54 protein-coding genes, 5 pseudogenes and 1 other annotated feature are annotated in these 54,034 nt (G+C 67.6%); of the genes and pseudogenes, 17 read left to right on the top strand and 42 right to left on the bottom strand.

Annotated elements, in window-relative coordinates; genetic code table 11:
- The coding region (locus ASF08_RS11000) for a CsbD family protein (protein WP_056144980.1) at positions 1-136 on the top strand (136 nt) is incomplete at its 5' end.
- A gap of 58 nt (positions 137-194) precedes the next feature.
- Positions 195-578, top strand: coding sequence for a CsbD family protein (locus ASF08_RS10995; RefSeq protein ID WP_056144977.1), 384 nt, complete (start codon positions 195-197; stop codon positions 576-578).
- 87 nt (positions 579-665) lie between these two features.
- Here the strand turns inward: ASF08_RS10995 and ASF08_RS26005 are convergent, their stop codons facing one another.
- A complete protein-coding gene (locus ASF08_RS26005; RefSeq protein ID WP_274534482.1) occupies positions 666-791 on the bottom strand; it encodes a hypothetical protein in 126 nt (41 codons plus the stop codon).
- A gap of 63 nt (positions 792-854) precedes the next feature.
- Here ASF08_RS26005 and ASF08_RS10990 point away from each other — a divergent pair, with 63 nt between their 5' ends.
- On the top strand, positions 855-2,264 hold the full coding sequence (locus ASF08_RS10990) for a TAXI family TRAP transporter solute-binding subunit (protein WP_056144976.1): 1,410 nt from the start codon (positions 855-857) through the stop codon (positions 2,262-2,264).
- Positions 2,265-2,538: 274 nt separating this feature from the next.
- On the opposite strand, the gene ASF08_RS10985 is transcribed toward ASF08_RS10990, so the two are convergent.
- The 3 genes from ASF08_RS10985 to arsH form a co-directional block, all read right to left on the bottom strand.
- Complete coding sequence (locus ASF08_RS10985; protein ID WP_056144973.1) at positions 2,539-3,738, bottom strand: M10 family metallopeptidase C-terminal domain-containing protein; 1,200 nt, start codon at positions 3,736-3,738, stop codon at positions 2,539-2,541.
- 12 nt (positions 3,739-3,750) lie between these two features.
- The gene (locus ASF08_RS10980) at positions 3,751-3,999 is read right to left on the bottom strand and encodes an Ig-like domain-containing protein (RefSeq protein ID WP_056144970.1); all 249 of its coding nucleotides are present in this window, start codon (positions 3,997-3,999) and stop codon (positions 3,751-3,753) included.
- Between the two features lie 810 nt (positions 4,000-4,809).
- Positions 4,810-5,556 carry an arsenical resistance protein ArsH gene (arsH, locus tag ASF08_RS10975; RefSeq protein WP_056144992.1) on the bottom strand — a complete coding sequence of 249 codons (747 nt, stop codon included), beginning with the start codon at positions 5,554-5,556 and terminating at the stop codon, positions 4,810-4,812.
- A 47-nt stretch (positions 5,557-5,603) separates the two neighbouring features.
- Here arsH and ASF08_RS10970 point away from each other — a divergent pair, with 47 nt between their 5' ends.
- From ASF08_RS10970 to ASF08_RS10920, 11 genes are all read left to right on the top strand, one after another.
- Positions 5,604-5,963: an ArsR/SmtB family transcription factor gene (locus tag ASF08_RS10970; RefSeq protein ID WP_018044266.1), complete on the top strand. Its 360-nt coding sequence runs from the start codon at positions 5,604-5,606 to the stop codon at positions 5,961-5,963.
- A complete protein-coding gene (gene arsC, locus ASF08_RS10965; protein ID WP_056144967.1) occupies positions 5,951-6,376 on the top strand; it encodes an arsenate reductase (glutaredoxin) in 426 nt (141 codons plus the stop codon). The genes ASF08_RS10970 and arsC overlap by 13 nt, the downstream gene beginning before the upstream one ends.
- A gap of 39 nt (positions 6,377-6,415) precedes the next feature.
- Positions 6,416-7,711: an arsenic transporter gene (locus tag ASF08_RS10960; RefSeq protein WP_056144966.1), complete on the top strand. Its 1,296-nt coding sequence runs from the start codon at positions 6,416-6,418 to the stop codon at positions 7,709-7,711.
- Positions 7,712-8,137: 426 nt separating this feature from the next.
- Positions 8,138-9,010 carry a flagellar motor stator protein MotA gene (motA, locus tag ASF08_RS10955; RefSeq protein ID WP_056144962.1) on the top strand — a complete coding sequence of 291 codons (873 nt, stop codon included), beginning with the start codon at positions 8,138-8,140 and terminating at the stop codon, positions 9,008-9,010.
- A gap of 2 nt (positions 9,011-9,012) precedes the next feature.
- Positions 9,013-9,945, top strand: a complete 933-nt coding sequence (locus ASF08_RS10950; protein ID WP_056144960.1) for a flagellar motor switch protein FliM — start codon at positions 9,013-9,015, stop codon at positions 9,943-9,945.
- Complete coding sequence (locus ASF08_RS10945) at positions 9,929-10,228, top strand: hypothetical protein (RefSeq protein ID WP_056144958.1); 300 nt, start codon at positions 9,929-9,931, stop codon at positions 10,226-10,228. Before ASF08_RS10950 ends, ASF08_RS10945 begins: the two co-directional genes overlap by 17 nt.
- Positions 10,229-10,367: 139 nt before the next feature.
- Positions 10,368-10,745 (top strand): flagellar motor switch protein FliN, encoded by a 378-nt coding sequence (gene fliN / locus ASF08_RS10940; protein ID WP_056144956.1) that lies wholly within the window; start codon positions 10,368-10,370, stop codon positions 10,743-10,745.
- Between the two features lie 10 nt (positions 10,746-10,755).
- On the top strand, positions 10,756-11,793 hold the full coding sequence (locus ASF08_RS10935) for a flagellar motor switch protein FliG (RefSeq protein WP_056144952.1): 1,038 nt from the start codon (positions 10,756-10,758) through the stop codon (positions 11,791-11,793).
- 27 nt (positions 11,794-11,820) lie between these two features.
- A complete protein-coding gene (gene flhB / locus ASF08_RS10930; RefSeq protein ID WP_056144949.1) occupies positions 11,821-12,882 on the top strand; it encodes a flagellar biosynthesis protein FlhB in 1,062 nt (353 codons plus the stop codon).
- A 2-nt stretch (positions 12,883-12,884) separates the two neighbouring features.
- A complete protein-coding gene (locus ASF08_RS10925) occupies positions 12,885-13,328 on the top strand; it encodes a hypothetical protein (RefSeq protein ID WP_056144946.1) in 444 nt (147 codons plus the stop codon).
- Positions 13,329-13,672: 344 nt separating this feature from the next.
- Positions 13,673-14,356 (top strand): response regulator transcription factor, encoded by a 684-nt coding sequence (locus ASF08_RS10920; protein WP_056144944.1) that lies wholly within the window; start codon positions 13,673-13,675, stop codon positions 14,354-14,356.
- Positions 14,357-14,404: 48 nt separating this feature from the next.
- Here the strand turns inward: ASF08_RS10920 and ASF08_RS10915 are convergent, their stop codons facing one another.
- From ASF08_RS10915 to flgB, 16 genes are all read right to left on the bottom strand, one after another.
- The gene (locus tag ASF08_RS10915) at positions 14,405-14,974 is read right to left on the bottom strand and encodes a transglycosylase SLT domain-containing protein (RefSeq protein WP_443136813.1); all 570 of its coding nucleotides are present in this window, start codon (positions 14,972-14,974) and stop codon (positions 14,405-14,407) included.
- Positions 14,958-15,740, bottom strand: a complete 783-nt coding sequence (gene fliK, locus ASF08_RS25170) for a flagellar hook-length control protein FliK (RefSeq protein ID WP_056144936.1) — start codon at positions 15,738-15,740, stop codon at positions 14,958-14,960. The genes ASF08_RS10915 and fliK overlap by 17 nt, the downstream gene beginning before the upstream one ends.
- Positions 15,741-18,322: 2,582 nt before the next feature.
- A complete protein-coding gene (locus ASF08_RS10900; protein WP_082473155.1) occupies positions 18,323-19,567 on the bottom strand; it encodes a chemotaxis protein MotC in 1,245 nt (414 codons plus the stop codon).
- Positions 19,567-20,904 carry a MotB family protein gene (locus tag ASF08_RS10895; RefSeq protein WP_056144929.1) on the bottom strand — a complete coding sequence of 446 codons (1,338 nt, stop codon included), beginning with the start codon at positions 20,902-20,904 and terminating at the stop codon, positions 19,567-19,569. The genes ASF08_RS10900 and ASF08_RS10895 overlap by 1 nt, the downstream gene beginning before the upstream one ends.
- Positions 20,905-20,907: 3 nt before the next feature.
- Complete coding sequence (locus tag ASF08_RS10890) at positions 20,908-21,579, bottom strand: hypothetical protein (RefSeq protein WP_056144926.1); 672 nt, start codon at positions 21,577-21,579, stop codon at positions 20,908-20,910.
- On the bottom strand, positions 21,579-23,291 hold the full coding sequence (gene fliF / locus ASF08_RS10885) for a flagellar basal-body MS-ring/collar protein FliF (protein ID WP_056144924.1): 1,713 nt from the start codon (positions 23,289-23,291) through the stop codon (positions 21,579-21,581). The genes ASF08_RS10890 and fliF overlap by 1 nt, the downstream gene beginning before the upstream one ends.
- A gap of 131 nt (positions 23,292-23,422) precedes the next feature.
- The gene (gene fliP / locus ASF08_RS10880) at positions 23,423-24,181 is read right to left on the bottom strand and encodes a flagellar type III secretion system pore protein FliP (protein ID WP_056144921.1); all 759 of its coding nucleotides are present in this window, start codon (positions 24,179-24,181) and stop codon (positions 23,423-23,425) included.
- Between the two features lie 146 nt (positions 24,182-24,327).
- Positions 24,328-24,819 (bottom strand): flagellar basal body-associated FliL family protein, encoded by a 492-nt coding sequence (locus ASF08_RS10875; RefSeq protein WP_056144918.1) that lies wholly within the window; start codon positions 24,817-24,819, stop codon positions 24,328-24,330.
- A 33-nt stretch (positions 24,820-24,852) separates the two neighbouring features.
- Positions 24,853-25,593, bottom strand: a complete 741-nt coding sequence (locus ASF08_RS10870) for a flagellar basal body L-ring protein FlgH (RefSeq protein ID WP_082473154.1) — start codon at positions 25,591-25,593, stop codon at positions 24,853-24,855.
- Positions 25,594-25,604: 11 nt separating this feature from the next.
- Positions 25,605-26,180, bottom strand: a complete 576-nt coding sequence (locus ASF08_RS10865; RefSeq protein WP_443136815.1) for a MotE family protein — start codon at positions 26,178-26,180, stop codon at positions 25,605-25,607.
- A 176-nt stretch (positions 26,181-26,356) separates the two neighbouring features.
- Positions 26,357-27,463: a flagellar basal body P-ring protein FlgI gene (gene flgI / locus ASF08_RS10860; protein ID WP_056144915.1), complete on the bottom strand. Its 1,107-nt coding sequence runs from the start codon at positions 27,461-27,463 to the stop codon at positions 26,357-26,359.
- Complete coding sequence (gene flgA, locus ASF08_RS10855; RefSeq protein WP_156629537.1) at positions 27,463-27,939, bottom strand: flagellar basal body P-ring formation chaperone FlgA; 477 nt, start codon at positions 27,937-27,939, stop codon at positions 27,463-27,465. Before flgA ends, flgI begins: the two co-directional genes overlap by 1 nt.
- A 74-nt stretch (positions 27,940-28,013) precedes the next feature.
- Positions 28,014-28,802 carry a flagellar basal-body rod protein FlgG gene (gene flgG / locus ASF08_RS10850; protein WP_056144912.1) on the bottom strand — a complete coding sequence of 263 codons (789 nt, stop codon included), beginning with the start codon at positions 28,800-28,802 and terminating at the stop codon, positions 28,014-28,016.
- A 13-nt stretch (positions 28,803-28,815) separates the two neighbouring features.
- The gene (locus ASF08_RS10845; RefSeq protein WP_056144909.1) at positions 28,816-29,157 is read right to left on the bottom strand and encodes a flagellar hook-basal body complex protein FliE; all 342 of its coding nucleotides are present in this window, start codon (positions 29,155-29,157) and stop codon (positions 28,816-28,818) included.
- Positions 29,158-29,167: 10 nt separating this feature from the next.
- Entirely contained in the window at positions 29,168-29,584 is a 417-nt protein-coding gene (gene flgC, locus ASF08_RS10840; protein ID WP_056144906.1) for a flagellar basal body rod protein FlgC, read from the bottom strand.
- Positions 29,584-29,973, bottom strand: a complete 390-nt coding sequence (gene flgB / locus ASF08_RS10835; protein ID WP_056144902.1) for a flagellar basal body rod protein FlgB — start codon at positions 29,971-29,973, stop codon at positions 29,584-29,586. Before flgB ends, flgC begins: the two co-directional genes overlap by 1 nt.
- A gap of 295 nt (positions 29,974-30,268) precedes the next feature.
- On the opposite strand from flgB, the gene ASF08_RS10830 reads away from it, so the two are divergent.
- Positions 30,269-32,872: a heparinase II/III domain-containing protein gene (locus ASF08_RS10830; protein ID WP_244474502.1), complete on the top strand. Its 2,604-nt coding sequence runs from the start codon at positions 30,269-30,271 to the stop codon at positions 32,870-32,872.
- 6 nt (positions 32,873-32,878) lie between these two features.
- Here the strand turns inward: ASF08_RS10830 and ASF08_RS10825 are convergent, their stop codons facing one another.
- The 22 genes and pseudogenes from ASF08_RS10825 to ASF08_RS10735 form a co-directional block, all read right to left on the bottom strand.
- A complete protein-coding gene (locus ASF08_RS10825) occupies positions 32,879-33,328 on the bottom strand; it encodes a hypothetical protein (protein WP_056144896.1) in 450 nt (149 codons plus the stop codon).
- Positions 33,329-33,340: 12 nt separating this feature from the next.
- Positions 33,341-33,670 (bottom strand): hypothetical protein, encoded by a 330-nt coding sequence (locus ASF08_RS10820; protein ID WP_056144893.1) that lies wholly within the window; start codon positions 33,668-33,670, stop codon positions 33,341-33,343.
- A 21-nt stretch (positions 33,671-33,691) separates the two neighbouring features.
- Positions 33,692-34,171, bottom strand: coding sequence for a rod-binding protein (locus ASF08_RS10815; protein ID WP_056144892.1), 480 nt, complete (start codon positions 34,169-34,171; stop codon positions 33,692-33,694).
- 152 nt (positions 34,172-34,323) lie between these two features.
- Positions 34,324-34,728: a hypothetical protein gene (locus ASF08_RS10810; protein ID WP_056144888.1), complete on the bottom strand. Its 405-nt coding sequence runs from the start codon at positions 34,726-34,728 to the stop codon at positions 34,324-34,326.
- A 1-nt stretch (position 34,729) separates the two neighbouring features.
- Entirely contained in the window at positions 34,730-35,488 is a 759-nt protein-coding gene (gene fliR / locus ASF08_RS10805) for a flagellar biosynthesis protein FliR (RefSeq protein ID WP_056144885.1), read from the bottom strand.
- Between the two features lie 91 nt (positions 35,489-35,579).
- Complete coding sequence (gene flhA, locus ASF08_RS10800; protein WP_056144883.1) at positions 35,580-37,661, bottom strand: flagellar biosynthesis protein FlhA; 2,082 nt, start codon at positions 37,659-37,661, stop codon at positions 35,580-35,582.
- Positions 37,662-37,870: 209 nt separating this feature from the next.
- Complete coding sequence (locus ASF08_RS10795; protein WP_056144880.1) at positions 37,871-38,137, bottom strand: flagellar biosynthetic protein FliQ; 267 nt, start codon at positions 38,135-38,137, stop codon at positions 37,871-37,873.
- Positions 38,138-38,391: 254 nt separating this feature from the next.
- Complete coding sequence (flgD, locus tag ASF08_RS10790) at positions 38,392-38,814, bottom strand: flagellar hook assembly protein FlgD (RefSeq protein ID WP_056144878.1); 423 nt, start codon at positions 38,812-38,814, stop codon at positions 38,392-38,394.
- A complete protein-coding gene (gene flbT, locus ASF08_RS10785) occupies positions 38,811-39,269 on the bottom strand; it encodes a flagellar biosynthesis repressor FlbT (RefSeq protein ID WP_200931845.1) in 459 nt (152 codons plus the stop codon). Before flbT ends, flgD begins: the two co-directional genes overlap by 4 nt.
- The gene (gene flaF / locus ASF08_RS10780) at positions 39,266-39,613 is read right to left on the bottom strand and encodes a flagellar biosynthesis regulator FlaF (RefSeq protein ID WP_056144871.1); all 348 of its coding nucleotides are present in this window, start codon (positions 39,611-39,613) and stop codon (positions 39,266-39,268) included. Before flaF ends, flbT begins: the two co-directional genes overlap by 4 nt.
- A gap of 63 nt (positions 39,614-39,676) precedes the next feature.
- A complete protein-coding gene (locus tag ASF08_RS10775) occupies positions 39,677-40,714 on the bottom strand; it encodes a flagellar hook-associated family protein (protein WP_056144867.1) in 1,038 nt (345 codons plus the stop codon).
- A gap of 3 nt (positions 40,715-40,717) precedes the next feature.
- Positions 40,718-42,166: a flagellar hook-associated protein FlgK gene (flgK, locus tag ASF08_RS10770; protein ID WP_056144863.1), complete on the bottom strand. Its 1,449-nt coding sequence runs from the start codon at positions 42,164-42,166 to the stop codon at positions 40,718-40,720.
- Positions 42,167-42,269: 103 nt separating this feature from the next.
- Positions 42,270-43,520 (bottom strand): flagellar hook protein FlgE, encoded by a 1,251-nt coding sequence (locus tag ASF08_RS10765; RefSeq protein ID WP_056144860.1) that lies wholly within the window; start codon positions 43,518-43,520, stop codon positions 42,270-42,272.
- Between the two features lie 117 nt (positions 43,521-43,637).
- On the bottom strand, positions 43,638-44,963 hold the full coding sequence (fliI, locus tag ASF08_RS10760; RefSeq protein ID WP_056144857.1) for a flagellar protein export ATPase FliI: 1,326 nt from the start codon (positions 44,961-44,963) through the stop codon (positions 43,638-43,640).
- Between the two features lie 3 nt (positions 44,964-44,966).
- Positions 44,967-45,695, bottom strand: coding sequence for a flagellar basal-body rod protein FlgF (flgF, locus tag ASF08_RS10755; RefSeq protein ID WP_056144855.1), 729 nt, complete (start codon positions 45,693-45,695; stop codon positions 44,967-44,969).
- Positions 45,696-45,699: 4 nt separating this feature from the next.
- Entirely contained in the window at positions 45,700-46,479 is a 780-nt protein-coding gene (locus ASF08_RS10750; protein ID WP_056144851.1) for a DUF1217 domain-containing protein, read from the bottom strand.
- Between the two features lie 1,257 nt (positions 46,480-47,736).
- A pseudogene (locus tag ASF08_RS25165) lies at positions 47,737-47,880 on the bottom strand (flagellin); the annotation flags it as partial.
- A 595-nt stretch (positions 47,881-48,475) separates the two neighbouring features.
- A pseudogene (locus tag ASF08_RS25765) lies at positions 48,476-48,868 on the bottom strand (flagellin N-terminal helical domain-containing protein); the annotation flags it as partial.
- Between the two features lie 390 nt (positions 48,869-49,258).
- Positions 49,259-49,420: pseudogene (locus ASF08_RS23985) on the bottom strand (flagellin); the annotation flags it as partial.
- 38 nt (positions 49,421-49,458) lie between these two features.
- The gene (locus ASF08_RS26210; RefSeq protein ID WP_443136814.1) at positions 49,459-49,770 is read right to left on the bottom strand and encodes a flagellin; all 312 of its coding nucleotides are present in this window, start codon (positions 49,768-49,770) and stop codon (positions 49,459-49,461) included.
- A gap of 336 nt (positions 49,771-50,106) precedes the next feature.
- A pseudogene (locus ASF08_RS26205) lies at positions 50,107-50,499 on the bottom strand (flagellin N-terminal helical domain-containing protein); the annotation flags it as partial.
- Positions 50,500-50,960: 461 nt separating this feature from the next.
- On the bottom strand, positions 50,961-51,644 hold the full coding sequence (locus ASF08_RS10735) for a response regulator transcription factor (protein ID WP_056144842.1): 684 nt from the start codon (positions 51,642-51,644) through the stop codon (positions 50,961-50,963).
- A 296-nt stretch (positions 51,645-51,940) separates the two neighbouring features.
- On the opposite strand from ASF08_RS10735, the pseudogene ASF08_RS23980 reads away from it, so the two are divergent.
- Positions 51,941-52,259, top strand: a pseudogene (locus ASF08_RS23980) (transposase); the annotation flags it as partial.
- Positions 52,179-52,305, top strand: a sequence feature (AL1L pseudoknot). It overlaps the preceding pseudogene by 81 nt.
- Before the next feature lie 510 nt (positions 52,306-52,815).
- Positions 52,816-53,928 carry an Arm DNA-binding domain-containing protein gene (locus ASF08_RS10730; RefSeq protein WP_244474501.1) on the top strand — a complete coding sequence of 371 codons (1,113 nt, stop codon included), beginning with the start codon at positions 52,816-52,818 and terminating at the stop codon, positions 53,926-53,928.
- Positions 53,929-54,034 lie beyond the last annotated feature (106 nt).

The following is a 54,034-nucleotide window of genomic DNA, read 5'->3' as shown; positions in this document are numbered from 1 at the left end:
CGGCAAGGTCACCGGCAACGACAAGCTCGTCGCCGAGGGCAAGGCCCAGGAACTCAAGGGCGAGGCCCAGCGCACCGTCGGCGAGGCCAAGGACGGTGTGGCCTCGGTCGTCGACAAGGTCACCGGCAAGCGGTGATCCCGTCCCCGAGGGAGGGCTCAGGCTCTCCCTTCGCCTCAACCCGTAGGAGACTTCCATGAATCGCGATCAGTTTCGCGGCGCGTCCCGGCACCTGAAGGGACGTGCCCAATCCGCCCTCGGCGGTGTCACCGGCGATCCGGCCCGTCAGGTGCGCGGCGCCGTCAACCAGGTGGCCGGCGGCGCGCAATATGCCTACGGCCGTGCCCGCGACCGTGCCGAGGATTTGGCCCAGGATGGCCGCTATCTCGTCGGCGAAGTCCGGGACCGCGCCGGTAACCTGATCGAGGACGGACGCGGCTTCGCCCGCCATGCAGCCAAGCGCGGCACGACCTATGGCCGCCAGGCGGTCCGCTATGCCGACGACCATCGCGCATCCGCCCTGCTCGGCCTCGCGGCCGTGGCCTTCGCGGTGGGCTGGCTCGCCCGTCCCAAGCGCTGATCCCCGTCATCCGGAGACCTTCGATGATCCGCAAACTCCTGACCTTGTTCGTGCTTCCCAGAATCGTCGCCTATGTCGGACGCCGCCTCAGCGGCCGGGCCGCAGCCCCACCGCGTCGGCCCCGCTGACGACCGCCCATCCGGCCCCGTCGCGGTGGAGCCGTTCCTTGTCGACGGGGACGGCGCCCGCCATGTCGGCTCGCGGCGGGGGCATGATACACCCTGTCGCCGCCGATAGGGGCGGTGTCGGGCTTGGCGGGGAGCGGTCGTTCGATCCATGAAGTTCGCCGGCCTCCTCGTCCGCCGCGAGTTCGTCTTTCTTCTGCTCGCCGTGTTCCTCGGCCTCGGGGCCGCCACGGCATACTGGATCTCGCGGGCGACCGTCCTGACGATCGCCGTAGCCCCGAAGGACGGGACCGAGCCGGCGCTGATCCAGGCCTATGCCGATGCCCTGGCCCGGCGGCACAAGGAGATCCGCCTCAAGGTCATCGCCTTCGACGATGTGCGGGACAGTGCCGCCGCGCTCCAGGAAGGCCGCGCCGATCTCGCCGTGGTCCGTCCCGATGTCGACCTGCCCGACAATGGACTGACCCTGGCGATCCTTCGCGACCAGGCGATGATCATCGCCTCTCCCGAGCCGTCTGGGCTGACGAGCTTTCCCGACCTCGATCGGAAGCGCCTCGCGATCCTCGCGCATCGCGATGCCGACCAGGCGCTGATCAAGGCGATGGTCGGCCATTACGGCCTCACCCTTCTCGACAAGGACCCGGAAGGCCCGTTGCCAGCGCGCCACGTGGCCCTCGTGGAAATGTCCGAGGCCGAGCTGCCCATGGCCCTGGCCAGGAAGCGGGTCGATGCCGTGGTCTCGGTCATTTCACCGACCGCACCCACGGCGCAACGCATCGTCGGCATCGTCCAGGCGGCCAGCAAGACCCGAAAGGTCGCCTTCGTCACGGTGGAGAACGCGGATGCCATCGTCGCCCGGATGCCGCGCCTGCAATCCGTCACCATGCCGGCCGAGACCTTCGGCGGCAGTCCCAAGATCCCGGCCGAGGACGTTCACACGGTCGGCGCGTCCTACCGCCTGATGGCGCGGGCCAGCCTGTCCCGTCCCGTCGCGGCGGACGTGACCCAGCATCTGTTCGAATTGCGCAGCGGCATGGCCAACGTGACCGCCGCCGCCGATTACGTGCAGGCGCCGAGCTACGACAGCACGGCCGGCGCGACGAGCGCGCGGTTGCCGATCCACCCGGGCGCCGTCGATTTCTTCGAGCGCGAGCAGCAGGGCTTCATCGAACGCTACGAGACCTGGATCTATCTCGTCGCCTTCCTCGGCGGCGGCATCGGGTCTGGCGTCGCCTGGATCGGCCAGCGTCTGTCGCGGCTGCGCCGGGAACGGATCGAGGAGGCCACCGACCGCCTCCTGCAGATTCGCCAGGAAGCGCAAAGCAGCGCCGATCCTCCGCGCCTGGAACACCTCGCCCGCGAGATCGACGACCTCGCCGGCGAGATCGCCAAGCATGCCCTGGAGCGGCCGACGGAGGCCAGGACCATGTCGGCCGCCGCCATCGCCATCGATGCCGCCCGGTCGACGGTCAAACGCACGATCGCGGCCGGGCAATACGCCGCCGACGCTCCTGGCTTGGCGGGGCGTACGACATCGTCGGAGTCCAGCGCGGCGGAGTGAGGATCGGCCGGCAATCCGCATCGATCGGTGGGGGCATGAGAAAGCGCCGGCGTGTTCCGACAGCACGATCCCCAAGGCATTGATCCCCAAGGCATTGATCCCGAAGGCCACGATGCCCAAGGCAAGAAAGCCCCGCGCGCCGGATCATTGGCGCACGGGGCTCACATTGAACTGACACTCGGCCTCGAATCCTAAGCAGGGTCGCGGCGGCAAGCCATCGCTTCACCTCGCTCAGGACTTTGACGTCACGCAGGTTTCAGGACGCGAAACCCGCTCAGAGCACGAAGTCGGTCGCATGCAGGGCTTCGATCGTGCCTCTCAGGACGATCTGGAAGTCCGCCTTGCCGTTTCCGTCGACGTCACCCTCGATGATCGTCGAGCTTCCAGACGTGACAGCATGGAGCTCTCCCTTGTGCTTGGTGAACGCCCCCTCGATGAACAAGAACGATTGGTCTGTCGCGGCTCCACTCACGGCTTGAATGCCGGACAGATCGATGTGATCGACGCCCACCTTGAAGTCCAGGATCGCATCGCGGTTCGCGACACCGTTGCCGCTATCGCTCACCGTCTTGAAGACGAACGTATCGCTTCCCGCTCCACCCGTCAGGGTGTCCTGACCGAGACCACCGACGATCACGTCCTTGGCTGCTCCACCCACGATCGTATTGGCAAGCTCGTTGCCCGTGAGCGTCAGAGCTTTCGAACCGAAGGCTCGGAGAGTTTCGATCGAGACGCCCGACTCCAGCGCGTAACTGACGCTGGCGTAGACCGTGTCGGTACCGGTCGTCTCGATCACACGATCGTTCGCGTTGTCGACGTAGTAGGTATCGCTGCCGGCGCCACCGGACAGCGTGTCCGCTCCTGTCTTGCCGTCGAGGATGTCGTTGCCCGCGGTTCCGACGATCGTGTTGGCGAAGTTGTTGCCGGTCAGAGTCAGGCCCGTCGAACCCGAGCCTTCGAGCGTCTCGATTTCCTGGCCTGCTTTCAGCGTGTAGCTGACGGACGCACGGACCGTATCGCTACCGGCCTGAGCCGCCTCGGTCACCTGATCGCCGACATTGTCGACATAGTAGACGTCGTCGCCGAGGCCGCCGAACAGAGCGTCTACGCCGGCCTTGCCATCGATGACGTCGTTGCCGGACGTTCCGACGATCCTGTTGTCGAACTCGTTACCGGTCAGTACGAGACCGACGGTCCCGGAACCGCGGAGCGCCTCGATCTCCTGGCCTGACATGAGGGAATAGCCCACACTGGTCCGCACCGTGTCGTAGCCATTGGCGGTCAGATCGCTGATGGTACCGCCGGTGACCGCCACAAAGGTCTTATCGAAAAAGGGATCGGCCTCGCTCAGGGTGAAGGTCACCGTCGCGGTCTGGTTGTCGATGTTGAACGCATCGCGGTCCAGGTCGATCAACACCGTCGGCGCCGTCCGGTCGATGGTCAGCAGGATCGAGCCGCCAGGTTCACCCGGCACACCGCCGGCATCTTACGGGCCGGTGACGGACAGCGTGGTCGAGCCTTCGAAAACCAGACTCGGAGTGAAGACGGCCGTCCAAGTGATACCACCGTCGCTGGTGCCCAGGCTGCTCAGAGAACCGACACCGCCGGAGATGGTAACGTCTTCGTCGAGGTCGAAGCCGGTCACCGCCTCGGAGAAGGTGAAGGTCACCTCCGTGGTGTTGGAGGTCGCGTTGAGAAGGGGTTCAGCCGCAACGATCGAGACAACGGAGGCCATGACGATTCACTCCAGAAAAATTGGGTCGACGACGGATCCCGAGCAATCGATCTCGGGAATAGTCAGCTGAAAAACGCGAAAATTTGAAGTATCATCGAGTCCGCGAGCAAGGATTGCCCTTGCTGGACCAAATCGAAGACCCCAGCATGCATCGCATGAGCGGGAATTGCGACTGCTGAACATATCAACGGATCCAGGTCCACATCACTCGTATGAGTGAGGGAGGGCTGTTTTATTGATTTTGATTTCTCCCTCATATGAGGGATGGTGACGACCCGGGAGGTTATGCTAACGCGATGTAGAGCGACGTCGGTAAAAGACGGCATAGCAATTGAAGCTACTGAGTCGTCGCTTATCTGGGTCGACTTTTAGTAGTCCTGTCGGCTTGGAGTGTGTCTCTTCCTGGCGACGTAGGATCGGATGACTTTGCGTGCATCGGCAAATTCGGGGCAAAGATGGTTCCGATTTTCATTGCGCGCGTCGGAGATCAAAACTCCGCCGGCGTTTCCAGAATGAGCGGATCGCCTTTGCCCTGTTGACACTGTGACGCCTGTCCGCCGGTCTTGCATTGGTCGGGCGGCTTCCGGTTCGACCATGAGAGGCGGGGCATGCACCTTGCCAAGCAGGTCCGGCGGACGACCGCCACCGCGCAGTCGCGCGGGCAGACTTCGGTGAGTCGGGCTCATCGAGGTCTGGGATCAGACGATACGTCATGGTGCATCGGGGGAGACACCCTCGTGTTCCCCGAAGTGTTCGATGTCAGGTTTCGATGGCGCAATCTTGTCGCGGCAAATACCGGAATTGAACGGCCTATCGCCTTGCGAACCCGATATCGGCCGCCACCGCCTCGAGCCGTTCGGGTTCGCGCTCCTTGCGCTCGGAATACCTGTCGACGAGGTAGTCGGCCCGCTCACGGGTCAGGAGGGTGAACTTGAACAGTTCCTCGCAGACGTCGACCACCCGGTCGTAGAGGGGGCCGGGCTTCATCCGGCCGGCCTCATCGAACTCCTTGTAGGCCATGGGCACCGAGGACTGGTTCGGGATGGTGATCATCCGCATCCAGCGCCCGAGGATGCGCAGGGCGTTGACGGCGTTGAACGATTGCGAGCCGCCCGAGACCTGCATCACGGCCAGGGTCCGGCCCTGCGTCGGGCGCACCGACCCTTCCGACAGGGGCAGCCAGTCGATCTGGCTCTTGATGACGCCGGTCATGTTGCCGTGTCGTTCGGGGCTGACCCAGACGTGTCCCTCCGACCAGATCGAGAGGGCGCGCAGTTCACAGACCTTGGGGTGGTCAGGGGAGGCGTCGTCGGGCAACGGCAGGCCGCGCGCATCGTAGATCCGCACTTCGCCGCCCATGGCCTGAAGCAGGCGCGCGGCCTCGTAGGCGAGGAAGCGGCTGAACGAACGCTCCCGGAGCGATCCGTACAGGATCAGGAACCGCGGAGCGTGGGTGAACGGCGTCGGCACTTGAAGGCCGGTGCGCGTCGGGACCTCGAAGTGCCCCTCGCTCAGGTTCGGCATGCCATCGGCGAAGGGGTGTTGAGGCTTGTCCACCACGTCGGCATCCTCTACATTTCAATGATGATTGAGATGTTGACATCATGATGGGCGAACGGCAAGCCGTCGCCGCCTTTGCGGCCCTCGGCCAGGAGCATCGCCTGCGCATCGTGCGCCGGCTCGTCACCGCCGGGCCGGACGGGATGGCAGCCGGCATGCTGGCCGAGGCGGTCGGTGTGTCAGGCACCAACCTGTCCTTCCACTTGAAGGAGCTCACCCATGCCGGGCTCGTCACCTCCCGCCGTGAGGGACGCTCGATCATCTACAGCGCCGCCTACCCGGACCTGTCGGAACTGATCCAGTTCCTGATGCGCGATTGCTGCCAGGGGCGCCCCGAGGTCTGCGCCCCCGCCGTCGCAGCCCTCTCCGCCTGCTGCAAGGAGACCGCTCGATGGACGTCGTGATCTACCACAACCCGGATTGCGGAACGTCCCGCAACACCCTGGCCCTCATTCGCAATGCCGGCATCGAGCCACACGTGGTCGAGTACCTGAAAACGCCGCCGAGCCGCACCCTGGTGCGTCAGCTCGCCGAGCGGGCCGGCGCAACGATCCGGGACTTCCTGCGTGAGAAGGGGACACCTTTCGTGGAACTCGGCCTCGCCGACCCGGCCCTCACGGACGACCATCTTCTGGATGCCATCGAGGCGCACCCGATCCTGCTCAATCGCCCTTTGGTGGTGAGCCCGAAGGGCGTCGCCCTTTGCCGCCCCTCCGAGGCGGTACTCGGCCTGTTGCCGGTCCAGCAGGGCGAATTCGTGAAGGAAGATGGCGAGCGCGTCGTCGACGAGCACGGGCGCCGCGCCGCCACCGTCTGATCCCGCCTCCCGCTCCATCGAGAATGAGAAACGCTGCCGATGCTCGCGCTCGCCATTTTCGTGGTCACCTTCGTCTTCGTCATCTGGCAACCCAAGGGCCTCGGGATCGGATGGAGCGCCCTCACGGGGGCCGCCGTGGCCCTCGCCAGCGGGGTCATCCATCCTGGCGACATCCCCGTGGTCTGGCATATCGTCTGGGACGCCACCTTCACGTTCGTGGCGCTCATCGTCATATCGCTTCTCCTCGACGAGGCCGGGTTCTTCCATTGGGCCGCCCTACACATCGCCCGGTGGGGTGGCGGTCGTGGCCGCCGCCTGTTTCCCCTGGTCATCCTTCTCGGGTCGGCCATCGCGGCGGTGTTCGCCAACGACGGGGCTGCGCTTCTCCTCACCCCCATCGTGCTCGCCATCCTGCTGCGGCTCGACTTCAAGCCGGTGGCGGCCCTCGCCTTCATCGTGGCCTGCGGGTTCGTGGCCGACAGCACCAGCCTGCCGCTGGTGATCTCGAACCTCGTCAACATCGTCTCGGCGAACTTCTTCGACATCACCTTCAGCCGCTACGCCGCCGTGATGGTACCGGTGAACCTCGTCTCGCTCGCCGCGACCCTGCTGGTCCTGTGGATGCTCTACCGCCGCGACCTGCCGGCGACCTACCCGGTGGGCCAGTTGGAGCCGCCTCAGAGTGCCATCCGCGATCCCTCGGTGTTCAAGGCGGCCTTCCCGCTGCTCACCCTCCTTCTCGCCGCCTACTTCGTCTCCGCGCCCTTCGGCATACCGGTATCGGTGGTCACCTGTGCCGGCGCCCTGATCCTTCTGGCTCTCGCCAGCCGAGGCCGCGTGATCCCCATCCGCAAGATCCTCGCGGGGGCACCGTGGCAGATCGTGCTGTTCAGCCTCGGCATGTACCTCGTCGTCTACGGCCTGAAGAATGCCGGCCTGACGGACTACCTGGCGCAGGGGGTGGTCTGGCTCTCGGGCCAGGGAACGGTCGTCGCCACCATCGGGACGGGCTTCGCCGCCGCCATCCTGTCTTCCGTCATGAACAACATGCCGGGCGTGCTCGTGGGGGCGCTTTCGATCCAGCAGACCCCCGACCTGTCGCCGCTGATGCGCCAGTCGATGATCTACGCCAACGTCATCGGGTGCGACCTCGGTCCGAAGTTTACACCGATTGGCAGCCTCGCGACCTTGCTTTGGCTCCACGTGCTCGCCAGCCGGGGGCAGCACATCACTTGGGCGCAGTACATGAAGGTAGGGCTGATCATCACCCCACCCGTGCTTCTGGTGACGCTTTCGGCCTTGGCGCTGTGGCTGCCCTTGCTGGGCGCTCCGTAGCGGCCAAATGGGCCAGGGCATGCGCTGATCGGTAGGTTCGCTCCTCCCCACTCTGCCGGAGCGGGAGAACCGGAATCCATGCGCCTCGACGATTCCGTTCTCGGACCTGTCCGCAACTCCACGCCCGCCTGGCGCTCGACAGCCGGGATGGGACCGGGGGGCCATCAGGGCCGGGTACCTCGTCGTGGATGCCATGTGCCCGCGAGCCCCATGCCGTCCCCTGAGGATGATCTCGGCCTGTCCGTCGCCGTCCCAGGGGTTCGCCGCCCACGACATCAGGTCGTGGACGCCACACGACGTTCGTCGAGCGATGCCGACCGACCTCGACTGGGAGGAGCCCGGAGACGTCACCCAGCCCCGCGCAAGCCACCCGACCTAATTCCGCACCGAACCAGATCGTCAACCTCCGTGCGGAGTCGGCAAGCCTTGGGCATCCTCATCGGCCTCGTCATCGGAATCGGCTGCATGCTCGGCGGGTTCGTCGCCATGGGCGGGCACCTCGTCGTGCTCTGGCAACCGTGGGAATTCGTCATCATCGGCGGGATGGGCGCCGGCGCCTTCGTCATGGCCAATCCGATGAAGACGGTGGTCGATACCGGCAAGGCGGCCGTGGACGCCTTCACCGGCAAGGTGCCCAAGCGGAAGGATTATCTCGAACTGCTCGGCCTTCTCCACGCCCTCATCCGCGAGCTGAAGACCAAGCCTCGCAACGAGGTCGAGCCGCATCTCGACGATCCGGCGAACTCCGAGCTGTTCAAGGCCTATCCGACCGTCGCGAAGAATGCCGACCTCGTGCTGTTCATCTGCGATTATGCCCGCCTCATCCTCATCGGCAACGCCCGGGCCCATGAGATCGAGGCGTTGATGGATGAGGAAATCTCAGGCTACCGCAAGGATCGGCTCAAGCCCTACGGCGCCGTCACCATGGTGGCCGAGGCCATGCCCGCCCTCGGCATCGTCGCCGCCGTGTTGGGCATCGTGAAAGCGATGGGCGCCCTCGATCAGTCTCCCCAAATCCTCGGCGGCCTCATCGGCGCGGCCCTGGTGGGCACGTTTTTCGGCGTGTTCATGTCCTATGGGGTGCTCTCCCCCTTCGCCACCAAGATCAAGATCATCCGCGAGAAGCAGGCCCACGTCTACGTGATCGCCAAGCAGAGCCTGCTCGCCCATATGAGTGGCGCGGTGCCGCAGATCGCAGTCGAGCATGGCCGCAAGGGTATCTCGCTGGGCGATCGGCCCACCATCGACGAGGTCGAGAACGCGACCGTCGCGGGCGGCGCGCAGAGGGAGGCGGCCTGAGCATGGACGTGCCCTCCGGGAACCCGACCGATATCCGCGCCCGCCTGATCGAGGCCGGCGGCCTGTCCCTCGACCGCCTGCCGATGCTGCACGTGGTGTTCGACCGGCTCACCTCCGGCTGCTCGGACAACCTCAAGCACCTCTTGGCCTCACCGGCCTTCTTCTCGTTCAGCGGTGTCCGGAGTGGTCGATTCGGCGAGATGCTCGATGCTTACGACAACAACGCCGTCGCCGGCATCTTCCATGCTCCCGAATGGGACAGTCACATCCTGGTCGGCCTCGACCGGGACTTCCTCTACACCATGGTGGAGGCACTGTTCGGCTCGGATGGCGGCGAGCCGCCGGTGGAGGAGGAGCGCGCCTTCTCGGCCCTCGAGCTCAAGCTCGCCCACACGATCTTCGAGCAGGTCGGCAAGGCGCTCGAATCCTCGTTCTCCCTGGTCTCGACGACGCCTTTCAAGCTCGAACGCACCGAGACCCGCATGGAATTCGCCGTGATCGGCGGGCGTAGCAACAAGGCGGTGGAGGCCAAGTTCGGGCTCCAGGCGCTCAACCGCGGGGGCGAGATGTTCCTCATCTTGCCCCAGTCGGTGATCAACCCGATGCGCCCGGCCCTCTCCCGGGTTCTCACCGGCGACAGCGCGGGCCGCGACCCGAAATGGACGCAACAGATCTCGGCCGAGGTCCAGAAGGCGCGTGTCACCCTGCGCGCCGTCCTGGAGGAACGCACCCTGACGCTCGGCGAGATCGCCGATCTGAAGATCGGGCAGGTTCTCGAACTCGACGCGACGCCTGCGACGCGGGTCAAGCTCGAAGGCAACGACAGGCCCCTGTTCTGGTGCCACATGGGCCAGGCGCAGGGATCCTACATGCTGCGCGTCGACGAGGTGATCGCGCAGGACAAGGGAGGTACCGACGATGACGCCGCTGGTTGACACCATCCTCCTCGTCGCCCTTGTCGCGACGAGCGCCTGCGTGGTCCCGATGTACCTCAAACTGAAGCGCCTCGACCGGACCCAGGCCGAGTATGGTCGCATCCTCGTCGAATCGGGCCATGCCCTGAGTGAAGCCGGCGAGGCCCTGCGCAGCTTCAGCACCGAGGGACGCGAGATCCTCGAAGCGTTGGGCGCGCGAATCGACGAGGCACGCCGCATCCTCACCGACCTCGAGGCGAGCCGCCAGGCGCTCCTGCGGGACCGCGGCCTGGCACGGGACTGATGCACGCCACGATCCGTCCCGGCGCCGGTTGTTGCCTTCAGGGCGCAAGCCTCCACAATTCCGGGGCAACGGCCGGGCACGGCCTTTCCCTCGACGCGAAAACCCACGACGGTCGACGGACTCACCCCACGGGCCAACGATGAACAACAACCCCTTCGACGATTCCCAGTCGGCTCAGGCCGGCGTGAGTCCGGTGTTTCCCAGTGTCGCCGCCCCGGCCGAGGCGGGCGCGGAGGCCCGCATCGGCGACGGCCGCAACCTCGATTCGATCCTGCGCATCCCCGTGCTCATCCAGGTCGTGCTCGGCTCGGCCACCATGCCGGTGGCCGATTTGATGAAGCTCGGGCGCGGCGCCATCGTTGCCCTCGATCACCGTGTCGGCGAGCCCGTGGACATCACGGTGAACGGGCGTGTGGTCGCGCGCGGCGAGATCGTGGTGGTGGAGGAGGACAATTCCCGCTTCGGCGTCTCGCTGACCGAGATCGTCGGTCCTGCCGATTCCGGTCAGAACGGCTGAGGGCGCGAACGTGGCGAGTGTGCCGATCGCCGGAACGGCCCCCGGACTCCCCCGACACCTCAGCCCGGTGGACGAGGTCGCCGCCCTGCTGCTCGCCATGGGAAAGCCCGCGGCGGGCCGGCTGTTGAAATATTTTGATTCCGATGAGATCCGGCGCATCACCCGCTCGGCGACGCAGCTCGGTGCCGTCAGTGCCAGCCAGCTCGATCACATCGTCGAGTCGTTCTCGATCGAATTCTCCGCCGAGGGCAGCCTCGTCGGAACGGCACAGGAGGTGGAGAAGCTGCTCACCGGTCTGCTGCCGGCCGATCAGGTCGCCGAGATCCTCGCCGACGTCCGCGGCGACGCCACGCGCTCGGTCTGGGAGCGGATGTCGGGGGTCTCCGAAAGCGTTCTGGCGAGCTACCTCGTCAAGGAGCATCCGCAGACGGCCGCCCTCATTCTCTCGCGCATCAAGCCGGCCTCGGCCGCCAAGGTGATGGCCCACCTGCCCCAGCCCCTGCGCAATACGCTGATGCGGCGGATGCTCAGCTTCAAGCCGGTGGTGGACGAGGTCATCCAGATCGTGGAGCGCACCCTGCACGACGATCTCCTCGTGAACGGCGCCCGCAATTCGGGCGCCGACACCCACGCCAAGATGGCCGACATCATCAACAAGATGGAGCGGACCCAGATCGACGACGTGCTGTCGAGCCTCGCCGAGTCGCGGCCCAAATCCGTCGAGATCCTCAAGGGCCTGCTCTTCACGTTCGACGACATCGTCAAACTGGCCCCCCGCGCGCGCACGACCCTGTTCGACGCCGTGCCCAACGACCGCCTCGTCATGGCTCTCAAGGGCACCGATGCGGAGTTCCGCGCGGTCATTCTCAGTGCCCTCTCGGCACGCGTGCGCCGCATGGTGGAACACGAGCTCAACGGCGGTGAGCCGGTGGCGCAGAAGGACGTGGCGGAGGCCCGGCGCAGCATCACCGATCTTGCCATGGAGATGGCGGGGCGGGGCGATATCGAAATCAATGCCGGAGAGGAGACCGAGGCTCTCGTCCGCTGAGGCGGATCGGGACGCTCAGGCGCCGCCATGGCCGACGACGATCAGGAGAGCAAGACCGAGGCCGCCTCGGAGCGCAAGATCCGGGAGGCCGTCGACAAGGGCAACGTGCCGTTCTCGCGCGAGGCCACGGTCTTCGCCTCGATCCTCGGTCTGCTCATCGCCCTCAGTTTCGTGGTCCGTGACCAGACCGGCCCGCTGGTGCAGACGCTCCTCCCGTTCTTCGACCATCCGCGGGACTTCTCTCTGGAGAACAGCCAGGACGCGGCCCGCATCCTGGAGGGGGCGGCCATGGCCATGGCCCGCTTCCTCGTCCCGATCCTGGCGATCTTCGCCGTGTGCGGCCTCGTTTCTTCCCTGATCCAGAACGTGCCGAGCATGGTCGGCGAGCGGATCCGGCCGCAATGGTCGCGCGTGTCGCCAGCGGCGGGCTGGGGGCGGATCTTCGGAAAAGCCGGTCAGGTCGAGTTCCTGAAATCGCTCCTTAAATTCTTGAGCATAAGTCTCGTCTCGATGCTGCTCCTGCGCTCGGAGGGCAACAGAACCGTGAATGCCATGTTCTCCGACCCGAGCCAGATCCCCGACCTGATTCTCACCGTCGCGATCCGGCTCGTCTCCGTGGTGAGCGTGGCGACCATCGTGATCGTGGCGGCCGACCTCGTGTGGTCGCGCTTGCGCTGGCAGCGTTCGCTGCGCATGTCGAAACAGGATCAGAAGGACGAGCACAAGCAATCCGAGGGGGATCCCCTCGTGAAGGGCCGCCTGCGCTCCCTGGCGCAGGACCGCTCGCGTAGGCGCATGCTCGCCAACGTGACCCAAGCCACCGTCGTCATCGCCAACCCGACCCACTACGCCATTGCGCTACGCTACGCCCGTGACGAGCAGCCTGCGCCCCTCGTGGTGGCCAAGGGCAAGGATCTCGTCGCCTTACGCATTCGAGAAATCGCCGAAGCCAACGGCATTGCGGTCATCGAAGACAAGCCTCTGGCAAGGTCCCTGTACGATAGTGTCGAGGTGGATCAGATGATTCCGTCGGAGTTCTACAGCGCCGTGGCTCAAATCCTCTTCTTCCTGTTCTCGAGGGCGCGCTGACGATGCGGGCTCCCCAGTTCATCGAGTCCGTGACCGGCATCGACCTTGCGGATGCCGAGCGCGTCTTCGCGTCGGCGATCCGGGATTTCATCGCCGAAATGTGCCTGCTCGACGGGGGCATTCTCATCGGATGGGTCCAGGCGGGACGCCACGGCAACATCGCCGATCTCGTCTCCTCGTCGGCCGAACCGTTCTTCAAGGAGTCTACCCTCGCCTACGCGGACGGCGCCGACGTGCGCTTCGACTGGGGCCGTTCGCTGACCGTGGGCCTCGACATGGAGTTCGTCACCGAGGCGGTGACGGTGTTTTTCAAGCTCATCCTCGACGGCGTCTATGTCGGCGTCGCAATACAGCGGATCCTAGCCGACCAGACCCGAGACTTCTGCCTCCGAGGTTTCGAACGCGCCCTCGACGACGCCCGTCTCATCCGCCACGCCCGGGCCTGAGCCGCACGGCCACGCGCCGCCCGGTTCGGGGCGGTTCCTGCGCCTGTGCCCTTCCCCGCCGGCCTCTTCGCGCCCTCCCCTACCTGCTCATCCCGGAAACGTCCGAGCGCGTGTCACTCCGGCCGCGTGATCGCGCGCCTGTGGTATCCCAGTCCTTGACGGTCCCCGGGCGGCACGACATGGATGGATAGTTAACAACGAATCGCGTCGCGAGTCGCCTTGTTCAAGTCTCCTCCCAAGGGGGAATGGTGGAGATCCGCCTGGACGTCCGATTGTCGGACGCACCTGCGTCCGTACGACTGCATAAGCAACAATAGCGACCCGACCGGGTTCGGAGAGTTTTCATGTATGTCTTGGTCGACGATCGGCCATCGGTGAACTCCGGATACAAAGCGGGCTTCGAGCGCGAAGGCATCTCGTCCCTTGGACTAGACCCGGAGGAATTCACCCATTGGTTCAAGTCGTCTTCCCATAGCGACCGCGAGGCGATCCAGGGGTTCCTTCTGGGAGACTTCGAAGGACGCGCGAAATGTGCGGCCTTTATCCGGAAATTGTCTCGTGCGCCGATCCTCGCCCTCAGCGACGTGCGCTCCCTGGACCAGACCTTGCAGCTTTTCGAGGCTGGGATCGACGACGTGGTCCCGAAACCCGTTCATATCCGCGAGATCCTGGCCCGCTCCGAGGCGATCTGGCGCCGCGTCAACGCGACGGGGACGCTGACCCGCGATCCGAACCCGGAAACCGAGCGGCTCAAGGTGCATTTCGATGGGCGTGATCCGGAGGTGGACGGCGAGGTGCTTCCCCTGCCCCGGCGCGAACGCCACATCCTCGAATGCCTCGTACGCAACCGCGGTCGTCGCATGACGAAGTCGCAGATCTACGGCATCGTCTACGGCGTCTACAGCAACGGTGTCGAGGAGAGCGTGATCGAGGGACATGTGAGCAAGTTGCGCAAGAAGCTCGCGACCCGCCTCGGGCACGATCCCATCGAGGCGAAGCGCTTCATGGGCTACACGTTCGTCGGCTGACACGTCGGGCCGCGAACCGGAACGGCCGGTCCCAGGCGGGCCTCGCTCTCACTGGCAGAAGCTGCGCGCTCCCGGCGTCCAGTTGCCGAAGCCAGTGGCGACCATGTTGGTGATCACGCGGCAGACATACTGTTTCTGGGCCGGGTTGTTGTTGGGCCCCGCGTGATAGCGCGCCACCGCTAGGGTCCAACTCCCCTCTCGCGCCTTGAGCTGCTTGAGGAACACGGTCGCATACTCGACGTTCTGGCGCGGATCGATCATGGCCTCCAGGGTCGCGAACTTCTCGCGATGGTAATGGTGATTGATCTGCATGCAGCCGAGATCCACGAGTTTGATCCCGGCGGCCTTTGCCTGTGCCAGCTGGGCCATCACGTCCGCCGCCCCGTTTCCGAAATAGGCCCGGCCCTGGATGTTCATGGCATAGGGCTGCAGTGAGCCACGCTTGCCGCTCTCGGTGAGGCCCACGGCGTAGAGAACGCCCAGGGGGACGCCGTGTTTGGCCGAGGCCCCCGCCATCTCGCGCTCGCAGACATTGGCGGCGACCGGTGGCGGGGCACCACGCGACGGCGGCGCTACGCTGTTGGCGGAGGCCGGCATGGCGCTACAGGTAAACGTCATGGCGGCCAGGATCGGCAGGATTCGTTTCATTCGTCCACTCTCTCTTATCCTGGGATTCGGCCGCGCGGGCGGAAGCCGGGCGGCGTTCCGGCTCGCTCGACGGGGGGCGGCCCTGGGGGGGCGATTGGCCATCGCCGGAGGGTAAGCCCGATCCCGTCCCGGTCGGGCCGAAGGGCTCCTGCCCTCCCTGACCGATGGTCGCGCCGTCCGCCTGATAGCCCGCGCCCCGCAGGAGACCGGTGAGCAATTCGCCATCCCGGCGCAGGAGTGCGGCGGTCTCTTCACGGCTTGCCTGGAGATGCAGCTCGAGCTGACCGTCGCGCAGGCGCATCCGAACGAGGACCGTGCCGAGGTCCATGGGCCGAAGCTGGAGGGTGAGAATCCGCAAGGGACCCTCGGCCTCTGGCCGGTTTGGTCGCTGGGTCGCGGGCGGGGGAGGCAAGGCCGCCGTCACCGCCTCGGCGATCTGACGGGCCGGCCCAGCGACCGGCGCCCCGGGCTGTGCCGGCAATACGAGCGGCTCTATCCGCGCCGGCTCAACCCGCCCAGCCTCGACCACCGCCTTCTGCGGCGCATCTCTCTTCGAATCGGGGTGATCCGCTTCCGCGTGCGCGGGCGTCAGGGCCACTGCCGGGGCTTCCGTGCGCTCGGCGAGCGTGTCCGCCGGCCTCGCTGCGCCGGCCAGGGTGTTCTCACGCGGCACGAGCGCCAGAGCGGACGGACCTGGGGGAGACGCCTCCTCGACCGGCGTATCGATCCGAGGCACGGGGACAGGATCCGACGGTGTCTGGCGAGCCTCGGGCAGCGCGGGACGATCGGCACGCGCGTTCCCTTCCGCCTCGAGCGGCGCGATCGAAGGGGCCTCTTCCGAAGGCAGGGGCGGGGCGACGGATGATACGACTGACCGGGCGGGAGAAGCTGATGCCGGCTCCGACGGTCCATCCCCCCTGTTCGTCAACGGACCCGGATGAGCCGCCAACGGCAGCTCCGCTCCGGTCACGGGAGCCTCGACAGGCGCGGCGACGGCCGGCGCGGCTTGACGGGGCATGGACGAGACGGTCGGAAGGGTGGGAGCCGGCGCGTCGATGACGACCGCGAGATCCGGGCTGGGCGTGCCGGCATGGGGGGCTGGAGGCATGGCCGGTGTTCCGGGCCGCACCGGCGGAATGGATGCACCGACCGGACGCGCTGCGGTCTCGGTCGAGGATTCCTCGGGGACGCTGGCGGGTGCAGCCGCTTCCATTGGCCGGACCGGCCGCAGCGTATCCGAACCGCGAGCGCGGGAAACCGCATGAAGCTCATCCTGCCCCGTGATTCGGTTCGGTGCCGCGCCGGAGGGGGGTGGGTTCGTAACCTCCCGCCCCGGTGACGGGACCATGGGCGGCCGATCGGTGAATGACCTGGAGGCAGAGGGGGCGGCCTCGCCCGGAGCCGCCCCGGATAAGGCGGGCTGAACCGGGGACGGGCCAGAAGCGGGATCGGACGCGGCCGATGTCGGCGAGGCCAGACCCGGATCGGTGCGCCAGGGGCGGCTTTCCGGCAAAAGCCCGAATCCTGCATCGGTCGAAGAGCTGGCGGGAGCGGGCTGCGGCGTGGCCGCACGTTCCGCCACTGGCGCTAGGGAATGGGGATACGGGGCGCTTCGGTCGCTCTGGGCCGGAGACGCGATGTCGGCCTCTCCCTTGTCCGCGATCGGAACTGGCATGGCGGCGGCGTCGGACGGCAAGGCAAGCGGCACGGTGGTGAAGCCACTTTCGCCCGGGATCATCGGGCCGAACGGGCCGGACACAGCTGCGGCGGGCGGCACGGCGGATTGGCGGAACGGGGTCGAAACTGCTCCCGTCTGCGAAGCGTCGCGTGAGCCGGGGGCCGGCCGAGGCAAGGTCGAGGATTCGGGCCCGATCGGACGCACCGTCTGCGCGACTGGATGCTCCGCTGCATCGGTTTCCGGTTGTGCCGTCGCCGCCGCGATCTCCCGCACGTGGGGATACGGAGCGCTTCGGTCGCCCTGGGCCGGAGGCGCGATGTCAGCCTCACTCCCGTCCGGGATCATCGGGCTGATCGGGCCGGACAAAGCTGCGGCGGGCGGCACGGCGGATTGGCGGAACGGGGTCGAAACTGCACCCGTCTGCGAAGCGTCGCGTGAGCCGGGGGCCGGCCGAGGCACGGTCGAGGCTTCGGGCCCGATGGGACGCGCCGTCTGCGCGGCTGGGTGCTCCGCTGCATCGGCTGCCGGTGCTGCCGTCGCTGCTGCGACCTCCCGCACCTGGGGGGCGGCCGGCCCGTTCGACTCGTGGGCCGTCGATGGCGACGACATCGCATTCAGGGCAGGTGTCACCTCCGCCACAACCGGCTTGGCGAGGGGGCTGGGTCTCGGCACGCTCGAGGATACGGTGGACGGGTCTGGCGGAGCGGGCGCTGCGACCGCCGGTCGGGCCGCCGGGATCGCATCGAGGCCAGGCTCACCGGTGGCGGCGGGCGTTGCTGCTACAGGCTCGGCCACTGCCGGGCGGGCTGGAGGCGCCGATGGCGGAACCGTACTTCCCGGCACCGGAGGGATGACCGGGGCCGTATCGGTACCGCCGGCGGCACGGCGCGATAGCCGAGGAGCGATGGGCGCGAAGTGGGTCTCCTGTGCAAGGACGACGATGCGCGGGCGCGGCTCCGACACGGTCTCGATGATGCGCGCCGGCAGAGCCGCCTCGGCTGCCGGTCGGGGGACGGGAAGCTCCTCCGGCAGCCCCGCCGTCGTGTCACCCGGCGAAAGCGATCCGTCGGCACCAAGGGGCGGCGTGGGGATCGCCGAGGGGGGCGCTTGCGGTGCGGGAAGACCTGGGGCCGGCGCGGCCGGCGCCGGATCGAGCAGGTCGGTTCGAGACGGTCGGGCCGTGGCGACATGGTCATCCGAAGCCGATGAATCGGTTGCTGCGGATACGTCCGGCGACGTGTCGCTCGGTCGGGCGATACCGGATGCCGATCGCGCCGGTCCGGCCGGCGACTCGGCTTCCGCGCCGGGCAGCGCACGGGCCACCAGGGCGAGGATGGGGTCTCGCGCCGTCGCCTGGCCGCTCCCCGCCCGTTGCGACGCCGCCCCGGCCACGGCGATGAGCAGGGCGAGCGGGTCGGCGGCCTGGCCCGGCATGGACGCCTCCGTCGCCGGGTCGCTCATGGAGCGTCCTCCCCCCGATGAAACGGCGTCCTCGGGGAAAGCCGGCTCGGTGAGGGCGCCGAGGACGGCGCCGAACAGGTCCGGCGCGCCCTCGTTCATCTCGGCTGAATCGGCGCTGGAGCGGAGCCCGAGCAACTCGGCCTGACTCCGCGGCGTGGCGACCGTCGTTCCGAGAGTGTTCAACGTTCGCTCCTGCGCATGATGTCGTCGATCTGCCCGAGGGCGCCCCGCGCGCGCTCGATGGCCGGGACCGTGGGCAGTACGCGCCCGCCGGTCGAGGGCGCCGCGCCGGCTGGATCGACCGCGCCCTGAGGGGCCTCACGGATCTCGCGGGCCGTGGAGAGAGCGGCGTCCAGAAGATCCAGATCGGCGGGATCGAGGAGGCGACGCTCGGTCGTCCGAAGGGCTTCGAGGCTGGGCTCGAACTGACCCTCCGTGGCGATCAGGGCCGCGGCCCGGTACAGGCGGGCGCGGACCGCGTCGGGGGTCTGAGGTTCGGCGAGGGTGAGGGTGCGTTCGGCGGCGAACACCGCCGTGCCGACCTTGCCCTGGTCGAGGGCGACGCGCGCGACGAGCAGGTAGATTTCGCGTCGCCCCTCGGGCTCGATCTCATCGAGCATCGCCTGTAGCCGGGCGAAGCGCGCTTGATCGCCCTTGAAGTCGAGGCGGGTGAGCGCGGCGGCGAACCGCTGGCGAAAGTTGCCCGCATAGACGGAATGCCGGAACCGGCGCAGGTACTGGATCGCCAGGGCTTCGAAGCGAGGCAGGTCGCCGGCCTGGGCCACCACGAAGATCTCCCGGCGCAGGGCGCCTTCCTCGACAAGGGTGCCGGGTGCGAGAAGGCGAGCGAGATCGAGGAGGCGGATCGACTGGGCGGGATCGTCGCGCACGACGAGGGCCGACAGGCTGAGGGCGAGCTGCGCCCCGAGGCCGACGGGCACCGAGTTCGGATCGATCTTGGCGAGAAGGCTGCGCGCCTCCTTCTCCCGGCCCTCGAGATAGGCCAGCGCTCCGAAAACGAGAGGGGTCTCGCTCTCGGACAGTTTCCCGGCGGCGATGAGATGGCGCAGCAGGGTCGGCCCGCCGCCGATGAGCGCGAAGGTCACGGCCGCGCGCAGGCACGCCGGATCGTTCCAGGTCTCGGGTGGGAGGTCCAGCATCCGGGTTTCGGCCACCGAGATCAGGACGCGCTGGCCGTTATGCGCCTGGGCCGATCCCAGCGCGATCTGATCCTGCATCAGTTGGAGGGTGCGCACGAGTTCCACGGGCAGCGGGTAGGCCGCCACCGGCAACGGCTCGATGGGAGCGGCGGGCTCCGCGCCGTGGCCGCCGCCATGGGACTCCGCGGCCCGTGCGGACATGTCCCCGAGGGGCAAGGCCGCGAGGCACGCCGCCGCGATCCCGCATCGCACGAAGGGGTGCATCACTCGGGCCGTCCGCGCAGGAGAATCTCGATGCGGCGGTTCTCGGCGGCCTTCGGGTCCAGCCCGTTGCGCGGTTGGCGGTCGGCATACCCTTCGATGCGCTCGATGCGAGCGTCGGGGAAGCCACCGCGCACGAGCATGTAGGAGGCCATCTGCGCGCGCGCGGAGGACAGTCGCCAGTTGTCGTAGGTCTCCGAGCGGAACGGGCGCCCGTCGGTATGGCCGCGCACCACGATCCGGCCGGGGCGGTCCTTCAGGATACGGGCAACCTGCTCCAGGGCACGCACGACCTTGGCCTGCGGCTCGGCCGAGCCAACCCCGAACATGCTGAAATTGACTTCGTCGGTCAGGCTGATGAGGATACCCTCGCCGGTGCGGCGCACCTCGGCATGGGGGGCGGCCGCGCTGTTCTGACCGGGCAGGACCCGGGCGATCTCGGCCTTGATCTCTGCTGCGACTGCGGTCTCGGCTTCGTCGGCGGCCTGCTTGGCGGCCTGGATCTCCTTGGCCTCGGCGCCGCCCTTCGCGTCGATGCCGACCTTGCCGGCCTTGGCCTCCTTCGCCGGCGCGGGCGGGGAGCTCTTGAGCGGGGGAACGGCGGGCTCTGCGGATGCGGGGGCGAGGGACGCGGCAGGTGGGGTGACCGGCGGAGTGGGGAGCAGAATCCCCTCCCCGTCGCCGGCCGAGGCGACCTTGACGACCTCCCTCGCGGCGGGTGTCGCAGCGCGGGCATCAGGTCGGCTCTCGCTGGAAGGAAGGGCCACGGTGCCGGTGGCGCCGGCCTTGTCGGTGCGGGCCTTGGCCAGAGCCGAGACCTGCCAGTAGAGCGGATCGAACGGATCGCGCGCGGTTTCGCCGCCCCTGATGCCCGGCTCGCCCGACTCGGATGCAACGGCATCGGCCGAGGCGACCTCGGGGCCGGGCTCGGGCTCGGCCGCGAGGCGGGCGAGTACCGCGTAGGGGTCCTGGAACAGGGCGGCCTCGCGGGCCCGGCTTCCGATCGCGGCGCCCTTGCCTTCCCCTTTCCCTTCTCCCTTCCCCTCGCTCTCCTCCGGAAGGGCTTCCTTGGAGGACGCCTCGCCAGGCTTGTTCTGCGGGTCGCGCAGCCCCTTGCGGTCGAAGGTGGTCTCGGCGAGCTTCACGGGATTGAAGTATTCGGCGATGGCGGTCTTCGTTTCCTTGGTGGTGGAACCGATGAGCCACAGCACCAGAAACAGCGCCATCATCGCGGTCATGAAGTCGGCGAGCGCGATCTTCCAGGCGCCGCCATGGTGCCCTTCCTCGTGGTCGCCGTGGCGCTTGATGACGATGATCTCGTGGTGGCGCTCATCGGCCATGGCTCAGGCTCCTTCCACGGCGCGGGCCTGCACGGCCTGGGTCATCAGACCACCCCAGGCCCCGAGCTGGGTCTCGATCACGGTCTGGTCGGCCTGCACGCGCACGTCGACGGACTCGTCCGGCTGATAGGAGACGCTGCCCTCGAACGGGCCGAGCTTGCCGGCCACCGCGTCGAGGAGATCGGCCGGTCCACTCACCCGCAGGGGCGGATGGCGAGGGTCGCCGAGGATGCGGGCGAGGCTCTGGGCGAGCTCCTCCACGGCTTGACGGCGCAGAGCCTCGGTGAGCACCGGCACCAGAACGTGCCCGACCCGATCCGTGAGCCGGCTGCCGAGCGCCTGGATGGCTCCGGCGAAGGTGGCCGCGAGGCGGTCGCCCTCCTCCGCGCACCAGGCCTGCCGGGCGTCTGCGAGACGCGTCTCGGCATCCGCCTGCGCGAAGACGAGCGCCGCTTGGGCTTCGGCCTGCGCCTCGGCCCGGCCCTGTTCGCGCCCGCGCGCCTCGGCCGCGCGCAGGAGTGCCTCGCGATCCTCCGCCGGGGGCGGTGCTGGCCGGGGCGGGTTGCGCAGGAGGGCGGCGAGCCCATCCTGGACCGGCGCGCGCGGCGCGGCGGCGCGGGCGGGAGCGGTGTCGACGGAGAAGTCGGGAAGGAAACGGGCGATCGCGGCGGCCATCACGCGGCCTCCCCGCGCAGGAGCCAACGCTTCAGGATGTCGGCCACCTGCGCCTCGTCGGTCTCGATCATCTGCTCAAGTCTCTTCTGCGGCGAGCGATTCAGTTTCTCGGTGAGATCCTCGATCATGCTGGCGACGCCGTTGACCGGGGCCGCGAGGCTCGGGGCCGTCCCGGAGGCCACCGCCGCGGCCAGAGCCGGCGGCGCGCCGGGGCCGGCCACGAGATTGCCTGACGCCGCGGCAGACATCGGAGCCGCGTCGCCGCCATTCGCGCCGGCCGCGGCCAGAGCCAGGGCCTGCTCGGCGGCCGGGATTTCCAGAATGGCCCGCATGGCCGGGCGCAGGCCGAACCAGATCAGCAGGCCGGCCACCAGCAGGATCGTGCCCGCGTTGATGAGGGTGGCGGACTGGCGCATCAGTACGTCGGTGAGACTGAGGGGCGCCACCGGCTCCAGGGGCTGGCCGTCATTGACGAAGCCCACCGCGGCGACCTTCACATTGTCGCCGCGCTCCTTGATGAAGCCGGCGGCCGAGCCGACCAGCTGCTCGATCTCGGCGACCTGCGCGTCGATGTTCGCCTTGTTGGCATCCGCTCCCGCGAGCGAGGCGAGCCGCGCGCGGTTGACGAGGACGGCCACCGAGATCTGGCGGATGGCGTAGCCGTCGCTGACGGTCTGGATGGTCTTGGAGGAGATCTCGAAATTCGTGAGGTCCTCGCGCTTCTGGGTTTCGTTGCTGGCGCTGTCGTTGCCGTCCGAGCGGGGGCGCTGGTCGGGAATCGCCCCCTGCGTGGTGGTGGGGCGGTCGGTCTTGCGGTTCTGCGAGTTCTCGGTCTCGCGCACCGCGCGAATCGAACGCTCCACCCGTTGATCGGGGTTGAAGATGGTCTCGTTCTGCACCGTCTTATCGGTGTTGAGCCGGGCCGCGACGCTGACCTCGAAATTACCGACGCCGAGATAGGGGGTCAGGGTGCGGCGGATGTTGTCCTGGAGCTCCTGGCCGACGCTCTTTTCCAGCGTCGCCATCTTGCCGGTGGGGGCCACGGCGGTGTCATCGCCCGAGAGAAGGAGCGCACCGTCCGAGCCGATCACGGTGACGCGGTCGGGCTTCATGCCGGGTACGGCGGAGGCGACGAGGTGGCGGATCGATTGAGCGCCGCTCACGTCGTTGGCGGGCTCCGTGCGTACCACCACGGAGGCCGAGGGCGCCTGCTGCTCGCGCCGGAACGAACCGCGATCGGGCAGGACGATGTGGACGCGGGCCGCCTTCACGCCCTTCATGCCCTGGATGGTGCGGGCGATCTCGCCTTCGAGGGCTCGCACGCGCGTCACCTCCTGCATGAACGAGGTCATGCCGAGTGATCCGAGATCGTTGAACAACTCGTAGCCCGACTTGGCGCTCTGCGGCAGGCCCTTCTCGGCCAGCAGCATCCGTGCCTGCGCGGTATGGCCGTAGGCTACCAGCACGGCGGCCCCGTCGGCGCTGACATCGAAGGGGATGTTGGCGTCCTTCAGGACGCTGCCGATGCGACCGACATCCTCACGGCTCAAGCCCGTGTAGAGCGTCTCCTGCGCCGGGCGGCTGAGATAGTAGGCTCCCAGCCCCACCGCGAGGAAGACGACGACGCCGATGAGCGACAGGGCGGCGATGCGCCGTCCGCCCAGGGCGAGGATGTTGTTCCAGAGCCTTTCGGCATGTTGGAGACCGGACATTCGGGGAAGCGCTCCGCTTCAGATCCACGACCTGATGCGGATGCATCGCGCGGCTCCCTTGCGCGAAGATTGCGTGGGGCGCGGCGGGAACCTTTTCGCGGGGCCGTGATGTATGCCGCCCTCGCGCCCGTTCAGAGGAACGACCGTACCAGCCCTCCCACCAGCATGTTCCAGCCGTCGATGAGAATGAAGAAGAGCACCTTGAACGGCAACGAGATGACCGTGGGCGGCAGCATCATCATGCCCATCGACATCACCACCGTGGACACGATCATGTCGATGACGAGGAATGGCAGCGCGATCAGGAACCCGATCTCGAAGCCGCGCCGCAGTTCGGAGATCATGAAGGCCGGGATCAGGATGCGCAGGTCGATCTTGTCGCCGGCCTCGGCCTTGGGGAAATTGCGGCTGGCGAGATCGGTAAAGGTCTGGAGGTCTTTCGGGCGCACGTTCTGGGTCATGAACTCGCGGAACGGGTCGACGATCTTCGGCAGCGCTTCCGTTTCGCTGATGCGGTTCTCCGAGAGCGGCTTGAGGCCCTCGGTCCAGGCCCGGTCGAAGGTGGGGGCCATGACGTAGAACGTCATGAACAGCGACAGGCTGACGAGGAAGATGTTGGCCGGCGTGCTCTGGAGGCCCAGCCCTGAGCGCAGGAACGAGAACGCGATGGCAAAGCGCGTGAAACTCGTCACCATCACGAGGAGGCCGGGCGCCAGGGACAGCACGGTCAGGAGCGCCACGAGCTGCAGGATGCGTCCGCTCGCCGCCCCGTTCCCGGCGGGCAGGAGCGCGTCCAGCGCCGGCAGGCCGGTGGCGGATTGCGCCGCCGCCGCCCCCGTGAGGGCCGCGAGGCCGGTGGCGGCCAGCGCCAGTGGGAGGAAAGCTCTCATGCGGGTGTCCCGTCGGTCGATATCGGGGCGATTCGGTCGGTTGTGCGTCTGGACGCCCGGTCTCCCAAAGGATGGAGCCCGGCCCCGTTCGCCTCCACCCGCGACACGGTATCGGCCGGTGGCGGAAACGGGCTGGGCCGCGGCATCTACTGCACCACCAGCATCTCGACGATGAGTTCGCGAATCTGCCCCTTGGTGCGCAGGGCGACGCGCTCGTTGAGATCTTCTCGCAGGTGTTGGAGGCCGCTCGCACCCTCGATCTGCTTCATGGAGACGGTGCGCAGGTAGGCGACGATGTCGGCGCGAATTTCGGCCAGGGTCACGTCCGGGTTCGGCAGGGTGCCGGCCTTGAACACCACCGAGGATTCGAGGCGCACCCAGGATTCACCGGCCCCGGCGAGGTTCGTGACCACCGAGCCGACGCTGCGCAGGGCGACGTCGCCCGTGTAATTCAGCACTTTGACCGCCTTGTTCTCCTCGTCCTTCTTCTTGGTGTCCACGGCCTTCTCGACGGTGGAGAGCAGGTAGAGTCCGAGCCCGCCGCCGGTGCCGAGCGCCACCAGGCTGGTGAGCGCGAGCGCGCCGATCCAGGCCTTGCCGCCAGCCGTCGTCTTGCTGTCCTTGTCCTTGGCCGCCATCGCGCCAGACTCCCGCTCGCGTCAAAATGGGCGTCAGAACGGCGCCAGGGTCTCGAATATCTGCTGGCCGACGCTCGGGCCCTGCACCTCGCTGATGCGGCCGCGCCCACCGTAGGAGATGCGAGCCTCGGCGATCTTGTCGTAGTCGATGGTGTTCTTGCGGGAGATGTCGCGGGGGCGGACGATGCCCGCCACGACGAGCACGCGGACCTCGTTGTTGACCCTGACCTCCTGCGAGCCCGAGATCATGATGTTGCCGTTGGGCATCAGCTCGGTGACCACCGCAGCCACCTGCAGGCGCAGGACTTCGGAGCGGTCGATGTTGCCGGCGCCCTTGGTCTCGGTCCCGGAGCGGATCCCCGCATCGGCGGTGGCCGAGTCCTTCAGGGCGGAGACGCCGTAGCCGAAATCGAAGCCGAGGCTCGACTTCAGACTGCGTGAACGGTCGCTGGAATTACCGAACTGAGCCTTGTCGTCGATCAGGATCGACACCGTGAGGACATCGCCGACGTTGCGGGCGCGGGGATCCTGGAACAGGTCGACGCTGGAGGGCGACCAGGTGGAGTGGTAGGTGCGCCGGCCAAGCGAGCCGAAGGTGGTCGGAAGAGCCTCGCGCGGAGCAGTGAGGCCGGTTCCGACGGGACTCAGCAAGGGGGGGGCAAAGGGCGCCGGTGTCTGGCAGGCGGCCAGGGCGGGCGCGAGAAGCGCCGACAGCAGGCCAAGGCGCGCAAGGCGCAGGACGGCGCGCTCAGGGGGCGTCGGTGCGGGGCTCATGGGAGACAACATCAGGATTTCTCGCTCTCACGGGCTTTCTTGCCCGCATCCGTCATCATCCGCGCGAGCTGCGCGGCGCGGGCGGCTTCCATCTCGCTCAGAATGGCGCTCGCGGTGCGGGCGTTCAGCTTTGTCAGGATCGCGGCCGCCGACTCGTCGGGCATGTTGGCGAGCTGAAGGGCGGCGGCATCGGGCCGCATCTTGGTGTAGATCGCCACCACCCCCTCATCGGCCTTGGACAGGAAGGCATTGCGGCGTGCGAGCCAGGATTCGTATTCCGCGCGCTTGGCCTCGAGCCGGGCGATGCGCTCCTCGACCTGCTTTTCCAGAGCGGCAAGCTGCTCCTTCTGCCAGGCGAAGCGCGCATCGGCCGCCGCATCCGCAATGCCGGCGCAATAGGCCGGGGGCTTGGGCGCTGGCGGGGCCGTCGGCTGGGGGGCCTCGGCCACATGAACGACCTCGGTGGGCCTGACCACTTCCGCGGACTTGACCGGCTCGGCGGCTGCCACCGCCTCGGGCCTCGCCCCATCACCGGGCTTGACCGTCGCGGGCTTCGCGGGCGCCTTCGGGAAAGGGCCGGGATTCATGCCCGCCACTGTCTTGGGCGCGCCCTCCACCGCCCAGGCCGGGGCGAACCATGACACGAGTGCGATGAGGAGCACGAGCGCCAGTATCCGCGCCGTCATCGGGCCGAACACGGCGGGAGGCCGCGCCGGGGCCAAGGTCAACGGGGCCGCGCCGGCCAGCCGTGAAGCCGTCCTGCTCATTGAACCACGAGCTCCGCCTGGAGGGCGCCGGCGGTCTTCACCGCCTGCAGGATCGAGATGATATCGGAGGGTTTCAGGCCGACCTGGTTGAGGCCGCGCACCAGGGTCTGCAGGTCGGAGCCGCCGAGGATCGCGAGGCGCCCGCCGCCTTCCGTGGCCGAGACCTCGGTACGGGGCACCACCGTGGTCACGCCGTTGGAGAAGGGTGCAGGCTGCGAGACCTCCGGCGCCTCGGTCACCCTCAGGGTGAGGTTGCCATGCGTCACCGCGACCATGGAAATCTGGACGTTGCGTCCGATCACCACCGTGCCGGTGCGCTGGTCCACCACGACGCGGGCCGGGGTGTCGGGATTGATGGTGAGATCGCCGATCTCGGCCACGAACCGGGTCTGGGCGATGTTGCGCGGGCGGATGAGCGACACGGCGCGCTGGTCGCGGGGGGTGGCCACGCGCTGGTTGAAGCGGCGCAGCGCATAGGCGTTGATGGCGTCCGCCACCATCGTGGCGGTCTTGAAGTCGGGGTTTTTCAGCTCGAACACGAGTTCGGGCAGGTCGCGGAAGGTGCCGGGCACCTCGCGCTCGATGAGGGCGCCGTTGGGAATGCGGCTGGCCGTCGGCACGCCCTGCGTCAGGCTCTCGGCCTGGCCGGCGACGACGAAGCCCGAGACGGCCAGCGGCCCTTGCGCGGCGGCGTAGGTGAGGTTGTCGCCGCCCATCAGCGGCGTCATGAGGAGCGTGCCGCCCTTCAGCGAGGTGGCATCGCCCAACGAGGTCACGGTGACGTCGATGCGCGAGCCGATCCCGGTGTAGGGCGGCAGGTCTGCGGTGACCATCACGGCGGCGACGTTGCGGGTGCGCAGGCGCGCATCCCGCACGTTGATGCCCATGCGGTCGAGCATCGATTGCAGGGATTGCTCCGTGAACTGGGCGTTGCGCAGCGTGTCGCCCGTGCCCTGGAGGCCGGTCACGAGGCCGTAGCCCACGAGCTGGTTGTCGCGCACGCCCTTCAGGGTGGCGATGTCCTTGATCCGCGTCCCGCCGGCATTGGCGGGCACCGGCAGGGCGAGGACCAGGGCGGCCAGGAACGCGATGAGGCGGCGCATCACTTGTCCCCGGTGCGGATGCGGCCGTCGGCCATCACGGTGCCGAGGACGATGCGGTTGGTGTCGGTGTTGCGCACACGGATGACGTCGCCCAATCCCCCGTTCTGAAGCGGCGCCCCCACCGCCGTAATGAAGAGACCGTTCTCCTCGAACACGATCTGGGTCGGCGTTCCGCGGCTCACGAGGCGGGGATCGTCCACGGCATTCACCGGAATCGGCTCGCCGGGCAGGAGCATCCGGCGGGCGGTGCGGCCGGCGACGGCCATCGGCGCGTCGATTACGGCGGTGCGCGCTCTGAAGGTCTCCGGATAGGCCTGGAGGCGCAGCAGGTTCTCCTTGATCGTGTCCCCGGGGTAGATCGTCACCGTCGGCACCGGCAGCATCAGGTCGGTCGCCCGCGCAGCCGCGCCCGCCAGCGCGAGGGCGCACCCCGCGAGCAGACCGGCCGCACGTGCGGGGAGAATGGATTGACCCATGATGGTCGCGCCCTTGGGAATTGCTGCGGGGGAATGGCGTAGAGCGACGCGCGGTCGGCGACCGACCGCCGGGGTCAGCGGATGCCCTTGGAGACGGTGCCGGCCATCTCGTCGGCGGCCTGGATCACCTTCGAATTCATCTCGAAGGCGCGCTGGGCGGTGATCATGTTGGTGATCTCCTTGACCGGGTCGACGTTCGAGCTTTCGAGATAGCCCTGCTGGAGCTTGCCGAAGCTCGGATCGCCCGGTGCGCCCACCACCGGGGCGCCGGAGGCGGGCGTCTCGCGGTAGAGACCGTTGCCGAGCGGTTCGAGGCCGGAATCGTTGGCGAAGTTGACGAGCGTGATCTGACCGAGATTCTGCTGAGCCACCTGTCCGTCGATCTTGGCGAAGACCTGTCCGGACTGGTTCACGGTCACGTCGGTGGCGCCGTTGGGGATCAGCACCGCCGGATCGAGGGCGTAGCCCTCGAGGGTCACGATCTGGCCGGCATTGTTGCGGTTGAATGCACCGGCGCGGGTGTAGTTGATCTCCCCGTTGGGATTGGTGATCTGGAAGTAGCCTCGGCCGTTGACCGCCAGATCGAGCTGGTTCGAGGTCTGGGCGAGCGGTCCCTGGCGATGCAGGTTGCGGATGGCGGCGGTGCGCACACCCAAGCCCAGCATCGCACCCTCCGGCACCGGTTCCTGTCCCGCCTGGTTCGGTGCGCCCTGCTGGCGCTCGGCCTGATAGAGCAGGTCGGTGAACTCGGCCCGCGCGCCCTTGAACCCGGTGGTGTTCAGGTTGGCGATGTTGTTGGCGATGACTTCGAGGTTCATCTGCTGGGCGTTCATGCCCGTGGCGGCGATGGCGAGTGCTCTCATGACGAAATGTCCTTCAGATCGCCATGCGGCTGAGTTCGAGATAGGCGGCCACCACCTTGTCGCGCACGGCGATGGCGGTCTGCAGACTCTGCTCGGCGGACATCACCGCCTCCACCACCTGCTGCGTCGAGGCCTTGCCCTGAATGCCCTGGATCGCGGTGGCCTCGCCGGTGCGCAGCGAGGTGCGCACGCTCGAGGCGAGTTGCGCCATGACGTCGCCGAAATCCGTGGCGGGACCGGCCACGGCGGACGTGACGGCCGGCTGGCTCGCCCGCTGGACCGGGGCGGCCCCATCGGTGCGGAAAAGGGAGGCGGCCTTGTCGAAGGCCGAGATGGAAGCGAGAGCGTCGATCATCGTTGCGGGCTCAGGATTTCAGGAGGTCGATGACGCTGGCGACCATGGCGCGGGCCTGCTTGATGACCTGGACGTTGGCTTCGTAGGAGCGGTTGGCCTCGCGGATGTCGGCCATCTCGATGAGCACGTTCACGTTGGGCAACTTCACGTTGCCGTCCGCATCGGCCGCCGGGTTGCCGGGGTCGCGCTCGATGCGGAACGGGGCATCGTCGGTGCCAATGTTCCGCAGGGCGACCGTCGGGCCACCGGCGGCCCGGTCCATGGCCGCCCGGAACGAGACGGTCTTTCGCGTATACGGGTCGGCACCCGGCCCATCGCCGACGGACTGGGCATTGGCGACGTTCTCGGCGGCGATGCGCAGGCGGAGGGACTGCGCCTCCATTCCGGCGCTGGCCAGTCGCGTCGAGGCGGTGAGCGGATCGATCATCAACTGCCCCGCACCGCTGCCCGCAGCATCCGGTCGAAGACCTTCACGATGCCCATGTTGAGATTGTGCTCGCGGCTGACCTGCCCGGCCTTGAGCATCTCCTGCTCAAGGCTCACGGAACTCGACGTCACGAGCGCGTCCCAGGCATCGTCCGCCTTGACGGGCTTGATCGGAATGGCGCCCTCGCTCGAGCTCATGTGGGTGCTTGTCGTCATGGTCATGCCCGACGTGGCGGCGGTGCGCGCCATCACGTCGGCGAACGGCACCACATCACGCGCCTTGTAGTCCGGCGTGTTCACGTTCGCGACGTTGCTGGCGATCGTGGCCTGCCGCACCGCGAGGTAGCGGGCTTGCTGCGAGGCGAGGTCGAAGAGGTAGACGCCTGTCATCGCGGGTTCCGGGAAATCGATCGGTCGTGACGATTTCCTAGGGAACCAATCTTGTCCCAGGCTGACGCAAGCTGTCGGAGTTGACAGGGCGGCCCGGCGCGCTCCAGTCCGAACGGCACGAGGGCTCGATGCGGCGCGGCGATACACATTTTACGGGGCCGTCCGGCCCGGGCGGCAGCCGTTGAGCGCGCCCTCGCATGGACCCTTGCAGGCTCGGTTGCCGCGTCTCCTGCTTCCCCGGGCGGTTCGCTATGCCGGCGGCGCGGCGCCGGGCTCAGGTGAAGGCACCCACTTGGTGCCGGCCAGGAACCGTTTCTCGCGGGTGGTGCTGGCCTTCGACGATCTCGCGCCGGATACGTGGTGCAGCCTGACTTTCGGGCTTGCCTGGGACGGGGCCGAGACCGCCGGAAGCGCCATCGATTTCGCCCTCGTCGGCGTCGACTTCCTCGCTAGGGACGGTTCGAGCCTGGATTTCGACCAGGTGCCGGGCCTCGACCGGACCTTGCTCGATCCGCACGGGGCCTGGGTCGCGGGTCCAGCTTACCAGCTCGACGAGCAGGGAACCCGCACGGGCCTCGTGCGGCTCGCCTTCCTGGTGCCGGCCCCGGCCGTGCGTGTAACCGTCACGGTGCGGTCCTGGCGCAACACGCACCCCTTCGTCGTGTCGGAGGCCGTCTTGGGTCAGGGGCCGTCACCGAGCCTGTCGCCGCGTCCGCGCCGTCGCTTCGGTCCGGAGCCCGACTGGCTCGATTACGCCCTCGTACCGGGCAGCGGGCTCGTGCTGCGCGGGCAGTTGTTCACGGCGAGGCCGGGCGCCCATGCCGCCCTCGCCCGCGTCGTCTACCGGGACGCGGACGGCACGGTTCTGCCGCCACCCTATCCGGGGACGATCGCGATACCGGCGCTGGGTGCCCTCATCGATCTCTCGGCCCAGCAGCAGGCCCGGCGCTTCACCCTGGCGCTCGCACCGGTGGCGGGCGCGGCCCGCGTGCAGGTGGGCTTCGCCACCTGGGAGGCGGACGATGCGGCAGGCGAGGCCGAGTTGCTCGGCGCCCCGGAGGTCTCCCTCGAGGATCGCCTGCGCCTCGAGAGTCTGTGCGGCGACGATCTCCTCGCGGCCGAGGATTTTCTGGCGCGCGTGGCCGAGCGCCTGGCCATGCCCGTCGCGGCGATGACGGACTGGTGCCCGCAGCCCGAGGCCGTGGCCCCCCTCACCCCGGTGCTCGCCCGCGCCCGAACCATCCAGCGCGGCGATGCGCATCGGGCCGCGGGCCTCGACCGGACCCTGCGGCTCGCCGGCGCTCCCGTCTGGACCTTGCCCTCCCCGCCGGCATGGGGCGAAGATCCGTTCCGTTCGGTGCCCTGGCGCATCGAGTACCAGTCCTTGGGCTGGCTGATCGACATCGCCGAGACGCCGGGGGGGGCGTCCACCGCCGTGGGGCTGGCGCTGTCGTGGTCGCGCGCCAACCCCTGGGGGGCGCTCACGGACGGGTTGGCCATGCATCCCGCCGCCCTGGCCGTGCGCACGGAGATCTTCGTGCGGCTGCTGGCGCTCGCCGGAAAGGCGGGGGGGGCCGCCTCCCTCACCCTCGTCGGCGAGGCGGCGCGACACGGCTTCGCCCTCGCGGAGATCATCGGGCAAAATACGTTCGGGCGCTCGCTCCACCAGATTCAGACAGCCGCCGTGCTCCTGGGTCTTGCCCGCGCCCTGCCGCGTCTACCGCTCTCCGACCATTGGCTGTCCCTCGCCGGTGATGCGTTGCGCGACGGGCTCGCACCGCTTCTCGAAGAACCGCCCCGGTTTCCGGATGCCACTCCGCACCAGCGCCTGGAGCTCGCCACCCTCCTCCGGAGCCTGAGCGCGGCCGCATTCGGGGATGTGGATCTCGAAGCTGTCATGGCGCGCGCCGCCGCCGCGGCCCTGTCCAGCCTGGCCGGCCTGCTCGATCCGGGCGGGCGCCTGCCTCCCTTCGGCGATGCGCCGCACGGGGAGGACCATGCCGGGTGGATCGGCCGCCTCCGGGCCGCCCCGGCGCGGGGGGGGGACGCCGAGCGCTGGTCGGCCCAGGCGCGCGACTTGCGCGAGCGGCCGAGCCTGCCCCGGCCGAAACGCGACGAGGCCGCCGATCGTCTCCATCACGCTGCCGGCCTGCTCGCCATGCGCCACGACGCGCCGGGGCGCGGCTGGGGGTACTTCGCCTGTGCCTCGGCGGCCTCCACCCATCGCGACGCCACCTCTTTCGTCTATTCCAGCGAGGGCGTGCGCTGGATCGTGGAGGCCGGCGGGTCGTCACAGGTGGAGACGGGAGTGGCGCGTCACTTCCTCCGTTCGGCGAGCGCCCACAATGTGGCGATGCCTGACCGGCGTGAGCCCATGGCAGGCGAGGCGTGGCATGTCGGCACGACGCGTCTCGACGGGGCGAGCCTCCATGTGCTGGCCACGAACGGGCATGGGCCGGACTATCTCCACACCCGGATCTTCGCGGTTCTCGACGATCTCTCCGGCCTCGTCGTCCTCGACCGCTTCATGGCCGGAGACCGGCCAGTCGCCTTCGAGGGGGGCTTGCATTTCTCGCCCGGCATTCTCGTGGCCCTGGCTGGCCCGCACCGCGCCATGGCGCAATCGGGCCGGGCGCGGCTCTCGCTGACCCCCACGGCCCTGCGCGGACGGCAGGCCGGCCTCGCCCTCGTCAACGGCGACAGCGCCCGGGCCGGCCGCCTCCAGGGTTTCGTGACCTCCGCCAGCGGTCTCCAGCCGACCACCGTGCTCCGCTATGCGCTCGCCGGGACCGGGGAGGTCTGCGGCGGCATGGTGCTCGCGGGCGCCGCTGAGGCCGACCGACGCCTCGCCGCGCTGCTAGCGGATTCCAGGCTCCTCGATATCGCCTTCGGCGAATGAGGCGCCCTACGATCGCACTTCACGCTTGGCGACGAAGTTGAACTCCTCCACCAGCACGTCCTTGACCACGTCGGAGCCGAGCCGTGCGTTGACGCGGGCGCGGATTTCGGCCAGCCGGTGGGTGACGTCGTAGCGGGACAGACGTTTGAAATCGATCTGTGGGTCCGTGTAGATCTGTCGGAACGCTTCATCCACCACGAAGGCGTTGGGTGGTACCGACAACGTGTGCATCAACCGCGCATCAGCTGTGAAGACCAGCACGGCAATGATGTATCCTTGGACCTTTCCATCGGCCACCATGGGTATGTTGATGGGCGGCAGCTTCTGATACTGTAGACCTTCGAGATAAGGCTCGGTGTTTTTGCCGAACAAGCCTGCACCCCAGGTCACCGCGCCATAGCAGGACACGATCGTCAGGGCGCAGATCCATAGGCCGGTGATGAGGATGCGGGTCATGGGGGCCGGTTCTCAGCGCCCGGGGAAACTGGAATAGGTGCCGTCGGATTCCGCTTCCCGGATGGCACCGGACACGATGCCGGAGATCTCCTCCACCGCCCGCAGGTGCAGGCCGACCACCTCCTGGTTGCGCTCCAGGGCGCCGCGCACGCGCACGAGCATGTCCGCGACCTCGGGGGCGATCCGGTCCGTGTCGAGGTCGCGGGTCAGGCGGGTGAGTTCGAGCAGGCTCTGGCTCTTGCGCCGGTTCGCCGCCTCCTGGTCGAGGGGGCGGTGGGCGAGCAGCGCCTCGGTCTCGGCCGTGACGGTGGCTTCGAGCCGCTTCAGGGATGCGAGCAGCATGGGGGACTCTCCGGAGGGCGTTCAGACGTCGGTGGCGGTTTTTGCGGCGGGCGCCGCAACGGAGGCGGCCGCCGACGGACGTGCCGCTTCCAGCATGCGGGCGATGCCGAGGCCCCCCGCCTTGGCGATCTGCGTGCCGACCTGCTCGGCAAGCATCGATTTCCAGATCCCTCCGGCATTGCCCTTGCCGAACACGGCACTGGCCTTGGAGGGCATCATTGTCTCCACGAACTGGCGCAGCACGAAGGCCTCGAACTGCTTGTAGGGATCGCCTGCCTTGCCGGCCCCCGAGACAGCGTTGTCCGTCTGCAGGGCGGTGAGTGCCCCTCTGGCGTCGAGCGGCATGTGCACCGAGGCGCCGGCCATGCGGTAAGCGTCTCCGAACGCGGCCGGATCGGTACTGCCGGGCGTCCCCAGCTTGGAGGCGGCTTCCTGGTAGCGGGCCGGGTCGGCCGCCCGTGCGACGTCGAGGACGATATCGGTGGGAGGGGAGATGCTCATGGCCACCGGACGGGTGCGGTTGGGATCGGCCTCGAGCGATAGGCCCCGTGGCTTGCGGGAAGCTTGAGCCGGGTACCCCGCCGGGATTGGTCACGCACGCGCCCCGCGACGATCCGCGGTCGCGGTGCCGCCGTCGACGGCGAGGACCGGAGCTAGCCCGGCCCGCCGGAGGTTGCGCGCGCGACCATGAGATCGAGCTGTTCGAGCATGTCCCGCTGCTCCAGCTCGCGATCCCGGAGCTTGGCGAGACCCTCGACCTGGCGCTCGGCGCGTTTCTCGGCCAGCCCCCGCGCCTGCACCGCCGCTGCTTGGCGCGCCGCCGTGACGTCGAGTTCCGTGGCCTCGCCGGCCAAGGCCCGCAGGCGGCGGGCGGCGGCGTCGAGGAAGAGGCCGTGCATGGTTTCGCCCGCCAGGGTCGCCAGCATCGCGGCGCGGTCGGCCTCCACCCGGACGCCGCGGCGACGGGTGTCGGCGAGGTCACGCTCGGCGATGCCGCGCATCTGGGCCTGCACCGCCAGGAGGCGCTTGGCACGATCGAGGCGCAGGCGAGTCGTCATGCTACCCTCTACGCAGGTAATCGACGTAGCCCGCCAGGAACTGCGTCATGAACTCGTTCGACAGGTAGTAGAGCAGAAGCAGCCCGCCGGCCATGATGAACGGGGTGGCGATGAAGAAGACGGGAATGGCCGGCACGAGCTTGTTGGTGAAGCCGGCGGCCAGATTGACCGCCACCGCGTAGACGATGAACGGCGAGGTGATGCGCAGGCCCAGGACGAAGGCCGTCGTGACTTGATCGACGATCCGAACCAGGGCCGCCTGCGACCCGATTCCCTCGCCCGGGGGAATGCGGCTGTAGGAATCGACGAGGCCGCGGAACAGCTCCCAGTGCAGGTCGGCCGCAAACAACAGGGCGGCGGCGGCCATCAGGATCAGCGCCTCCACGGCCGGCACCGGATCGACGCCTTCGGCCACCGAGCCCGGCATGCCGCCAAACCCCACCATGGTGGCGGTGGCGTTCATCACCGTATCCAGCACCACGAAGAAGATGCGCCCGAGAAAGCCGATGACGAGGCCGGTGAAGCTCTCGGTGAAGATCCATTGCAGCGTCGTGGCGGGGTTCTGCGCCGAGAGCTTGGCCTGGAACAGCGGCAGCAGCAGCGGCGTGAGCGCCAAGGACGTCGAGAGCGCGATGAGCAGGCGCACCTGGCCCGGAATGCGCGGGCTCGAAAATCCCGGCACCACGAGCAGGCAACCGCCAATCCGACAGAAGATGAGAAAGGTGGCGAGAAAGCTCTCCGGGGCGAGAAGCGAGTCCATCAGGCAGGACCGCGCGCGCGCGCATCCACTCGCGGGGATCCGAAGGCGTGCGGCGGCGTGACGGCCCGGATCCGGATGTGCGCCGCCGCCTTCACGAGATCGTGCCCAGCGAGCGGATCTCGACGCCACGGGCGATTTCGAGATGCGAGAGCACGGCCAGGGTCGGGTAGAGCCGCTCGATGATCATGCGCACATAGGGGCGCGCGTCCGGAGCGGTGACGAGGGCGAAGCTGCGGGTCTCGCGCATGTGCTTGCGGATCGCCTCCGCGGCCTCGGTGCCGAACTGCTCCACGAGGCGCGGGTCGATGTCGAACTCGATCACCTCGCCCTTGGCGTCGCGCTTCAGACTTTGGTGGAAGGAGAGGTCCCAGGCGCTGCCCAGGCGCAGGACGGCCAGGGTTCCATTCTCGGCGAGATCCCCGCAGATCTGTTGGGCGATGCGCATGCGGACATGTTCGGCGATCTGTTCGGCGCGCCGGGCATGGGGCGTGATCTCGGCCACGGCTTCGAGGATGAGATGGAGGTTGCGGATCGAGACCCGCTCCGAGAGCAGGAGCTTCAGGACCGCCTGGAGGCCCGAATAGGAGATCTGGGAGGGGCAGATCTCGTCGAGCAGACGCTTGTACTCGGGATCGAGCCTGTCGAGCAGGTTGCGCATGTCCTTGTAGGACAGGAGCTGGGGCAGGTTGTTGCGGATCACCTCGGAGAGGTGGGTGAGGAGCACGGAGGCACCGTCGATGGGCTCGAAACCACCGCGCCGCACCTCGGCGCCGTAGCTGTCGAGCACCCAGCACGCCTTCATGCCGAAGGCGGGCTCGCGGACCTCGTCGTAGGGCACGTCCGGCACCGGCCCCTCGCCCACCACCACGAGGAGCTCGCCGGGGCGGATCTCCTGGGTCGCCACCACCGTGCCGTGGACGAGGATCTGGTAGCATTTCGGCGGCAGGGCGAGGCTGTCGGTGAGTTTGATCTCGGGCACCACGAAACCGTATTGGCGCGCGAACTTGCGGCGCATCTTGGCGACCCGGTGCGGCAGTTCGGAATGACTGGTCTGGAGCTGAGCCGAGACCTGGCGCCCGAGGCAGAGCTCGATCTCCGGGGTCTTGAGGGATTCCTTGACCGATTCGCGCACCGCGATCTGCTTCTGCTCCTCCTCCGCCACGATCCTCGCATCGACCACGGCTTTCTGCGCGGCGATCTTCCTCGGGATCGCGTAGGCCGTGAACGCCATAAGCCCGGAGAGCATCATGAACGGTAGGAAGGGCAGGCCCGGCACCAGAGCGAACAGGAACATCAGGGCAGAGGCCACGGCCAGCGCGCGCGGATAGGCACCGAGCTGGCCGATGACCGCCTGCTCGGCCGTGCCCCGCGTTCCGCCCTTCGAGACGAGGAGGCCGGCGGCCAGCGAGACGATCAGGGCGGGGATCTGCGAGACGAGGCCATCGCCCACCGAAAGCTTCGTGAAGACGTCGGCGGCCTGGCCGAGGGGCATGCCGTGGCGTGTGGTGCCGATGATGATGCCGCCGAACACGTTGACGGCGATGGTGATGAGCGAGGCGATGGCCTCGCCGCGCACGAATTTCGAGGCACCGTCCATGGAGCCGAAGAAGGCGCTCTCCTCCTCCAGCTCGCGCCGCCGCAGCTGCGCCTCCTTGTCGTCGATGAGCCCGGCATTGAGATCGGCGTCGATCGCCATCTGCTTGCCTGGAATGGCGTCGAGGGTGAAGCGGGCCCCCACTTCGGCGATACGCGTGGCACCCTTGGTGATGACGAGGAAGTTCACCGTGATCAGGATCAGGAAGACCACGATTCCGATGACGAAGTCGCCGCTCATCACGAACTGCGAGAAGCCCTGGATGACGTGACCGGCTGCCGAGACGCCATTCTGGCCGTTGGCGAGGATCAGGCGGGTCGTGGCGATGCCGAGCGCCAGGCGCAGCAGGGTCGCGATCAGGAGGACGGTGGGAAAGGCGGAGAATTCCAGTGGCTTCTTGATCCACAGGGCCACCATCAGGATCAGGACCGACAGGGCGATGGAGAAGGCCAGCCCGATATCGAGCAGGATCGCGGGCACCGGCAGGAACAGGATCGCCAGGATGGCGATGATCCCCGCCGCGAACCCGATGTCCCTCTGGGACCTGCGCTCGATAACGATCGCGTCGCTTGCCGCCATGGCGGATGCTTACCCCGTGAATGAACGGGGTCTTTTCGCGCCTCAAGCTTGCGTGGGGATGGGGTCGGGTCACCCTCCCGGCCTGCCTCGCCCGCCGATCCGGATCGGAGCCGATCTCGAAGCCGGGCCTGCCGAACCATGAGCTCGAGGATTGCACTCGCCCGACGGCCGGCGCTGCATGGCCCTCCATCCGCACTTCGGAGGCCGCGTCAGAACCCGGTGACGATGCGCCCGTAGGTCATCTCGGCGAAGGTGTAGATCTGTGCACCGATGAAGGAACTCGTGACCAGGAGCACGAGCAGGATCACCACGATCTTAGGCACGAAGGTGAGGGTCACCTCTTGGATCTGGGTGAGGGCCTGCAGCAACGCCACGCCGATGCCGACCAGCATCGCAGCGCCGATGGCGGGGCCGGCGCCCACGATCACGGTCCAGATCGCGGCACGCACGAGTTCGAGGGCATCGACCTCGTTCATCCGCGCTGAAACCTTCTTCGAGGGACCTTCGGGACGATCCCAGGCGGATCGCGGCGGGTTGCCTCTCTGCGTGCGAGAGAGGTCTGAGCCGGTCGGTTCAATGGCGTTCGCGGGATGTCTAGACCATTTCGGCCGCGCGGGGCACCTCATACTCGGATGCGCCCATTCCTGGCGAATGACGCGTCCGGCGGAAGACCGCGGCTGTGCCTTCGCGCGGACGGACGCCCGTGCATCCCGCTCATCGCCGTCCGGGATCATTCCGACAGCGAGATTCCCTGCATCAAGAGCACGTCCTGCCCGGTGGTGAGGCGGGCGAGCGCCCCCTCGTTGGTGATCCTGACCGACTGGACCTTGCCCGTCACCGTGCCGTCCGAGGAGGTCACGGTGCGGCCGATGATGTCGTCGGCCTGTGAAAGGAAGCTCGACGACAGCAGCGAATCGAGCTTGGTGTTGGTCTTGGTCGCCTGCTCCACCTGGGAGAAGGTGGCGAGTTCGCTGACATAGGCCGTGGAATCCATCGGCTTGGTCGGATCCTGGTTCTTCAGCTGCGTCATCAGCAGGGTCAGGAACGTATCGGCGTTCAGCGACCCGGCGAGGCCGGTCGCGGTTTTGGTGGCGGCGGCCGTGGTCGTGGTCTGTGACGTCGCTGTCGGGCCGGTGACGGTGGTGACGGTCATCGGGGCTGTCTTTCTCTGGCGATCGGGTCGGAACCGGCTGGGGGTGGCATCGCGGCGAGCGGTGCCGCGGCGAGCACCGCCGCTTCTCGGGGGTAGAGCCCACGGATCAACTTGAGCGCCTCGATCAGGCGCCCGGACTCCATGAGCGTGCCCGCCGCGACCACGCCCTCGCGCAACTCGGCATCGACGATGGCCGCCAAAAGTCCCGTCCGAAGCGTGCGCGAGAGGTCGCGCGCCTGCTCGGCATCGGCGGGATCGATCAGGGCGGTCTGGATGGCGAAGTAGAGCTGGCGCAGGGGCGTCGTCGCCGCCTCCGCCTGGAGCACGTGGGTCTCGAGAAGGAAGGTGGCGTCGTTGAGAAGTTCGAGCGTGACCTTGCGGTCCGCGCGCACCACCGCGCCGTTGATGAAGACGCGCTCGCCGGCGCGGAGGGAGAGCCGCATGGTCCGTCTCACCGCAGGCCGTCACGGATCGAGGTGTTCACCTCGATGAGGTTGGCCAGCCCGTGCTCGGGCGAGCGCAGAACTTCGCCGATCTCACGCATGCTCCACAGGCCTATGGAGATGAGGTCCGCCCTCAGTGCATCGGGCAGCGCGTTCTCGGAACTGTGCAGGTCATTGATGAGGACACCCCATAATTCGTGCAGAAACGTCGCCGCGGTCTCGCGGTCGGCGATGCTCGCATCCGGTCGCGTGGCGATCCGCAGGAGGTCCAGGGCGCGGTCGAAGGCGGCGCGCTCGCGCTCGCGACCGATCTCGGGAGCGTCCGCGAGGATCTCGGCGTAGGAGAATTGGTACATCGCTGGATCCGGGTTGAGGGTGTGGGGGCGCTTGATCGGGATCGTGACGGTCGAACGGGAGCGTCAGAGGTAGGAGACGAGGCTGAGCTGGCGCAGCTGCGAGGTCAGCGCGTAGGAAATCTGGATCTGCGTCGTGAGATGGTCGATCCGCGTCTTGGTCTCGGCGGTGTCGACCCCTTCCATGTCCCCGATCCGGGTCGTTATCAGCGCCTTCTGGGAGTCGAGACGCGTGTTGGCGTCGGTGATCGCGGCTTCTGAGCGACCGAGATCCGCCTGCATCCCGATCAGGCCGCCGCTGGCTTCGCCGAGAAGGCCGACGATCCGGTCCGTGGCCACACTCTGCGCATCGGGCGAGAGTTTCGTCAGGTCGAGGGCCGAGGCGAGGGTGTAGGCCATGGCGAGTTTGCGCAACGGTTCGGCATTCGCGCTCGCCGAACTCGGCACCGTCTCGGTGAGGGAGATTCGGCTCGTGAGGGGCTGAGAGCCGGCGCTCGACCAGCCCGCGCTCCAATGGGCCGCGTCGAACTGCGTGGCGAACTCGTTGTCGAGGAAGGCGCTCATCTCCCCGCCCGTGATCGAACCCAGCACGAGATTGGCCTGCGGAACTCCGTACCTGGCCATCAGAGCCGCATCCACCGAGGCGGAGGCGGCCGTCGCCGCCGTGCCGCTCACGGGAGGCTGTCCCGTATTGGTCCCGCCGAAGACGAACTGGCCACCTACGGAGGTGTTGAGGGCCGCCGTCATCGCGGCGAGCTGCGTCGAGGCGGCTTGCTTGACCAGGGCGGCGCGCTGGTTGGAGGGAACGCCGTTGAGGACCTTCAAGGTGTCGTCGGCCGCGCTCTGGATCTGTTTGAGCGCCGCCTGCGCGGTGGCGAGACGCATCGCGGTCGGGCCATTGCCGTCGCGCAGAGCGGCCAGCTCGGCGATTTTCTGGCGCAGGCCGATCGTCTGTCCGGTCCGGCTGCCGAGCTGGAGCCCGACATCGGCGTAGCGCCCGGTGACCACCTCTTCGTTTGCGCGGGCAAGCTCCGCCTGCATGCGCGCGACGCCGGTGCGCGGCGCATTCCAGAGGCTCAGCGTGGAGATCGCGTTGGTCCGCATGGTCTATCGCACCGCGTCCATGAGGGTCTTCAGGAGGTCGTTCACCATGGTGAGCAGCTTGGCCGCAGCGGTGTATGACCGTTCGAGCTGGAGAGTGGTCGCCGTCTCGTCGTCGACATTGACCCCGGCGGCGTTGGAATAGGCGTCCGAGGCGCGCGCCAGCAGGGTCGCCTGATAGTCGGATTCGGTACTCGCGGCCTTGCGCGTGGCTTCGAGCCAGCCCGCCGACGCGGTGGCGAAGGCGAACAGGTCGCTACGGGTGGAAAGCTCCGATTCCGGATCGAACGGACGATCGGCCGCGAGCGCCGTGGCAAGGGCGCGGAGGCGGTCGGCATAGCCCGCACCGGTCGCTGCCGGGGCCGGGTTGGTGCGATAGGCCGTGCCGTTGATGCCGCCGTCGCGCAGGAGGGTGAGGTCTCCACCGGACCGGGGATCGACCGCGGCGTTGACGCGCAGCGCGGCTGCCAGGCCGAATTGTCCGCTGCCCGGCAGCGCAGGGAGGCCGGTCGTGAACAGGCCGGCGGCCCGGGAGACGCCGTCTGTTTCCGCGAACGCGTCGATGAGGCCGCCCGCCATGCCGTCGAGCTGGGTCTCGTAGGTGACGGCGACGCGGTCGCGCAGCTCGGACAAGCCGGCGATGCGCCCCGAACGCAGCGGCATCGGCGAGGCGGCCCCGGTCACCGGTACGCCGTCGACGGTGACGGCATGGCCCGTGCTCCCGCCCGAGAACGTGGCGGTCGGGGTGAAGGCAACGCGCCGGGCGGTGCGCTCGAACAGCGGTACGCCGCTGTCGGTGTAGATCGCCAAATCGTTGCCGGCGCGCACCACCGTGGTGATGCCGAGTTCTTCGGAGAGGCCGGCCAGGATGCGGTCGCGGTCATCCAGGGCGTCGGTGACGTCCGTGCCACTTCCGGTGCCGCGCGTGACGACGGCGTTGGCGGTTTCGAACTGGCCGAGAAGGTCGTTGATGCGCGCGACCGAGTCGGCCATGCCGGCATCGGCTTGCGCGCGCACGGCGTAGACGGTCGCTGCGGCGGTGTTGAGGCTGCCGGCGAGGTCTCGGGCGCGGTCCACCGCGCTGCGGGCGAGTTCGACATCGTCGGGCTGGTTGGCCGCAGCCTGCAGCGCGGCGTTGAGCGCGCCGAGGCGGGCGGCGGGCGAATTCGCGTCGGCGCTGTCGCCGATGGTCTCACGCAGGGTCTTGAGTCCGTCGAGGATCGCCTCGCTGCCCGCGACAGAGGAGGTCGCCAAGAGCTTGCGGTCGAAGAGCGCCGCGTCCGTCGCACGCTGGATCGTGACCGCGCTGCCACCTCCGGCCGCCACGAGATTGGCGATCTTGCGCGTGTAGAAGGCGTCGTTGGCGCCCGCGGTGTTGCGCGAGGCCACGGCGATCTGCGCCGAGGTCGCCATGAGCGACGAGCGGGCGGAATTGAGCGCGAGGGAAAGGCCCATCGTCGGTATCCTGGCGGGCGGATGGCGGGCCGTGCCCGGTGAGGCACGGCGGGGAGAGCGCGAAGGGCCGCCCGTCCAGGGGCGGCCGGGCCATGACGGCTCGTCAGCGCTTCAGGTTCATGAGGGTATCGAGCAGTTCGTTGCCGGTCATGAACACCTTCGAATTGGCCGTGTAGACCGTCTGCGATTCGATCATGGTGGTGAGCTCGGAGCTCACGTCGACATTCGACATTTCGAGAGCGCTGGCCTTCAACGAGCCGAAGCCGCCGACCCCGGCGAAGCCGATCTGCAGGTCGCCGGATTCGATGTTGGTCCGGAAGACGTTGCCGGCACGCGGCTCCAAGTTGTCGGGGCTCTTCACATCGGCCAACGCGATCTTGAAGGCGGCGAGTTTCGTCCCGTCCGCATAGGTGGCGTAAACGGTGCCGTCGCCGCCGAACTCGGTGCCTGTGACGGCGGAGGGGATCCTGCCGTTGGCGCCGCCCGCGAGGTCGAAGCCTCCGGCGAACTGCGTGGCGCCGCTCAAGTCGAGAGAGAAGGCCTCGCCGCCGGGGATGGTGAAGTTCGTCTTGGCCGCGGTGGCCTCGGCACCGGTGAGCTTGCCGTCGGCCCCGAACGAGAGTGTCACGGGCGGGCTCGTGAGAGCGGTCCCGCCGCTCGTATAGACACTGGCCTGCCACGTGTTCTGGGGGATGGGGGGCGTTGCAGCCGGGTTGGCCGGCACCTTGCCGAGATACACGTCGAGCGTGACGCTGTTGCCGAGCTTGTCGACGGTGACGATGGACGTCTTCTTGGAATAGTTCGTCGGTGACAGGGCACCGGTAAGATCGGGCGTGTCGGCGGAGATGTTGCCTCCCATCATACCCATCGTGGACGGTGTGGCCCGCATGCCGAGGCTGCTCATGTTCACCGGCACCATGCCGGCGGTGCTGTTCAGTGCCGGGACCGGCGCTCCGTCGAGGAGGCTGTACCCCATCAGCGTGAAGCCGCCGGCATTGACGAGGTTGCCCGTGGGGCCATCCACGACGAAGTTTCCGGCGCGGGTGAGGAGCGGAGCCTTGTTCTCGTCCTGCACCACGAAGAAGCCGTTGCCCTTGATGGCGAGATCGGTCTTCGAGGTCGTGGAGTTGATCGACCCCTCCTCGCTGATGGCGCGGCGGATCGTCGTTTCCACGGCGCCCGAATTGTACGCGCTGTTGGTGTTGTTCTCGAGCAGGAGCGAGGAAAACTCCGCCGACGTGCGCTTGTAGCCGGTGGTGCTGGAATTCTGCACGTTCTCGGCCACGGTGGAGATACGGTTGGACTGCGCGTTCATGCCGGACACGCCGGTGCGCAGGACACTGATGAGACTCATGACGTCACCTTGCGTGATTGAGATTTGTGGAACACTTGCACGACGAATGCTTGTGCGGAGCTTGGCCGGGACAAACGTGGCCGGGAAAGTCGGGTCTGCATGGAGCTGCGCCGCGCCTCACGACCGGAGCGATTGGGCGAGTTCGAGGAACGCGTCCTGGCTCGGCGGCATGCCGGGTTCCTGGCGCAACGCCTCGTAGATGCGCGGCACCAGGGTGATGGCCTGATCGAGATCGGGGTCCTCGCCGGCCCGGTAGCCGCCCATCAGGCGCAGGTCGCGGGTTTCCTCGAAACGAGCCATCATCGCCTTGAGGCGGCGGACGAGCTCGTGTTGCTCGGGCGTCCAGACCTCGCCCGCCAGTCTCGATATCGAGCCCAGGAGGTGAATCGCCGGGTAGCGGCCCTGTTCGGCGATGGCCCGATCGAGCACCACGTGGCCGTCGAGGGTTCCGCGGATCGAGTCGGCCACGGGGTCGTTGTGGTCGTCGCCGTCCACCAGCACCGAAAAGATGCCCGTGATGGTCCCCGTGCCGTCGAGGCCCGGCCCGGCCCGCTCGAGCAGGCGAGGCAGGTCGGAGAAGACGCTCGGCGGGTAGCCCCGGGCCACCGCCGGCTCGCCGGCCGCCAGGGCGACGTCGCGGGCGGCATGGGCGTAACGGGTCACGGAATCCACGATGAGCAGGACCGATTCGCCGCGATCTCGGAACGATTCCGCGATGGCGAGCGCCATCTTGGGGGCTTGCCGACGCATCATCGGGCTCTCGTCGCCGGTGGAGACGACGATGCAGGCGCGGTGCCGGTTCGGCGCCATGGCACCTTCGAGGAACTCGCGCACCTCGCGCCCGCGCTCGCCCACCAGCGCCACCACCACGCTGTCGAAGCCCGCCGCCCCCGCCAGCATGGCGAGCAGCGTCGACTTGCCCACCCCCGAGCCAGCGAAGATGCCGATGCGCTGGCCGAGGCAGAGTGGCGTGAACAGATCGATCGCCCGCACCCCGGTACGAAGGGGGGCTCGTACGCGCGCCCGTTCCATGGCCGGAGGCGGGCTGGCGTCGATGGATATGGCGCGGGTGCCCGGCACGAGGTCGCCGAGCCCGTCGATGGGGCGGCCGAGCCCGTCGATGACGCGACCTTTCCAGGACGGATCCGGCCGCAGGGTCGGCGCGCCGAGGCGATAGGCCAAGGTGCCGATCCCGGCTTCGATCCGGGCGTCGAACGGTTTCACGGTGACCCCGGCGACATCGACCCGCACCACCTCGCCCACCTGTTCGCGCCCCTGCACCATGAAGCCCATCCGGTCGCCGAGGGCGAGGAAGGGCGAGACGCCGGCGACCCGCGCCGCATTCGCGGTGACCTCCTGGATCGGGCCTGCGACCCGCACCAGGGGCACGGCCTCGCGGGCGTTCGTCAGCGCCGCGCCGAGACGGTCGAGTGTATCGAGCACGTCTCAGCTCCCCTGCGGGCTCAGGGACCGGATCGCCCCCTGGAACGAGGATTCGGTCTCGGCGGTGAGCGTGGCGGCACTCTCGAAGGCGCGCTGGATGGTAATGAGCTTCGTCATCTCGAGGACCGGATTGACGTTGGCGCCCTCGATGTGGCCCTGGATCACACCGATGCGGGTGAAATCCTGGACGGCCTGTGCGGGTTGGCTCGATGTGACGCCGTTGGGCTCGGCCCGACGCAGGGTGCTGTTGGGATCGAGGGTGAACAGACCGAGCGCACCAACTTGATTGACCCCCTGCGAGACGCTGCCGTCGCGCCCGATGGTCGGCGGTCCGGCCTGGGGATCGAGCAGGATCGGCGCGCCACCCGGGTCGAGCATGGCCTGACCGGTGAGGGTCCTGAGTTGGCCCATGGCATCCATGGTCATGCGGCCGTCGCGGGTATAGACGGGGCCGTTCGCCCCGCGCACCGCGAGCCAGGCCTGCCCCTGCACGGCGACGTCGAGGGGAGAATCGGTCTTCGTGACCGGGCCGGCACGCTGCGAGATGTAGGTGTCTCCCGACGACGCGAAGGCCACCGGCCCCTTGCTTGCCTGGGCGAGAAGGGCGGAGAACTTCGTGTCCTCGGCCCGGTAGCCGCTGGTGGAGAGGTTGGCGACGTTCTGGGCAACCGCATTCAGGCGCTTTTCCATGGCGACCTGCGCCGAGAGCGCCACGTAGAGACCGTTCTGCATGGCCTCAGCTCCCCGAGCGGATGCGCTGGAGGCTGAGGAGCAGGTTCGCGTCGAGCCCGGCGGAAGGGCTGTCCGTAAACAGGCCGAGGACCGGGGCGGCGGCGGCGTTGTTCTGCGCGTCCCAGATCGCGGTGAATCGCTGAAGGAACCTCTCCAGTTTGGCCGGATCCTTGAAGCTCGCCAGATCGAGCTTCGTCTCGATGAGTTCCGCCTGACGGGCGAGCGCAGTCTCGCTGGCGCCCGCGTCGGGCAGGCCGAGGACGGTCTTCACCACCTGGGACAGGGCCGTATCGGCGAGCACCGCGTAGCCCGTGGTCACTTCGGGCGCCTTGCGGGCGAAATACAAGGCGAGGCGAACGCCCGTGTCATCGGCGCCGGCATCGTTTTCGAGCTGCTGGCGGTGATACGCCGCCACGGTCTTGTCGTTGGTGGCCGTGCGCAAGGTCGTGTCGGCGCCGTAAGTCTTGAAGTCGAAGACCTTGGCAAAAGCCCTGTAACGCTCGTCGGTGAGGCGGTTGGCGAACGCGCTCTTGGCATCGACGCCCTCGTTCAGGACCTTGCGCATGAAGGCCTTGGCGTAGGTCATGTCCTCCAGGCCATGGGCCTTCATCGCGTAGGCGTAGAGTCGCTGGTTGGAGAGGAGGTCCTCGACCGTCTTCACCTTCTCGATGTTGGCCTGATAATACGCCGTCTCGCGCGCCACCGCGCTCTCCGCTCCCTTGCGCTGGATCGCCTGGGATAGGTTTTTTGCGATCAACCGATAGCTGGTGAAGGTGCTCAGCATGCGGAGGGTCCGGTTCCGGCGGCGGAGGGAACGGTCGGCGCGGGGGCGTCGGCCGGATCGACGGTCAGAAGATGCGCCGTGGGGAGCGCGGCTTTCGTGGTGAAATCCGTAAAGGGGCTCGCTTGCCTCAGGCTGGACCTTGGCCTCAGAGCGGTGTCGGCCCGATGATGGTATCGGTCGTGACGACGACCCAACCCGCGCCCGTGTCCCGGATCGACAGGATGCGCCCGGCTCCCGGCAAGACGGCACCCGGCACGACTTGGCGGAGACCTGACGGTCCTTCGACCACGGCGACGCCGTTCGTGACCCGACGCAACACGTAGCCACGTGCCAGGGCGGGCGTTTCTTCCGTGGCGTGGGAGAGTTGAGGCGTTTGGGAACGGTCGGGGAGCGAGCCGGTGATCGTGGGATCGATGTCGAGGGCCGCCTCGCCCGACGGAGCGATCCCCTTCTTCCATGCGAAGGCGCCGATCGAGGGCGGCAGGATCTGTTGGACCGAGTAATGCCCGGTGCTGCCGACGATGGCATAGGCGGCAAAGCTGCCCGAACCCAGCGCGAGTGTGAAGCAGAGGCCGATGGCTGCGCGCTCGATGGAGGCGTCGCGGGCACGACGCAGCATCTGCGTCCCAGTCGAGGGGCGCTGAAATCCGGGTCGGATGGAGGGGGGGAGAGTCGGTTGCGTCATGGCCGTGGTGCGTGGCACTCGATCCAGCCGACACTTCCACAAGCATGGTTTACAAGTCGTTAATTTCGGTCTGGGACGGCTTGATCGACAGGGTCCGAGACCGCTGCTAAGCCGCTTCGGTTCTGGAAGACCGGAGTCGCGCGGGTGGACGAAGACAAGGCCGATTGGCGGACGGCCGTGGCCCAGGGCGACCGCCCGCCGCGCGCGGCCTCGCCGAAACGCTTCCGCATCCTGCAGCAGGGACGGCTGGTCCTGGAACCCGACATCCTTCTGCCTTGCATCGTGCGCGACCTCTCCCCCCTCGGGGCGAAGGTGTGGCTGACGCGCGCCCTCGCCCTCCCTGACACGTTCACCCTGCTCATCGCCGGGCACGAGCTGCGCACCCACCGCGTCGCCTTGCGGTGGCAACGCGGCGATTTTGCCGGCCTTGTTTTCGTCGAGCCGATCTCCTCCGAGACCGGACTGCACGGTGCGCAGAGCCGGGGAACGAGAACGGCCACGCATCCGTCCGGATGAGTGGCCGCCCGTGCGGAGCCGTCCGGCCTTGGGCCGGACGGCACGTCGCGTCGGTTTCAGCGGAACAGGGACAGGACGTTCTGCGAGCTGGAATTGGCGATGCTGAGGGCCTGGACGCCGAGCTGCTGCTGGGTCTGGAGCGCCTTCAGCTTCGTGGATTCCTCTTCGATGTTCGCATCCACCAGCGAGCCGATGGAGCTCGTGTTGATATCCATGGAGCGCCTTCAGCTTCGTGGATTCCTCTTCGATGTTCGCATCCACCAGCGAGCCGATGGAGCTCGTGTTGATATCCATGAGCTGCTGGGTGAAGTCCTGTTGCGACTTGAGCAGCGTCGACATCGAGCCCAGCACCGAGGCGCCGGTCAGAAGCTGCTGCGAGGTCGCGTCCACGATCTTCATGTAGGCGGCGATGATCTTGGTATCGACGGCGGCGGCGGTGATGTCCATCGTCGCGACCGTCGTCTTGATCTTCGAGGCGTTGCCGGCGAGGTTGGTCTGGATATCGTACTCCGTATCCATGAAACCCTTCTTGGCGGGTGTGGCCGACACGACCACCAGATAGCCGTTGTCGTCCGTCGTGCCGGTGATCGACGATGCCGTGGCGATCGCGGCGAGGGATGTCGCCGACGCACCGGTTCCGCCGGTGGTGCTGGCCGTCTTGTCGTAGAGGACGAAGCTGGAGCTATCCAGCGTGGTCTTGCTCACCGAGACGGTGCTGCCCACGCGGGCATAGGCGGCGACGAGATTCTTCGTGGCGCTGAAGCCGGTCGTGTCGGACTTCACAGAAAGCCAGTTCGAGCCGTTCATCACGGTATTGTCGGCGTAGGTCTTGATGGCATCCAGCGCGACCCTGATGTCGTTCTGAAGCTTGGACTTGTCGGAATTGCCGCTTGCGGCCGAAGTCAGGGCGTTCTTCACCACGGTCAGCTGATCGATGACCTTGTTGAGACCGGCCGAGGCGGCGTCGATGGAGTTCTTGTCGAGGCTCATGGCGTCCTTGAGGGCGCTGAGCGAGCCGTTGTCGGATTTCAGCGTGGCGGCGATGGACCAGTAGGCCGCCCCGTCCGCGGCCGAACTGATGCGCTGGCCCGTGGAGACCCGGTTACTCGTATTGTCCAGGCTGGCGTTGATGGAGCGGAGCGTCTGAAGGGCGACGGTGGCGGAATTGTTGGTGAGGATACTCGTCATGATACGCAACCTATGATCCGAGGAGGACCGCCGTGAGGCGGCTCAGGGACATCCGGGCTCGCACCGGGGCAGTGGAACGGCATCATGCCTTTGCCCCTCGACGGGCAATCCGCTGTGCTTCGCACGCGCGCCGCAGGACGGCGCGACGGACGTTGGGGGAGGCCGGGGTTCGGACGAGGGCCGGACTTTCCGGAGGGCGCCCATGACTGGCGAAGGGCGTCGCCACAGGGCGCGCCGGGCCCCGGCAGGAGGCAAACGATGCGGATGAGGATCGCGCCCCGACCATCCGGGCGCGACCGCGTCGGCCCTTGGTGTCTCTCACAAAACTCCCGCTACACTGTCGTGCCGGAAGCGAGAACCGATCGTGATCGGGAGTTTTGGGAGGCACTCTTAGCGGAACAGGGACAGGACGTTCTGCGAGCTGGAATTGGCGATGCTGAGGGCCTGGACGCCGAGCTGCTGCTGGGTCTGGAGCGCCTTCAGCTTCGTGGATTCCTCTTCGATGTTCGCATCCACCAGCGAGCCGATGGAGCTCGTGTTGATATCCATAGANTGCTCTTCCGATCTATCGGGAGTTTTGGGAGGCACTCTTAGCGGAACAGGGACAGGACGTTCTGCGAGCTGGAATTGGCGATGCTGAGGGCCTGGACGCCGAGCTGCTGCTGGGTCTGGAGCGCCTTCAGCTTCGTGGATTCCTCTTCGATGTTCGCATCCACCAGCGAGCCGATGGAGCTCGTGTTGATATCCATGAGCTGCTGGGTGAAGTCCTGCTGCGACTTGAGCAGCGTCGACATCGAGCCCAGCACCGAGGCGCCGGTCAGAAGCTGTTGGGCAGTCGCGTCCACGATCTTCATGTAGGCGCTGATCATCTTCTGATCGTCGCCGACCGTGGTGATGTTCATCGACGCGACGGAAACGCCGGTGGTTGATGCATTGATTGTATACTGGGTGTCCATGAACCCTTTCTGGTAGTTCACGGCGGGGCCGGTCGTATCGGCCTTGACAGTCACAGTATAGCCGCTGGCATCCGTGGCCGAAGCCGCGATGGCCGTCAGAGCCGCTGCCTTGGCGCCGGCACCGCCGGCAGAGGCATTCGCCTTGGAATCGTAGAGAACGAAGCTCGACGTATCGAGGACCGTCCTGCTCACAGAGACCGTGCTGCCGATACGCGAATAGGCGGCGACGAGGTTTTTGGTGGCGCTGAAGCCGGTATCGTCCGACTTCACCGACAGCCAGTTCGACCCGTTCATCACGGTGTTGTCAGAGAAGTTCTTGATGGCGTTGAGGGCAACCGTGATGTCGTTCTGGAGCTTGGACTTGTCGGAGCCGCCGCTTGCGGCCGAGGTCAGGGCGTTCTTCACCGCGCTCAGCTGGTCGATGACCTTGTTGAGGCCGGCCGAGGCCGCATCCACCGAGTTCTTGTCGAGGCTCATGGCGTCCTTGAGGGCGCTGAGCGAGCCGTTGTCGGATTTCAGCGTGGCGGCAATGGCCCAGTAGGCTGCCCCGTCCGCGGCCGAACTGATGCGCTGGCCCGTGGAGACCCGGTTGCTCGTGGTGTCCAGGCCAGCATTGATCGTGCGCAGCGTCTGCAGCGCGATGGTGGCCGAGTTGTTGGTCAGAATACTCGTCATGATGTACGACCTGCCGTGCGAGAGGTGTCGAAGAGAAAAGTCTCAGGGACATCCGGGCTCGCACCGGGACAACGAAACGGCATCATGCCTTCGCCCCCTTGGGGCGATCCGCTGTGCTTGGCCGCGCCGCCCCGGCAGGGACGTCGCAGTCGTGAGCAGCCTGAAGCCGGAGGCTGCGACCCGCCTCCCGGCTCCATTGTTCCGCAACCCGTCGTTTTGGGCCGCGCCTACCGACACCCGGACAATTGACCGGCGTTCGTCACCTAAGCGTTAAATGGCCGGCTTCCCCCGGCAGCGGGGTTCGGCGCCTGTGGACAAGGGGGATACCGCGGCGAAGGCGAAACCGCCTCGCGGCTCGCGTTCGCTCCGTCCGGTCGCGGAAACGAGAATGCCCGCCGATCCGGAGGACGGCGGGCATTCTCGGGTGGGGCGTGGGCTCGTGCGGCTCGTGCACGCCGGGCTCAGCCGGCGAAGGTGTAGCCGGCCAGACGCTTGGCCTCGATGGGATCGTAGCCGAGGCGCATCCGAAGCTTCTTGCGCAGCTTGCTGATGTGTCCCTCGACCACGCTCTCCTCCACGTCGCTGCCATGATCGGCGTAGACGGCGTTGAAGATCTGAGCGCGGGTGAGCTGCCTGCCCCGGTTGCGGGCGAAATGCTCGAGAATATGGCGCTCGCGCCGGGGCAGTATGAGACTTTCCCCATCGATCTCGGGATCACGTCCGTCGGCGAACACCCTGAGGCGCCCCTGACGATCCTGAGCCGGAGCGCTTTGCTCCCCGGCACGCAGGCCGCGACGACGGATTGCTTCGGCCCGAGCCAGGATCTCGCGGACATGAACCGGACGACGCACCACGTCGTCTATGCCGGCGGTGAACAGGTCTAGGGTCTGCTCCAGGGATCGGCTTTCGTTGAGGGCGATGATCGGCGCCTGGGAGACGGTACGGATCGCGGCCGTGCAGACCGCGCGCTCCTCGCACTCGCCGAGGACGAATCCCCGGACGGCGTCGAGATCGCCCGCCGAACTTTCGCTAAGCCATGCCTTGAACGCGAAGCCCGGAAGGCTGCGCGCCGGAACCGATTGGGCGTCGAAGCCCGCGATATACTCCGCAGCCACGTATTGCCGCTCATCAACTACGATGTACATCTCAGCCCCGCTGATGCTGTGGATACACGAGCGGTTTTCGAATGTTGCCCAAGTCGTCGTCACTCGAAGAGTGACCACTATACCTGAACTAATTCATCTCAAGACAAGGCGACGTCATCGTCTGGAAGTTGATGATCGCCGCGGCTTGTTGTGCCGCATTAATTATCTTTCTTTAAGATAATGGTTAATTTTTAATTAACTGTCGCCGGATCCTTGGATCCCCCTACGCTCAGCGCCGGAGGATACGCAGTTTGCATCGCATCCCTTCAGGCTCATCGACCCGCGACGGCTTTGCGATGACGAAGCGAAGCCCACCGTATCCCCCTGAGGTCCGTGCCCGCGCGGTACGGATGGTCCTGGACCACCAGGGCGAGCATGCCTCGCAATGGGCTGCGATCACCTCGATCGCAGCCAAGATCGGCGGCCCGAGCACGGACGAACGCGAGCGGATCAAGGCGCTGGAGCGGGAGAACCGCGAGTTGCGTGAGACCAACGAACCGAAGGACCGCGCAGCGCGATCCTCCGGAAGGCGTTGGCGTATTTTGCGGTTGCCGAGCTCGACCGCCGGTCACGGACATGATCGCCTTCATCGACGATCACCGCGACACCTACGGGGGCGTCCTTCGACAGGCTCAGCACGAGGCCGATCTGCAGGGTCCCGCCTGTGACGGACGGCCGCCGATAGCCCGCTCGACGTCGTCGAGGGCTGCCAGTGGATCGGACCAGCCGGCTGCACGGGCTGCGCGCAGTCGCGAGAGGGGTGTCGTCCTGGCTGTCGCCTCGCAGCTCGCACCCGTGCCGCCCAGAGGCCGAGGTCCGCCGAATCGACAAGCTCTTCAAGATCGCCCGGCAGCAGATCAACGGGGCGTGAAAACGATTCGTCGGTGGTATCCACCGCCCAGGCAAACAGCCGCAGGATGCTAAGCCCCTGCCCCATTGGGCCAGGGTCAAAAGGCTTTTCAGGATGGAGAGAGTGGAGCGGGTACCGGGAATCGAACCCGGGTATTCAGCTTGGAAGGACGATCCCCCGGGCTTTACGCCTCGCCCCCTCCCCGGCGCTGCCTGCGCAACCCGTTAATCCTGCAGTGCTTTTCCCGGTGGACCGCTTCCGGGGACTCTTGCGCCGGCTCGCCGGACGTGTGGTATCCACGTGGTATCCACGGAGACGGGCATGGCGACATCGCGGGGCACATACGCACGGGAACGGACCCGACTGACGGCCGAGCACGTGAAAAAGGCGGGCCGGATGATCGCCGCCGGCAAGGTCCCCGGGCGGGGGATCGACTTCTCGGACGAGGCCTGCCCCGGCCTGACACTGCGCGTCACGCCCTTGTCCGGCACCTGGCTCCTGAAGACCAGGACCTCGACCATCCGACTGGGCGACATGGCGGCCGTGCCATTGGCGGCCGCGCGCGTGGCCGCCGAACGAACACGGGTGGACCTCCGGGACGGACGGGACCCCAGGCCCGACGTGCGGGTCTACGCGCATGCCATGGCCACGACCGGCGGCGACCACGAGACCGCGGCGGACGCGGCATGGCCCGTCGAGATCGAACGGCAATCCGATGAGGACCGGCGGCGGCACGGCCCATGGGAATGGCGCGACCTGGTCGACCTCTTCCTTGAGGAGAAGCGCCCCGATCTCGACCCCGACTACTTCCCCGCCTACGCCTCGTACCTCCGCCACAAGGCCTTCGACCGGATCGCCCGGCGCCCGGTCCGCGAGGTCACGGCCACCGACCTGCAGGGGATCCGGAACACAATCATTGCGGAGCACTCGAAGAGCGCGGCCGCCCGGGCCGTACGCCAGGGACGGGAGATGCTCGACTGGGCCTGGTCGAACCATAGCGGCGTGTCCGGCATGGCGAAGGCGACTGAGAAGTGGCCGTTGTGGAAGGATCAGTGGTCGATCAAGTACCGGCCCGGGAAGCGCAGGCATGCGCCCGAGATCGACGAGCTCGCCCGGACCATGGCCGTGGCCGAGCGATACCGGACGCTCGGTCAGACGGAACACGCGACCGCGCCGGGCACCCTGGCAATGTTGTGGTTCACGGTCCTGACCGGCCAGCGCACGGGCGCCGTCGCCGAGACGGCCCGCTTGGACGTTGCCCCGATCGCGGAGGATGCCGGCGTCCCGGGGCCGGGCTGGAGGGCGGTGACCTGGAGCGCGGGCGTGATGAAGGAGGATCGCCCGTTCGTGCTCCCCCTCCCCCCGGGGGCCTGGTACGTGATCGACCGCGTGCTCGCCGAGGATCCGGACCGTGAGACTAATCGCTGTGTGTAGGGCGGTGACAAAACCATCCACTGGAGCGTCGGCGGGGTGCTGATGCGGGCGGAGTAAAATCCGGCCAGTGGAGAAGCTTCTCTTTCGAGAGGAGCTGAGGATGTTT

This window comes from Methylobacterium sp. Leaf85 (genome assembly GCF_001422125.1).
Classification (GTDB): domain Bacteria; phylum Pseudomonadota; class Alphaproteobacteria; order Rhizobiales; family Beijerinckiaceae; genus Methylobacterium; species Methylobacterium bullatum.
This window is presented reverse-complemented; position numbering and strand designations above follow the sequence as displayed.

Bases quoted from the DNA above. Each gene is read 5' to 3' on its own strand.
- ASF08_RS10990 (WP_056144976.1), top strand. From the start codon at position 855: ATGAAGTTCGCCGGCCTCCTCGTCCGCCGCGAGTTCGTCTTTCTTCTG.
- ASF08_RS10895 (WP_056144929.1), bottom strand. From the start codon at position 20,904: ATGGCCGATGAGCGCCACCACGAGATCATCGTCATCAAGCGCCACGGC.
- ASF08_RS10750 (WP_056144851.1), bottom strand. From the start codon at position 46,479: ATGCTGAGCACCTTCACCAGCTATCGGTTGATCGCAAAAAACCTATCC.
- ASF08_RS10915 (WP_443136813.1), bottom strand. From the start codon at position 14,974: ATGACGTTTACCTGTAGCGCCATGCCGGCCTCCGCCAACAGCGTAGCG.
- ASF08_RS10730 (WP_244474501.1), top strand. From the start codon at position 52,816: ATGGCGACATCGCGGGGCACATACGCACGGGAACGGACCCGACTGACG.
- ASF08_RS10900 (WP_082473155.1), bottom strand. From the start codon at position 19,567: ATGCACCCCTTCGTGCGATGCGGGATCGCGGCGGCGTGCCTCGCGGCC.
- ASF08_RS10845 (WP_056144909.1), bottom strand. From the start codon at position 29,157: ATGATCGACGCTCTCGCTTCCATCTCGGCCTTCGACAAGGCCGCCTCC.
- fliP (WP_056144921.1), bottom strand. From the start codon at position 24,181: ATGAGAGCTTTCCTCCCACTGGCGCTGGCCGCCACCGGCCTCGCGGCC.
- ASF08_RS10795 (WP_056144880.1), bottom strand. From the start codon at position 38,137: ATGAACGAGGTCGATGCCCTCGAACTCGTGCGTGCCGCGATCTGGACC.
- ASF08_RS10945 (WP_056144958.1), top strand. From the start codon at position 9,929: ATGACGCCGCTGGTTGACACCATCCTCCTCGTCGCCCTTGTCGCGACG.
- arsC (WP_056144967.1), top strand. From the start codon at position 5,951: ATGGACGTCGTGATCTACCACAACCCGGATTGCGGAACGTCCCGCAAC.
- ASF08_RS10870 (WP_082473154.1), bottom strand. From the start codon at position 25,593: ATGAGCCCCGCACCGACGCCCCCTGAGCGCGCCGTCCTGCGCCTTGCG.
- flaF (WP_056144871.1), bottom strand. From the start codon at position 39,613: ATGTACCAATTCTCCTACGCCGAGATCCTCGCGGACGCTCCCGAGATC.
- flgG (WP_056144912.1), bottom strand. From the start codon at position 28,802: ATGAGAGCACTCGCCATCGCCGCCACGGGCATGAACGCCCAGCAGATG.
- flgA (WP_156629537.1), bottom strand. From the start codon at position 27,939: ATGGGTCAATCCATTCTCCCCGCACGTGCGGCCGGTCTGCTCGCGGGG.
- fliN (WP_056144956.1), top strand. From the start codon at position 10,368: ATGAACAACAACCCCTTCGACGATTCCCAGTCGGCTCAGGCCGGCGTG.
- ASF08_RS10960 (WP_056144966.1), top strand. From the start codon at position 6,416: ATGCTCGCGCTCGCCATTTTCGTGGTCACCTTCGTCTTCGTCATCTGG.
- ASF08_RS10735 (WP_056144842.1), bottom strand. From the start codon at position 51,644: ATGTACATCGTAGTTGATGAGCGGCAATACGTGGCTGCGGAGTATATC.
- ASF08_RS10950 (WP_056144960.1), top strand. From the start codon at position 9,013: ATGGACGTGCCCTCCGGGAACCCGACCGATATCCGCGCCCGCCTGATC.
- ASF08_RS10820 (WP_056144893.1), bottom strand. From the start codon at position 33,670: ATGCTGCTCGCATCCCTGAAGCGGCTCGAAGCCACCGTCACGGCCGAG.
- ASF08_RS10970 (WP_018044266.1), top strand. From the start codon at position 5,604: ATGATGGGCGAACGGCAAGCCGTCGCCGCCTTTGCGGCCCTCGGCCAG.
- ASF08_RS10825 (WP_056144896.1), bottom strand. From the start codon at position 33,328: ATGACCCGCATCCTCATCACCGGCCTATGGATCTGCGCCCTGACGATC.
- ASF08_RS10815 (WP_056144892.1), bottom strand. From the start codon at position 34,171: ATGAGCATCTCCCCTCCCACCGATATCGTCCTCGACGTCGCACGGGCG.
- ASF08_RS10875 (WP_056144918.1), bottom strand. From the start codon at position 24,819: ATGGCGGCCAAGGACAAGGACAGCAAGACGACGGCTGGCGGCAAGGCC.
- flgB (WP_056144902.1), bottom strand. From the start codon at position 29,973: ATGACAGGCGTCTACCTCTTCGACCTCGCCTCGCAGCAAGCCCGCTAC.
- ASF08_RS26005 (WP_274534482.1), bottom strand. From the start codon at position 791: ATGCCCCCGCCGCGAGCCGACATGGCGGGCGCCGTCCCCGTCGACAAG.
- flhA (WP_056144883.1), bottom strand. From the start codon at position 37,661: ATGGCGGCAAGCGACGCGATCGTTATCGAGCGCAGGTCCCAGAGGGAC.
- flgD (WP_056144878.1), bottom strand. From the start codon at position 38,814: ATGACCGTCACCACCGTCACCGGCCCGACAGCGACGTCACAGACCACG.
- ASF08_RS10765 (WP_056144860.1), bottom strand. From the start codon at position 43,520: ATGAGTCTCATCAGTGTCCTGCGCACCGGCGTGTCCGGCATGAACGCG.
- flhB (WP_056144949.1), top strand. From the start codon at position 11,821: ATGGCCGACGACGATCAGGAGAGCAAGACCGAGGCCGCCTCGGAGCGC.
- flgI (WP_056144915.1), bottom strand. From the start codon at position 27,463: ATGCGCCGCCTCATCGCGTTCCTGGCCGCCCTGGTCCTCGCCCTGCCG.
- ASF08_RS10865 (WP_443136815.1), bottom strand. From the start codon at position 26,180: ATGAATCCCGGCCCTTTCCCGAAGGCGCCCGCGAAGCCCGCGACGGTC.
- ASF08_RS10890 (WP_056144926.1), bottom strand. From the start codon at position 21,579: ATGGCCGCCGCGATCGCCCGTTTCCTTCCCGACTTCTCCGTCGACACC.
- flgC (WP_056144906.1), bottom strand. From the start codon at position 29,584: ATGATCGATCCGCTCACCGCCTCGACGCGACTGGCCAGCGCCGGAATG.
- ASF08_RS10775 (WP_056144867.1), bottom strand. From the start codon at position 40,714: ATGCGGACCAACGCGATCTCCACGCTGAGCCTCTGGAATGCGCCGCGC.
- ASF08_RS10995 (WP_056144977.1), top strand. From the start codon at position 195: ATGAATCGCGATCAGTTTCGCGGCGCGTCCCGGCACCTGAAGGGACGT.
- ASF08_RS10810 (WP_056144888.1), bottom strand. From the start codon at position 34,728: ATGACGACTCGCCTGCGCCTCGATCGTGCCAAGCGCCTCCTGGCGGTG.
- ASF08_RS10925 (WP_056144946.1), top strand. From the start codon at position 12,885: ATGCGGGCTCCCCAGTTCATCGAGTCCGTGACCGGCATCGACCTTGCG.
- ASF08_RS10980 (WP_056144970.1), bottom strand. From the start codon at position 3,999: ATGGCCTCCGTTGTCTCGATCGTTGCGGCTGAACCCCTTCTCAACGCG.
- ASF08_RS26210 (WP_443136814.1), bottom strand. From the start codon at position 49,770: ATGAACATCACCACGGTCGGCGACGATCAGAAGATGATCAGCGCCTAC.
- flgK (WP_056144863.1), bottom strand. From the start codon at position 42,166: ATGGGCCTTTCCCTCGCGCTCAATTCCGCCCGCTCGTCGCTCATGGCG.
- fliR (WP_056144885.1), bottom strand. From the start codon at position 35,488: ATGGACTCGCTTCTCGCCCCGGAGAGCTTTCTCGCCACCTTTCTCATC.
- ASF08_RS10920 (WP_056144944.1), top strand. From the start codon at position 13,673: ATGTATGTCTTGGTCGACGATCGGCCATCGGTGAACTCCGGATACAAA.
- flgF (WP_056144855.1), bottom strand. From the start codon at position 45,695: ATGCAGAACGGTCTCTACGTGGCGCTCTCGGCGCAGGTCGCCATGGAA.
- fliF (WP_056144924.1), bottom strand. From the start codon at position 23,291: ATGTCCGGTCTCCAACATGCCGAAAGGCTCTGGAACAACATCCTCGCC.